The following is a 43,525-nucleotide window of genomic DNA, read 5'->3' as shown; positions in this document are numbered from 1 at the left end:
GACGTCATACTCCTTTCTTCAACAACTACAGACCTCAGTTCTATTTCAGAACAACAGACGTTACCGGCGTTATCGAGCTTCCTGCTGATAAGGAAATGTGCATGCCCGGTGATAACGTTGAGATCAAGGTTGAGCTTATCACTCCTATCGCTATTGAGGAAGGTCTCCGCTTCGCTATCCGTGAGGGCGGCCGTACAGTAGGATCAGGCGTTGTTACTAAGGTTAACGAATAATCTTACGATATAACACAAATAAAGCCTTTCCCTTCGGGGAGAGGCTTTTTTGTGATTTGTGATTTTTGCCAAAAAAAACAGAGCCTTCGGAAAGCCGAAAGCTCTGAAAATCTGCTGTAAGCTATGATCATTCAGCCTGGGGTGCGCCAACGGGGCATACGCCTTCGCAGGAACCGCAGTCAATGCAGGTAGCAGCGTCGATAACGTACTTGCCGTCGCCCTCGGAAATTGCTCCTACAGGGCACTCGCCTGCGCATGCGCCGCAGCTGATGCAGTCATCGGAAATTTTGTAAGCCATAGTATGTACCTCCTTAAAATTGTACGGAAAGCTCCGCACTCTATACTTCTATTTTATCATAAAATCAGAAAAAAGCAAGAGGTAATTTATATTTTTTTATTATGCAGAGATTAACGGAATTTCCATCAATGCTTTATGCCGTATGATACAGCCGTATCATAATATTACATAGATTTTGTAAAATTTTTAAATTCCAAAAATATTTTGCCCTAAAGGCTTGCATTTTACTTTCAAATCAGTTACAATATATATGTATCAGTGTGCCCCATCGGGCGGTATGCCATTTTGGGCACAGGAAACTTGTGGAGGAATTTCCGTTATGCAAAGCTTCTTATATCTGACCTGCAGAAAAATGTCGGGATATATGAGCGGCGGTTCTCAGAGCCTGCTTCTGAGAGCTATGGGATTTCTGCACTCTTTTTTAACTGTATAGCTTTACAAACAACAATAACTGTGGTCAGACTGCCGCAGTTTTATTTGTTTTTGGCTGAAAGGATTGATGTAGTTGAAAAAAGTTGCTGTAATAATGGGTTCTGACAGCGATTTCCCCATTGTAAAGGACTGTATCGCCGAGCTGAAAAAATACGGCGTGCCTGTTGAGGCTAAGGTAATGTCCGCTCACCGCACCCCCGAGCTGGCATCCGAGTTTGCTTCAAAGGCTAAGGCTGAGGGCTTCGGCGTTATCATTTGCGCCGCAGGAATGGCGGCTCATCTGGCAGGCGTTATCGCAGGTCACACCACTCTGCCCGTTATCGGTATCCCCATAAGATCGTCCTTTGACGGACTTGACGCTCTCCTTGCCACAGTTCAGATGCCCTCGGGCATTCCCGTTGCCACCGTTGCGGTAAACGGAGCAAAGAATGCGGCAGTTCTTGCCATTCAGATGCTGGCTCTCTCCGACGACGCCCTTTCCGAAAAGCTTGAAAAGGCTAAGCAGGATATGATAGACGGCGTTGTGGCTAAGAACGAGAAGCTTCAGAAAATGGTGGACGAGCTGTAAGAGTAAAATATAAAACTTGTAAATATACAGGAGGATAAATACTATGGAAAACATCATCAAAGGCGAGCAGCTTTACGAGGGCAAGGCTAAAAAGGTCTTTGCCACAAATAATCCCGACTATGTTATCGTTGACTACAAGGACGACGCTACCGCTTTCAACGGCGAGAAGAAGGGAACTATCCGCGGCAAGGGCGTTATCAACAACAAGATGACAAACTTTATGTTTAAGCTCCTTGAGAAGGAGGGTATCCCTACCCATCTCGTTGAGGAGATAAGCGACAGAGAGACTATCGTTAAGAAGGTCGAGATCGTTCCTCTGGAGGTAATTGTGAGAAACGTTGCAGCAGGCAGCTTCTCAAAGAAGCTGGGCATTGCAGAGGGCACTCCCTTAAAGCAGCCTACACTTGAATTTTCCTACAAGAATGACGATCTGGGCGACCCCTTCATCAACAGCTACTATGCTCTGGGTCTCGGTCTTGCCACTCAGGAGGAGATAGACACCATTTCCAAGTATGCATTTGCTGTTAACGCATTTATGCTCAAGTTCTTCAAGGAGCACAATATCGACCTTATCGACTTCAAGATCGAGTTCGGAAGATTTCACGGTCAGATACTCCTGGCAGACGAGATATCCCCCGACACCTGCCGTTTCTGGGACAGCACCACTCACGAGAAGCTTGACAAGGACCGTTTCCGCAGAGATATGGGCGGCGTAGAGGAAGCTTATCAGGAAATGATGAAGCGTATCCTGGGAGAATAAGTCCATGGGCGGCTTTTTCGGAGCAGCATCAAAGAATGACTGCATAAGCGACGTCTTTTTCGGAGTTGACTACCACTCCCATTTAGGCACCCGCCGCGGCGGTATGACTGCCTATTCCCCCGAGAGAGGCTTTCAGCGCAGTATCCACAGCATTGAAAACTCTCCCTTCAGGACCAAGTTTGAAAACGACATTGCTGCGATGGAGGGCAAGCTCTGCATCGGCTGCATAAGCGATACAGACCCCCAGCCTATCCTGCTGCGCTCCAAAATGGGCTTTTACGCAGTATGCAATATCGGTATCATAAACAACGCCGAGGAACTGAGAAACGAGATACTGAGCGACTGCTCCGCAAGCCTTGAGGCAATGAGCAGCGGCAAGGTAAATTCCAGCTCCATCATCGGCTCACTTATCGCACAGAAGGATAATTTCGCTGACGGTATCAGATATATGCAGGAGAAGATAGACGGCACCGTTTCCCTGCTTATCCTTACCGAGGACGGCATTATCGCCGCAAGAGACAACAAGGGCAGGCTGCCTATCATAATCGGCAGACGCGATGACGGCTACTGCTGCTCCTTTGAGTCCTTTGCGTTCCAGAAGCTGGGATATGAGACCTACCGCGAGCTGCTGCCCGGTGAGATAGTTAAGATCACCGCCGACAGCGTTGAAGTCCTTGCCGAGGGTCACACGGATATGAAGATATGCACCTTCCTGTGGACATATTACGGCTATCCCAACTCCGTTTATGAGGGCGTTACGGTTGAGACCATGCGTACCAGAAACGGCGAGATAATGGCGGAGACGGACATCAAGAACGGCGCTCTCCCCGATGTTGACTATGTATGCGGCGTTCCCGACTCGGGAATTCCCCACGCTATCGGTTATTCAAACCGCAGCGGAATACCCTTTGCAAGACCCTTTATCAAATACACCCCCACCTGGCCCAGAAGCTTTATGCCCCAAAATCAGGCAATAAGGAACCAGGTGGCAAAAATGAAGCTTATCCCCGTTCACGAACTGATCGAGGGCAAAAAGCTGCTCTTTGTTGACGACAGTATTGTACGCGGTACACAGATGAGAGAGACCGTTGAGTTCCTTTACGCAAACGGCGCCAAGGAGGTCCATATGAGATCCGCCTGTCCTCCCATTATGTACGGCTGCAAGTATCTTAACTTCTCGAGAAGCACATCAGAGCTTGACCTCATTGCACGCAAAATAATCGACGAGCTTGAGGGCGCCGAGGGCGTCAAATATATCGAGGAGTACAGCGATAGCTCAACAGAGCGGGGAAAGAAGCTCAGAGACGAGATCTGCCGCAGACTGAAGCTCACATCACTTGAGTTCCAGTCTCTGGAGGGAACCGTCCGTGCAGTAGGGCTGCCTGCCGACAAGCTGTGCAGCTATTGCTGGAACGGAAAGGATTGATAATCAGTGTTTAACGGTATCCACGAAGAATGCGGAGTATTCGGCATATACAGCCCCGACGACACAAGCGTTGCCATGCAGACATATATGGGTCTCTACGCTCTCCAGCACAGAGGTCAGGAGTCCTGCGGCATTGTAGTGAACGATTCGGGCGTGTTCACATACCGCAAGGACTTAGGACTTGTTCACGAGGTTTTCGATAAGGACAGGCTTGAGGCTCTCGGAGAGGGTAATATCGCCATCGGTCATGTGCGTTATTCCACCACGGGAAATTCCAACCGCTCCAATGCCCAGCCCCTTGTTGTCCGCCACGTAAAGGGTCCCCTTGCGATCGCTCATAACGGAAATCTCACCAATGCTTACGAGCTGAGAACGGAATATGAGCTTAAAGGCGCAATATTTCACAGCACAAACGATACCGAAGTAATTTCCTATGCAATAACCGAGCAGCGCCTTGTATGCTCCTCCATTGAGGAAGCGGTGGAAAAGGCTATGGAGAAGATAAAGGGAGCATATTCCCTTGTGGTAATGTCCCCTCAGAAGCTCATCGCCGCAAGAGACCCCATAGGCTTCAAGCCTCTCTCCATCGGCAGGCTTGGCAGCTCCTACGTTGTTGCTTCGGAGACCTGCGCATTTGACAGCATCGGCGCAGAGTTCTACAGAGATGTCCGCCCCGGCGAGATAGTAATTATCGACGAGAACGGACTTCGCTCCATTGATACACATATCAGCCCCAAGCCCCATATGTGCGTTTTCGAGTATGTATACTTTGCCCGTCCCGATTCGGTGATAGAGGGCTCAAGCGTTCATATGGCAAGGCTCAAGGCGGGTGAATACCTCTGGAAGGAGCACCCGGTTGACGCAGACGTTGTAATAGGCGTTCCCGACAGCGGACTTGACGCGGCGCTGGGCTTCTCCAACGCTTCGGGCATTCCCTACGGAGTGGGATTTATCAAAAACCGCTATGTGGGAAGGACATTTATCCAGCCCAGCCAGACCGAGCGCACCAATTCGGTGAAGATAAAGCTCAATGTGGTAAGGGAGACCGTTAAGGGCAAGAGGGTCGTTCTTATAGATGACAGCATCGTTAGAGGAACCACCTCAAGGCGCATTGTAAACCTTATCCGCGAGGCAGGCGCAAAGGAGATACACGTTCGTATTTCCTGCCCTCCCTTTACAAACCCCTGCTATTTCGGCACGGATATCGACAGCAAGGAGAACCTTATCGCCTGCCGTATGTCCATTCCCGAGATATGCAAGGAAATTGGCGCGGATACACTGGGATATCTGAGCGTTGAAGCCGTAAACAGCCTTACGGGAAATGATAACTGCAAGTTCTGCGACGGCTGCTTTACGGGAAATTATCCTGCTCCCGTTCCAAAGGAGATACCCAAGGATAAGTTTGAATTCAAGATCAAGAAATCATCAAAGTAATATAACCCCGAGAGAAATTTCTCTGCCGTCTTAATGCAGAGCAATACTCTCAGAAAGGCGGCAAAATAATGAAAAGTTTTTCCGAAAGCTACAAGGAAGCAGGCGTTGACGTAACCGCCGGCTACAAGGCAGTTGAGCTTATGAAGGCTCATGTTGCCAGAACAATGACAAAGGGCGTTATGTCGGGCATCGGCGGCTTCGGCGGACTCTTCGAGCTTGACGTTACAGGCATAAGCAAGCCCGTTCTCGTTTCGGGAACAGACGGCGTAGGCACCAAGATCAAGATAGCATTCCTCCTCGACAGGCACGACACAGTTGGAATCGACTGCGTTGCAATGTGCGTGAACGATGTTATCTGCTGCGGCGCAAAGCCTCAGTTTTTCTTAGATTACATCGCCTGCGGAAAGAATTTCCCCGAGAAGATAGCTCAGATAGTTTCGGGCGTAGCAGAAGGCTGCGTTCAGGCTGAGTGCGCCCTCATCGGCGGCGAGACCGCAGAGCACCCCGGTCTTATGCCCGAGGACGAGTATGACCTTGCAGGCTTTACTGTAGGCGTTGTTGACAAGGACAAGATACTCGACCCCACAACTCAGAAGGCGGGAGACGTAATGATCGCCATCAAGTCCAGCGGCGTTCACTCCAACGGCTTCTCCCTGGTAAGAAAGGTGTTCTCCGTTACCGAGCAGAACCTGGCAAGACATCAGTCCGACCTGGGAACAACTCTCGGTGACTGTCTCCTTACCCCCACAAAGATCTACGTAAAGGCAGTTATGAGCCTTCTTGACGCCGTTAATGTAAAATCCATCAGCCATATCACAGGCGGCGGCTTCTATGAGAACATTCCCCGTTCTCTCCCCGCAGGTCTCTCCGCAAAGATCGAGAGAAACGCAGTACAGGTGCTGCCCATCTTCGACCTTATCGCAAAAACGGGCAAGATACCCGAGAGAGATATGTTCAATACATTCAATATGGGCGTCGGAATGGCTGTTGTTGTTGACAAGAATGACGCTGACAAGGCAATAAGCGCTATCAGGGCGGCAGGCGAGGAAGCCTATGTAATGGGCGAGCTTGTCGAAAGCGACGAGGGCGTTATCATCTGCTGATAAATATGCCGATATGCGGCTGTGGCAATAGCTTACAGCCGCATTTGATTAAATCAAAGGTGAGCAAAATGAGTAATTCAAACCTTAAAAAAGCTGTAGCGGCAGGCTCAATAGCCCTTGTGTGGTCAATATGCTCGCTTAATCTCCCGGGGATAATCGCCGCCATAATAAGCTGGATAATATACGGCAAGCCGAAAAAGAACGGCGCAAAGGCGGCAGGTGTATTTTATGTGATATCCTTCATAGGCAGCATAATATTTGTGCTGCTTCTGATGATTGCGCTAGTCGGAAACAGAATGGCAGGGCTTATAAACGGCATGGCAATTTTTTCCCTGTTCGGAGACGCTCTCTATATCGCAGCCGCAGTATTCAGCTTCAAAGCAGCGGGAGAGATAAACGACTCCTCAAATGATAACGGATTTTTTGATTAAGGACGGTCAAGGATATGAAAAATATAGTCGTACTTGTATCGGGCGGCGGAACCAATCTCCAGGCGCTTATCGACGCCGAGAAAAGAGGAGAGATAAAGGGCGGAAGGATAACCTGCGTCATCTCCTCCAAGGAGGGCGCTTATGCACTTGAGAGAGCTGCTCAGAACGGCATCAAGGGCATAGTTCTCCCACGAAAGGACTACGCCGACAGTCACGAATACAGCAAGGCAATGCTTGAAACGCTCAAGGCGGAGAATGCGGATATCATAGTCTATGCAGGCTTTATGACCATTCTCGATGAGCAGGTGTGCAGAGCGTACCCATACAAAATGGTGAACGTCCACCCCGCACTTATCCCATCATTCTGCGGAAAGGGCTACTATGGGCTTAAAGTCCATGAGGAGGCTCTTGCAAGGGGCGTAAAGGTAACGGGTGCCACCGTTCATTTCGTTACCGAGGTCTGCGACGGAGGTCCCATAATCCTACAGAAGGCGGTGGAAGTGCAAAACGGCGATACCCCCGAAATGCTCCAGCGCAGGGTAATGGAGCAGGCAGAGTGGAAGATACTTCCCAAGGCAGTTTCCCTGCTCTGCGAAGATAAGATACGCATAGAAAACGGCGTTGCATATGCCGAAGAATGAAAGGAATGTTTGAAAATCAAGGATTTTCAAAATGCTCACGAAAGGACGATCATAAAAATGAAAACATTATCTCTCGAAAACGAGCTTAAAACAAACGCATACCCCGGAAGAGGAATTGTTATCGGCAGATCAGCCGACGGAAAGACCGCAGTTACCGCTTATTTCATTATGGGCAGAAGCGTTAATTCCCGAAACCGCGTGTTCACCGAAACAGAGGACGGCATCAAGACCGAAGCCGCAGACCCCTCCAAGCTTTCCGACCCCCATCTTATCATCTACTCTCCCGTAAGAGTGCTGGGAAATAAGACTATCGTGACAAACGGCGACCAGACCGATACCATTTACGAGCTTATGGACAAGCAGCAGACCTTTGAGCAGTCCCTCAGGACCCGTGAATACGAGGACGACGCCCCCAACTACACCCCCAGAATTTCCGGCATTATGCATATCGGAAACGGGGAGTATAATTATGCGATGTCTATCCTCAAGTCCGCAGACGGCAACCCCGACTGCCGCGAGAGATTTACATTCAGCTACTCCTCTCCTTTAAACGGCGTGGGTCATTTTATCCACACCTATATGGGCGACGGAAACCCTCTCCCCAGCTTTGAGGGCGAGCCTAAGAAGGTGGAGATCGGCAATGACAGCATTGACGAGTTTGCTTCCAAGGTATGGAACGCTCTCAACGAGGATAACAAGGTATCCCTTTTCGTAAGATACATCGACATTGCTACAGGAAAATACGAGTCAAGAATAATCAACAAGTACGCCAAGAGCGAATAATTTTTCAGTATGGAGGATAAAAAAATGTCAAACGAAATGCAGTTAAAATACGGTTGCAACCCCAATCAGAAGCCCTCAAGAATATTTATCGAGGGCAAGGATCTGCCTATCGAGGTATTAAACGGCAAGCCCGGCTATATAAACCTGCTGGACGCATTCAACGGCTGGCAGCTGGTACGTGAGCTTAAAAAGGCAACGGGACTTTGCGCAGCGGCCTCCTTCAAGCACGTTTCCCCCGCAGGCGCAGCAGTAGGCGAGCCTCTTTCCGATACACTCAAGAAAATTTACTGGGTAGACGACCTGGGCGAGCTTTCACCCCTTGCCTGCGCATATGCAAGAGCAAGAGGCGCTGACAGAATGTCCTCCTACGGCGACTTTATCGCCCTTTCCGATGTATGCGACGTATGCACCGCAAAGATGATACAGAGAGAGGTTTCCGACGGCGTTATCGCTCCCGGCTATACCGACGAGGCTCTTGAAATTCTCAAGTCCAAGAGAAAGGGTACCTACAATATCATCAAAATTGACGAAAGCTACGTTCCCGAGCCTATTGAGCGCAAGCAGGTGTTCGGCATTACCTTCGAGCAGGGCAGAAACGAGCTTGATATCAACAATGCTCTTCTTGAGAATATCGTTACCGACAACAAGACTATCCCCGAGGATAAGAAGAGAGACCTGCTCATCTCCCTCATTACCCTTAAATACACCCAGTCCAACTCCGTCTGCTACGTAAAGGACGGTCAGGCTATCGGCATCGGCGCAGGACAGCAGTCCCGTATCCACTGCACACGTCTTGCAGGACAGAAGGCTGACAACTGGTGGCTCAGACAGAACCCCAAGGTAATGGCTCTGCCCTTCAAGGACGATGTAAGACGTGCCGACCGCGACAATGCGATCGACGTGTATATCGGCGACGAGTACGAGGACGTGCTGAGAGAGGGCGAGTGGCAGAAGGTGTTCACCGAGAAGCCCGAAGTCCTCACCCGCGAGGAGAAGAAGGAATGGCTTGCTAAGAACACAGGCGTGGCTCTGGGCTCCGACGCATTCTTCCCCTTCGGCGACAATATCGAAAGAGCGCATAAATCGGGCGTAGAGTATATCGCTCAGCCCGGCGGCTCTATCCGTGACGACAACGTTATCGAGACCTGCAACAAGTACAATATTGCTATGGCATTCACAGGCATCAGACTTTTCCATCACTGATATTTTCGGGAATGAGGATATGTACTATCCCCGTTCCCGTTTTAAAAAAGGACTGATACCATGGACAATTTCAAGGCAGAGGACTCTGTAAAAACAGCGGCAATGATCTCTCAGATAATACTTATCCTCTGGGCATTGCTTCTCCTGCTTTCAAGCCTGTTTCAGAAAAGCATTCTCACAGAGCTGACGGGAGGATATCTGCCCTTTCCGCTCAAATGTGGTAAGTCTCCTCTCATACCTGCTGTACGCAGCAGCGGTAATAACAATAGCCGCATCAGCGGTATATGCATACGCAAAGGATCCCAGGAATAAATCATCCGAAAGGACTTGAGAATATGAAAATATTAGTAGTAGGCGGCGGCGGACGCGAGCACGCCATCATTATGAAGCTTGCAGAGTCACCCAAGGTGGAAAAGCTCTACTGCACCCCCGGAAACGGCGGAATTTCCCGCTATGCGGAGTGCTTTGACGTAAAGGCAACGGATATAGAGGGAGTTGTGGCGCTTGCAAAGAAGCTGGGCGTTGATATGGTAGCCGTAGCCCCCGACGATCCCCTTGTAATGGGCATGGTTGACGCACTGAATGCCGAGGGCATAATGACCTTCGGACCAAATAAGGCTGCCGCAATAATCGAGGGCAGCAAGGTGTTCTCCAAGGAGCTTATGAAGAAATACAATATCCCCACCGCCTTTTACGAGGTGTTCTCTGACAGCGAGTCGGCAATTGCATATCTTAAAAAGCAGAACAGCTATCCCGCTGTTATCAAGGCTGACGGTCTGGCTCTGGGAAAGGGCGTTATAATCGCACAGAACGAGGAGGAAGCCGTTGAAGCGGTCAAGTCTATGATAGACGGCAGACAGTTCGGCGACAGCAGCGCAACTGTTGTTATCGAGGAATTTTTAACGGGTCCCGAGGTGTCGGTGCTGTCCTTTACCGACGGAAAGACCATCATTCCCATGATATCCTCAATGGACCATAAGCGCGCTTATGATAACGACGAGGGACTTAACACAGGCGGCATGGGCACTGTTGCTCCCAATCCCTACTACACCGAGGAAGTGGCAAAGGAGTGCATGGAGAAGATATTCCTGCCCACAATGAACGCTATGAACGCCGAGGGCAGGACCTTCAAGGGCTGCCTCTATTTCGGACTTATGATAACCCCCAAGGGCCCCAAGGTAATAGAATATAACTGCCGCTTCGGCGACCCCGAAACACAGGTAGTGCTCCCCCTCCTTGACGGCGACCTCTGCGAGATCTTCGAGGCAATTTACAACGGCACACTTGCCGATGTTGATATCAAGTGGAAGAAGGAGTATTGTACCTGCGTTGTAATGGCATCGGGCGGCTATCCTCAGTCATATCCCAAGGGACTTGAGATGAGCGGCATGGACGATAAGGGACAGGTGGACGGCGCATTTGTCTACCATGCGGGAACAAAGTTCGAAAACGGTAAGTTCTACACTAACGGCGGACGTGTTATCGGCGTGACCGCAACGGGAGATACACTTCCCGAGGCGCTTGAGAGGTCTTATAAGGCTGTGGAGAAGATTTCTTTTGAGAATGCCCATTATCGCCATGATATCGGTAAGAGAGCTTTGGCAGCATTAAAATAATAGCATCGCAAAACTAACGGCTACCAAAAGGTAAAAGTTTCGCTCAAGCCTTTTCAAAGGTGGCGGGGGTCGAGGGGGCAGAGCCCCTCGTCGCCCTCCGCAATGATAAACAGAGTTTATCTGCGAAATCCCTTTTACGAAGGAGCTCCGCAAGGGGTGAACCCCAAAACAGTCCGGTGGACTGTTTTTCAAGAGGGGATTGGTCTTGTAAACAAGCCCCGCCCTGCGATAGAGGGCGGTCTTGGAACAAGACACATTCCCCATCCCCGGGATTGTTAAGGGTCGCAACCCTTAACACAATGCGCCCCAAGGCGCATTGCTGCGGGTTCGAGAGCAGTAACAATTCCCCATATATTATTATAGCACAAATAATTTTCAAAGAAAGGAAAACCTCCTATGAAAGCCGACTTTGACTATATCTGGACAGACAAGAAGCGGACTATCTTCGGACTGCCCATTTCCTTTACAAGATATTTCCTGACAGAGAAGAAATTCATCACCCGAAAGGGCTTTCTGAATATCGAGGAGGACGAGTTTGATCTGTACCGCGTAAACGATAAAAAGCTTGTCCTGCCCTTTGGTCAGAGACTTTTCGGCTGCGGCACCGTAATAATAAACGTGAAGGACGTTGATACGCCCATGAAAGAGGTAAAGTCAGTAAAAGAGCCGAGAAAATTTCTGCAGCTCCTTGACGAGCAGGTGGAAAAACAGCGTGACGCCTACAGTATCAGGGGCAGAGATATGATATCGGGCGGACGTCCTCACCACGACTTTGACCGATTCCCCGATGAGGACGATAACGATGCTTGATTTCATCACCGAAAAGGAAAATTCCTGGGACTTTCTCAAAAATACCGACCTGCCCGTTTTCATCTACGGAATGGGTGACGGGGCGGAGAAAATTCTCAGAGTTTTCGATGTATACGGCATAACCGCCGCAGGCTTTTTCGCCAGTGACGAGTTCGTCAGGGGTCATTATTTCAAGGGACACCTTGTCCATACCCTTTCCCAGATAGAAGATCTCATAGACGATTTTATAATCGTCCTTGCCTTCGGAGCGGGATATGAAAGCCTCTATCGCCGCATTTCGGAAATGGCAAAGCGGCATACACTCCTTGCCCCCGACGTTCCCGTTGTGGGCGAGGGGCTTTTTACCTATGAATACTGCATGGAAAATGCCGAAAAAATTCAGAAGGTTTACGATATCCTTGCGGACGACTTCTCAAAGCAGACCTTTGCAGATATCATTAATTTCAGAATAAGCGGAAAGATAGAATATCTTCACCGCTGCACCGCCGAAAAATCGGAGATATGGCAGAGCATTATCCTTCTCACCCACTCCGAGCGTTATATTGATATGGGCGCATACAACGGCGATACGGTCATTGAGATGAATGAGCTTACAAAGGGACAATATGAGCATATCTATGCCGTTGAACCCGATACACGGAATTTCCGCAAGCTTACGAAAAATACCGAGGGAATGGAAAACATCACCCTTGTGAATGCAGCTGCATGGAATGAAAATACCGAGCTGACCTTTTCCGACCGTTCGGGGCGAAATTCCAAGCTCACAGACGGAAGCGGCGTGAAGCTGAAAACCGTCCGCGGAGCAACGGGTGACAGCCTTTGCCCCAATGCCACCCTTATAAAAATGGACGTGGAGGGAGCGGAAGCTGAGGCGCTCGAGGGCTGCGAATGCTCACTTAAATCGGGAAGCAGGCTTATCTGCGCCCTTTATCACCGAAACGGGGACATTTTCGAGCTGCCCCTCAAGGTACACGAGATAAATCCCGAATTAAAGCTGTATATGAGACATCTTATGTACATTCCCGCATGGGAGACTAATCTGTATTGTGCGCTATGATGTATAATACGTGTGTTATGGTTTGATGTAAATTGTAAATTGACCGATTACAGCTCTATTATGTCTGTCCGTCATACAAGGACAATTGTGTATAAAGTGAAAACAATTTGACGGACTTTTTTAAAACGCTTGCAAAAGTCCGTCGAATGATATATTATATAATAAGGAAAAAATGCAGGAACAACCGAACCTGCAGCGAAAGATTTGAAAGGGAGAATGTTTGAAAATCAGAGATTTTCAAACCGAGTTTTGTTTTTCGGACTTCGTCCGAAATTTCCTTACGGAAACCACAAAACTCTCACGAAAGGAGTTTTATTATGTCATTAAAGGATATGAACAAGGCTCAGCTTGAAGCCTTCAGAGACGAGTGCAAAAAGGAATACGAGGCTTTCAAGGCTCAGGGCTTAAAGCTCGATATGTCCAGAGGAAAGCCCTGCGCAGAGCAGCTTGAGCTCAGTATGCCCATGCTCGACGTTTTAAACAGCAAGTCATGCCTTACCGACGCTGACGGCGTTGATGTTCGCAACTACGGCTTCCTTACAGGCATTTCCGAAGCTAAGAAGCTCTTTGCCGATCTTCTGGGCGTGACTCCCGCAAACATTATCGTTGGCGGCAACTCCAGCCTTACCCTTATGTACGATTCCGTTGCAAGAGCAATGCAGTTCGGCGTTTACGGCAGCAAGAAGCCCTGGGGCAAGTGCGATAAGGTCAAATTTTTATGCCCCGTTCCCGGCTATGACCGCCACTTCTCCATCACCGAGACCTTCGGCGTTGAGATGATAAACGTTCCCATGACCCCCGCAGGCCCCGATATGGATATGGTTGAGAAGCTGGTTTCTTCCGACCCCGAGATCAAGGGCATCTGGTGCGTTCCCATGTACTCAAACCCCGACGGCTACACCTATTCCGATGAGACCGTTAAGCGCTTTGCCGCATTAAAGCCCGCCGCAGAGGATTTCCGTATCTTCTGGGACAACGCATACTGCATACACCACCTCAAGGACGACCACGACAGCATTCTCAACATCTTTGACGAGGCTAAGAAGTGCGGCAATGAGGATATGATATTCGAGTTTGCCTCCACCTCAAAGATAACCTTCCCCGGCGCAGGCGTTGCGGTAATGGCTGCCTCCGAGAACAACATCGCTCAGATAACAAAGCTTCTGGGTATGCAGAACATCAGCTACGACAAGGTAAATCAGCTCCGTCACGTCCGTTATTTCAAGGACGCAGAGGGTCTGAAGGCATATATGGAAAAGCACAAGGCTATCCTTGCGCCCAAGTTCGATATGGTGATCAAGATGCTTTCCGAGAAGCTGGGTGACCTTGATATCCTCAGCTGGAACGTTCCCAAGGGCGGCTACTTCATTTCCGTAAACACACTGAGCGGCTGCGCAAAGGAAGTCGCAAGGCTCTGCAAGGAGGGCGGCGTTGTCCTCACAGGCGCAGGAGCTACCTTCCCCTACAAGAAGGACCCCGAGGACAGAAATATCCGTCTCTCGCCTTCCTATCCTCCCGTTGAGGACCTCCGCAAGGCAATGGAGCTTTTCTGCATCTGCGTAAAGCTTGCCTCCGCCGAGAAGCTGCTTGCAGAATAATTTCATACACATAGATCAACAGGTATGCTGCAAAGGGGAGCCCCCTTGCGGCATACCTGTTTTATACTATACTATTACATTCCGTAAACGACCTCGTTTGTAAACTTCTCTGTCCCCGAGAAAAACTCCTCCGCATTGGACAGCGTCACCTGCGCAATGGCGTTCAGAGCCTCTTCGGTGAGAAAAGCCTGATGGGAGGTTATTATCACATTTGGCATCGAGATAAGCAGGGAAAGGGTCTCGTCGTCGATAATGTCCCCCGAGCGGTCCTCGTAGAAAACATCGGTCTCCTCCTCGTAAACGTCAAGTCCCGCGGCGGCAATGCGCTTTTCACGCAGTGCCCTGAGAAGCGCCTCGCTGTCGATAAGCTTGCCTCTGGAGGTGTTCACGATATAAGCAGTGCTTTTCATTTTCCGCAGGCTGTCCTCGTCAATTATATAACGGGTGTTCTTTGTAAGGGGACAATGGAGGGAAATGATATCGCTCTCGGAGAAAAGCCTGTCCTTGTCCGTGTATTCAAAGCCCTTTTCCGCAGCGGCTTTTTCATTGGGGAACGGGTCATATGCCAGCACACTCATACCGAAGCCCTTGCAGATGTCGATAAAAACCTGACCTATCTTTCCCGTACCGATGACCCCCGCGGTCTTGCCGTGAAGGTCGAAGCCTGTGAGACCGTTTATGCTGAAATTGTAGTCTCTTGTACGCAGATAGGACTTGTGAATTTTGCGGTTAAGGAGGAGTATCAGCGCCATAGCGTGCTCTGCCACCGCATAGGGGGAATAGGCGGGGACTCGCAGGATAGTGAGCTTTCCCGAAGCGTATTTCAGGTCGATGTTGTTATAGCCCGCACAGCGCATGAGCAGCAGCTTCACGCCTCTTTTTACCAGCTCTTCGATGACCCTGCTGTCAAGGCAGTCATTCACAAATGCGCATACAGCCCTGCACCCGTCGGCAAGTGCGGCGGTCTCGGGTGAAAGCTTGTCCTCGAAATAGTGGATATCAAAGCTTCTGTTTAATTTGTCAAAATGCTCCCTGTCATAGGGCTTTGTGTCAAAAAAAGCGATACGTTCCATATAAGCACAGCCTTTCGGATTTTTTATATAAATTTATATAAATATATTGTTGACCTGCAATTAACCGTTATTCAAGGCATAAATATCCATAATAACAATAAATTGTAACCAAATTGTAATAAATTTTGTCTAAAAAACTATTGGCAACAAAGAAAATATGTGATATAATGTATTTGGATTAGAATAAGTGCAGTATATCTGTACCTGTTTTTCTTAGCAAATCAACATATTATAAATGCAAAGGAGATTTTACAATGAGCAAGAAACTGACCAGGTCAATTGCCGCCGCTGCCGCAGCTCTCCTGATGGCAACACAGGCGATGGCATTCAGCGCTTCCGCAGTTCAGGATTATTATTACTATTACAACGGAATTTACTATTCCAGCCCTATGGACGCAGCAGCTGCAGCAGGAAATAACCCGTTTGCTTATGAGGCTGTTCCCTATGGAAAGATCCCCTCAAGCGCAGTGCTCAAGTATTATGACCCCGTTACCAAGAAATATTACGATACCAAGGATCAGGCTATAGCAGCAGGCGTTGCAAATCCCGTTGAGATCTATGTAGGCTCATATTATATCAACAACAACTATTACAACAACGGCACAGGCTACTACTGCTCTCTTACAGGCAAGTATTATGCTACCTATGCCGAGGCTCTCGCTGCAGCAGGCGGTCAGGCTAAGTATGTTACATATGTAGGACCCAATGCAACAGCAAACCTTTACTACAGCTCCTACACAGGTCTTTACTACAGCACCTATGCTGAAGCTCTTGCCGCTTCCAAGGGCGACGCTACAAAGGTTACATTCATGGGCGGCGACTACTGGTATGGCTATAACGGCTATGCTTACGGCTACTACTACAGCACCTACACAGGCAAGTATTACACCACCTATTCCGCAGCTCTTGCTGCTTCCAAGGGCATTACTTCCTATGTTATCCCCGTAGGATATCTTTATACACCCAATGCAGCTGCAGCAGGCTCCATCTACAAGTACTACTACAACGGAGTAGCATATCCTTCACTTGAGGCTGCTGTAAAGGCAGGCGGAACAGTAGGCGTTGATATCTACTATTCTCCCTACGGCAGCACAAGCACACAGGGCTACTATTACTATTACAACGGAACCTACTACGGCACCCTCGAGGCTGCACAGGCAGCAGGCGGAACAGCTCTGGGCGATGATATCACCTATGTTCCCTACAACTACTACGGCAATGCATATGCCAACTACTACGGCTACTACGGATACATCGATCCCTACTATGCTCTCCGCACCGATCTTCTGAACAAGAATAAGGTAACTACCTCCAACAAGGTAGCAGAGGACGGCGAGCCTTACATCTACGGCAACAAGAAGAAAGCAGGCTGGAGCACAGTTATCAAGTACATCAACGCAGCTTCCAAGGGCGATAACATCAAGGTAGATATGAACGGTGCCACCACTGTTTCCAAGGACGTTCTCAAGGCTCTCGACGGCAAGAATGTAAGCATCACCTGCGTTCTTGACAACGGAGTTAAGTGGACTATCAACGGCAAGGATGTTGATAAGGCACAGGATATGATCATCTACACCAAGTACAACATCGATTATATCCCCGAGAAGCTTGTTAACAAGGCTACAAAGAATGCTGTTGCCAAGGCTCAGATCGGTATTTCCAATGACTACACAAGCTTTGGTGCCGAGGCAAGCGTTACCGTAAGATTTTCCGAGAAGCGCGCAGGCTGCGTTGCAGTCGTATACCGCTACGATCCCAACTCCAACTCCCTCAAGGGCGTTGACAAGGCAAAGGTACTTTCTGACGGTTCCTGCACATTCACTGTAACAGCAGGCGGTCCTTACCTCATCGTTCTCAAGTAATTTCATAAGATTTTTCCAAACCGCCGCACAGCTTTCTGTGCGGCGGTTTTTTGCTTGACGAATATCTCCCGCTGTGGTATAATAATATAAAACTATTTGTTTAGGAATGAAGAAATGAAACGACTTGTGATCGGAATGACCGCCCATGTGGATGCGGGAAAGACCACCCTTTCCGAAGCGATGCTCTATGTAAGCGGTGAGCTTCGGAAGCTTGGACGGGTAGACAAACGGGACTCCTTTCTTGACACCCACGCCATAGAGCGGAGCCGCGGCATAACCGTCTTTGCAAAGCAGGCGGTAATGCGCCTTGAGGACGCAGAATACACCCTCCTTGACACCCCCGGGCATACGGATTTTTCCGCCGAAACGGAAAGAGCCTTGTCCGTCCTTGACTGCGCAATACTTGTGATAAGCGGCATAGACGGGGTGCAGAGCCATACGGAGACCATCTGGCGGCTGCTGGGAAGATACAATACCCCCGTATTTGTTTTCGTGAACAAAATGGACATAACTGCTCTCGGCAGGGATTTTCTGCTCAGGGAGCTTAAAGCAAAGCTTTCGGACAGGATAACCGATTTTACGCCGAGAGAGGACAGGTCGCCCTTTTACGAAAGCCTTGCGGACCTTGACGAGGATATGATGAACAGCTTTCTTGAAACGGGGGAAATTTCCGATGAAATTATCGGGGAGGCGGTTTCCCGCAGGAATGTTTTCCCCTGCTATTTTGGCTCTGCGCTGAAGCTGACGGGAATAAAGGAGCTGCTCTCGGGCATATCCGCCTATGCAAAAGCACCCGGATACGGCGAGGAATTCGGGGCAAGGGTATATAAGATAACCACCGAAAACAATCTCCGCCTTACCCATATGAAGATAACGGGAGGCAGTCTTAAAGTCCGCTCCGAGATAGACGGCGAAAAAGTCACAGCACTTCGGATATATTCGGGAGCGAAATTCACATCTCCCGATACCGCTCCTGCAGGCACTCTCGCTGCCGCCGCAGGGCTTACAAAGACCTATGCGGGGCAGGGGATAGGCACAGAAAAGGACGGCGCTTCACCGATGCTCACACCCGTGCTCAGCTACAGGCTGGTACTGCCGCAGGGTACTGATGTCCACACCATGTATAAAAATATGCTCCTTCTTGAGGAAGAGGACCCCACTCTCCGCGTAAGCTTCGACTCCCGCTCGGGTGAGATACAGGTTAGCCTTATGGGCAAAATTCAGCTGGAAATTCTTACGGCGGTGATAAAAGAGAGGTTCGGCACGGAGGTCAGCTTCGACCGCGGCAGCATAGCCTACAGGGAGACTATTGCAGCGCCCGTTGTGGGAATAGGTCATTATGAGCCGCTGAGGCATTATGCGGAGGTCCATCTGCTTATGGAGCCGCTTCCCCCGGGCAGCGGACTGGTCATCTGCTCCGACTGCTCCGAGGATATACTTGACAGAAACTGGCAAAGGCTAATTCTCTCAAATCTTCACGATAAGACCCACATAGGTGTGCTCACAGGCTCCCCCGTAACGGATATGAAAATAACCCTTGTAACGGGAAAAGCCCACCTGAAGCATACCGAGGGGGGCGATTTCAGGCAGGCGGCATACAGAGCTGTGCGAATGGGACTGCGGTGTGCCGAAAGCGTGCTCCTTGAGCCGTTTTACAGCTTTACTCTGCGGATACCCCGCGAATTTACGGGCAGGGCGATAAACGACCTGCAGCAGATGGGAGCGGAATTTTCCTCTCCCGAGACCGAGGAGGAAAATACGGTCATCAAGGGCAGCGCACCCGTTTCCGAAATGGCGGATTACCACACATCCGTCTCGGGCTATACCAAGGGCAAGGGGCAGCTTACCTGCGTATTCAAGGGCTATTACCCCTGTCATAATGCCGATGAAGTTATAGAAAATATAGCCTATGACCCCGACAGCGACCTTGAAAACACCGCCGACAGCGTTTTCTGCGCTCACGGAGCAGGCTTCGGGGTGAAGTGGGACGAGGTGAAAAGCTATGCCCACCTTGAAAGCGGCATTTCCTTCAAGGGTGAGGAGTCTGCGGCGGAAAAAGCGTTTTCCCGTACGGTATCGTCAGTTCCTGCGGACGATGATGAGCTTATGGCGATTTTCGAGCGCACCTACGGGAAAATTGACCGAAGTCCCCGTGCGGCGATGAGGCGTGAATACGAGCCGCCTCCAAGATCAAAGCCCAAGCCACTGCCCAAAGGACCCACCTATCTCCTTGTGGACGGCTACAACATCATTTTCTCCTGGGAGGAGCTGAAAAAGGCGGCGGCGGATAACCTTGACCTTGCCCGAAGCAAGCTGATACAGCTTCTCTGCAATTACAGAGGATATAAAAAGTGCGAGGTCATTTTAGTATTTGACGCATACAAGGTCAAGGGCGAGCACCGCGAGGTGGAAAAAACAGGCGGCATTTCCGTAGTCTACACCAAGGAGGCGGAAACTGCGGATATGTACATCGAAAAGGTGTCCCACGAGCTGGCGAAGGATTTCAGAGTGCGCGTTGCCACCTCGGACGGAGCGGAGCAGGTGATAATTCTCGGAAACGGGGCATACCGCGTGTCCGCTGCGGAATTTTACGAGGAAGTGAAGGCTGCTGAAGCCGAGATACAAAAGCTTATAGAGGATAATGCCAACAAAGGCAGGAACACTCAAGGAATAAAAGTTAAAAATAAGAAAGGTGAATGACTATGCTTACAGAAAATGTAAAGGCTCCCGATTTCAGACTGACTGACAAGGACGGAAAGGAATACGCCCTTGAGGATTTCAAGGGAAAGAAGCTTGTGCTGTATTTTTACCCCAAGGACAACACCCCCGGCTGTTCAAGGCAGGCGGCGGCATTCGGCGCGGCTTACGAGGAAATAAAAGCTCTGGGTGCAGAGGTTGTGGGCATAAGCAAGGACAGCGCCGCTTCCCATGGAAAATTTGCGGAAAAATACTCCCTGCCCTTTATACTTCTCTCCGACCCCGAGCTTGAAGCCATAAAGGCATACGATGTATGGCAGGAAAAGAAGAATTACGGCAAGGTGAGCATGGGCGTTGTCCGCACCTGCTACATCATTGACGAAAAGGGCGATATCATCAAGGCTATGCCCAAGGTAAAGCCGGATACAAATGCGGCGGAGGTAATAAAGTTTCTTAAAGGGGAGTAAAAAATCCTCTTTCTGAAATAACATAAGATAATATACGCATATCATAAACCATAATTGAATTTGGAGAGCTATAGCTATGCACGATGAAAATCGAAGCGAAGTATTGGAAAATTTTATCAGAGAGTTACACCTGCGTTTGCAGCAGATGGAGAACGAAAAGCTTATTGAAGCATTGGAAAATGCATTCAAAAACGCTGTAACTTCTTTGCGTGAAGAGCATAAAGAAAATTTCTATTATTTTGCTTTTATATTTGATGAGGGACTTCATCCATACATTTCGGCTTGGTCATATGAAGCATATGAAAAATCTGTCATTGAAAACAAAATAACAGAAGAAGATAAAAGCTGGTGGAAATGGGATTATGCCGATTCACCATATGCGGTTTATGGATATGATGAATTTTTTTCGGAGGCAAGCAGTTTACTTGACGAACGGGCAGGCAAATTGTCAGATGATGAATTGTATGACAGAGAATGGTTCACACGAATGTGGGCTATGGAAGAAGCCTTAAAGCGCCTTGACATATCCGGTTTTTTCGGCATTGGCGAAAGCCGGAAAAATGTTGTTATCAATGTAGAACAAGCACCTCCCGACTGTCAGGAATATGAAAGGGCTTTACGTCTCAATCCTCAGTCGGAACTGCTTTGCGAATATCTGGAAGTATGTGAGCGTGACGAACAGACCTGACCCGAATGAAAAACTTCAAGGAGAGAAGCATATGCAAAACGGATTATATTACATAAGCGAGGAAGAAGTCAGCGGCGTAAAAACCTCAGTGCCCGACGGAGTTTTTATAGCCGAGATAGACTATGAAAGGATAAACAGCGAAAGTGATTATCTTAACCTTATGGGAGAGCTTTTTCGTTTTCCCGTTTTTGAAGGTCAGAAGGGGCACAGCTGGGACGGCTATTACGACTGGATAACAGATCTTAACTGGGAAAATGACAGCGAATGGCTTGACATTTCCCGTAACGGCTTCTGCCTTATCATTCACGGCTGCAATAAAAACGGCTATGAAAAGCGTTTTGACCCGCTTCTCAAAAAAATCGTTGATGGCTTCGTTTATGATATCATACCTTTCTGGAAAAAGGATATCACAGATGTGGTGGTGTGCGGTGAGCCTAAGTCGTTTTGCATTTATCTTGTGCTATAAAAATGCCCGATGTATCAACAGGCGATACATCGGGCATTTATTTTATAAGGTCAAGCGGAAGATCAGCCTATCTTATTTACCTCGTCAAGCAGGACCTTCTTGGACTCAAGACCGGTAAGAGCGCTGTTCACAAGGAGATCCATTCTGTAGCGGATATATTCCTCGTACAGGTCGGTGCCGAAGACATTCTCGGTAATGAGAGCCTTGTACTTAGCCTCGCTGCAGTTTCCGGAAACAAGGCAGAGGGTCTGCTCAAGCATAAGCATTTTTCTGTCTCTCGGAGATGTGGAGCTGTCGCTGCTGAGACGCTTGAGCTGCTCGAGAACAGCAAGTCTGTCCTTTCTGACGGAAAGGGAGGTATCTGTAATGCCTGCAGCGGTGCGGATAGCATTGGTCTTGAATGCCTCGTCCGCAAAGGGGAAGATGCCGTAGGGTATCTCTCCCTCGGGAACGACCTTGTAAATATCCTTGTCAAGAACGGGATATACAAGCTCTTCGTAAACGGGCGCAAAGAAGTAGTCGGAAGCGTCCTTGAAGATGATGGGATATTTCCAGCAAAGCTCTGTTCCGCCCAGAGAGGTGTCGTTGCAGGGAGCCTTTTCGGTGGTGTAGAAGCTGTTGTAATCGGTGTTGCACTTATTGCTTGTAAGCTCGGTGAGCTTTGCTGCGCTGTAATCGCCCGTATCGTCGCGGTCGCAGTCAAGGAAGGTCCTCACGCCGCTTGCGCACTTGCGGTAAAGGTTCTCGCAGAACTCGGGAACGTTTATGTACTTAGCGAAATAATCCGAAGCAAAGGAAGCGGTAACATCATCGCTCAGAAGCTCGATATCGTCCTCCTTGTCGGTCCTGTACTTGTTGGTGATAAAGGTAACTATCCTCTCCTTGACAAGAGCAGTTTCCTTTTCGGAAAGGGTGGCAAACTCTATCCTGTCGAAGATGATATCAAGCATAAGGCTCTTGGGAACAAAGCCGTTTAAATACTTGAAGCGGTCATTTGTAAGAAGGATAGCCATCTTGGGGAGAATTTTCTGCTGCTCGGAAACGCTTGTGGGTATCTTGTTGGACATTACGCCCAGATATGCCAGCATTTCTGCGTATTTCTTCATTATCTTAGCCTCGGAAAGGAAGTTGAAGAAATAGCCGTAAACGTATTTCTTAAAGAAATCCTTTATGCTTTCAAAGAGAGCGGGGTCGGAGTTTATCTGAGCCTTGAAGCCCTCTATGACATTAACGGCATTCTTGGGAGCAACAGTCTCCTCGCCGCCGTTTACAGCCTTGATAGCCTCGGCGTGGGACTTGAAGAAAAGCTTGCCCATTGTATGGCAGCAGCAGTCAGGGTCTGCGCCGTTCTTCTTCTCCTCGCTGTAGGACCAGATAAGATATGCGCGGTGCATATTTTTAAGAGTGTCCTCGGATCTTGCGGTAAGCTCCTTTTCGTCCACCTTCCAGCTTGAGGAAAGGTGTCCCGTAGCGTTGAAATCCGCAAGGATAGCCTCTATCTCCTCTTTGAATGCGGCATATGCGGGGGAGTTATCCATGTAGATAACTGCGTCCATAAGCTCGGGTGCGATGGTTGTAAGGTCTAAACGTACGCTCATTGGTAAGACAGTCCTTTCTGAAAATATTTATTTTAAGCTTTGATCATACTCCGTAGGTGCTGCGGTATTCCTTCATCTTTTCAAGGTATTCCTGTCCGCCGATAACGCCCTCTTCAATGGCGGAGATGATGTCGTTTATATTAACGATGGAATAAACCTTTATGCCGTAGTCCTTATATGCCTGCTGTACGGCGGAAAGGTCGGTGTCGAGAGCCTTTTCCATTCTGTCAACGGTAATTACCATAGCGGTGATGTCAACATCAGCGGCGTCCTTGAGCTTGGGATAAACTTCTTTGAGCGCCTTGCCCGAGGTCATAACGTCCTCGATGATGACCACCTTTTCGCCCTTCTTGGGCTGTCTGCCAACGAAAAGACCGCCTTCGCCGTGATCCTTGACCTCCTTTCGGTCAAAGCAGAAGCCCACGTCCATATCGTATTTCTGAGCCAGCGCCATAGCCGCGCAGGAAGCAAGGGGGATACCCTTGTATGCGGGACCGAAAAGGCACTCAGCTTCAATGCCGTTTTCCTTTATGCAGTCAGCGTAGAAGCCGCCCAGACGGGCAAGCTGTGCGCCAGTGTTGTAGTTTCCCGTATTGATGAAATAGGGAGCCTTTCTGCCGCTCTTGAGAGTGAAATCACCGAAGGTGAGCACTCCGCAGTCCGCCATGAATTTAATAAATTCGTTTTTATAGCTCATATTTTCAAAGATCCTTTCAGACATAAGCACAGCCCGTAAAAAGCAATGCAAACATCAATAGTCATATATATGAAATAATTATAACATATTTATTTGTGCATTTCAACAGGTTTTGAAAATATTAGCATAAAATATTTTGCAATTTTATTGTTGATATGGTATAATAGCAAAGGATAATTAGCATAGAAAATGTCTCAGAAGGAGATTTTGATAAATGCCGAACATCATACACGTGACCGACCTGTCCGAGGAGGGCGTAAGCGTTTTCTCAAAGCTCACCGAAGCGCAGCTGAGAAACCGCCTTGAGCCCGAGAAGGGCATATTCATAGCCGAAAGCCCCAAGGTGATAGACCTTGCCCTGAACGAGGGCTATGAGCCTGTTTCCCTGCTTATGGAGCCCAAGCACATCGAGGGGCAGGGCAGGGCGATAATAGAGCGCTGCGGCGATATCCCCGTATATACCGCCGAAAGAAGCGTTCTGGCGAGCCTTGCGGGCTTTGAGCTTACAAGGGGCGTTCTCTGCGCAATGAAAAGACCCGTTCTTCTCCCGCCCGAGGAAATCTGCAAAGGCGCAAGGCGCATTGCCGTGCTTGAAAATATAATGGACTCCACCAACATAGGTGCAATATTCCGTTCTGCGGCAGCGCTTGATATGGACGCCGTTCTTGTGACGCCCTCCTGCTGCGACCCCCTTTGCAGAAGGGCGGTAAGAGTGAGTATGGGAACTATCCTGCAGGTGCCCTGGACGAGGATAGGAAATGTTCCCGCCGACTGGAGCGAGGGCGGAACGGACAGGCTCAGGGAACTGGGCTTCAGGACTGCCGCCATGGCTCTTAGCGATAATTCCGTAAGCATAGACGACCCCGCATTAAAGGCTGAACAGCGCCTTGCCATAGTGCTGGGCGCAGAGGGAGACGGGCTTGCAAAGGAAACTATCGCAAGCTGCGATTATACCGTCAAAATACCCATGTCCCACGGGGTGGACTCGCTTAATGTCGCCGCCGCCGGAGCTGTGGCATTCTGGGAACTGAGGATAAGGCAATGAGAAGAAAAGACCGTGAAATAACCGATACGGATAAAATTATGGAAATACTGGGCGAATGTAAGGTAATGCGGCTGGGAATGTGCCTTGACAATATCCCCTATGTGACCCCACTGAATTTCGGCTATGAGCTTACGGAAAAGGGCTTTGTGTTCTTTTTCCACTGTGCGCCCGAGGGAAAGCGGCTTGATATCATCGCTCAAAATCCCAATGTGTTCATAGAGATCGACAACGGCGGGACTCTCACCGCCGCCGAAAAAGCCTGCGGCTGGAGCAGTGATTACAAAAGCGTTATGGCAATGGGAAAGGCACGTGTAATAAACGATAATACCGAAAAGAAGCAGGCTCTTTCCCTGCTGATGAAGCACCAGACGGGGCTTGAATTCGCCTTTGAGGACAATGACCTTGAGGGTGTCTGCGTCTGCGCCATAGATGTATCGGAAATGACCGCAAAGGCAAGAATAACCATAAATTGAAAGGAAAAAATAAATGAGGATAAGAAGAAAAAAGTGGGCGCGCCCCGAGCTGGATGCCTGCCCCTATTACATAGACAACGCCGAGGAAATGAAGGGGAGATGGCACGAGGCATTCGCGGATAATTCCCGTCCGCTGTATCTTGAGCTTGGCTGCGGCAAGGGCGTTTTTGCGGCTCAGCACGCCCTCAGATATCCGGATATAAACATCATTGCCGCCGATATCAAGGCGGATATGCTCGCTGTGGGCAGGAGAACGGTTGAGAATATGTTCGGAGCGGTGGAGCGCACCCACGACAACATAATGCTCCTGAGAATGAACATCGTGAACATCTCACAGCTCTTTGCGGAAAACGACACCGTTGACCGCATTTACATAAACTTCTGCAACCCCTGGAACAGGGGCAAGCACAACAAGCGCCGCCTGACTCACCCGAGACAGCTTGAGCAGTACAGGAACATTCTGAAGCAGGGCGGCGAGCTTCGGTTCAAGACCGATGACGACGAGCTTTTTGAGGATTCGGTGGAATACTTTAAAGAGTGCGGCTGGGAGATAACCTACATTACAAGAGACCTTCACGCCGAAAATCTCCCCGATAATCTCATCACCGAGCATGAGAGAATGTTTGCAAGCGAGGGAAAGAAGATAAAGTTTCTTATTGCGCTTCCGCCGAGGAAGGAATAAGCTGCACGGGAAAGGGGCGGATATATGGAAAGCTTTGTTAAACAGCTTAAAAAACAGCTTACAGACGAGTTTCAAAAGGGCGACAGAAAGGGCGTTTATGCTTTCACTCAGAAAAGTATGGCGTATAATTCCAACAAGATAGAGGGCAGCACCCTGACAAGCGAGCAGACCGCTTCCCTTTTCGATACGGGAACGATAATATCCGAGGAGAGCTTTGTTTTCAGAGCAAAGGACATTGAGGAAATGACGGGTCATTTCAAAATGTTCAATGAGGTCATCAAAAGCCTTGACAAGCCCTTGTCCCCCGAGCTGATAAAGACCTTTCATTATCAGCTTAAAGCGGGAGTGTTTGAGGATCACGCAAACGGCTATCCTGTAGGCGAGTTTAAAAACAGGGCAAACCACGTTTCGGACATTGAAACGGAGCTGCCCGAAAATATTCCCGAAAGAATAAGCGGACTTGTTGACAAATATAACAGCGGAAGCCGCAGACTTTCGGATATTGCAGAGTTTCACGCCGAATACGAGCGCATACACCCTTTTCAGGACGGAAACGGCAGGACGGGACGTGCCATAATTTTAAAGCAGTGCCTTGACAGCAATATCATTCCCGTAATTATTTCCGATGATGATAAGCTCAGATACTATCACGCCCTGCACAGGGCACAGGTAAACGGCGATACCGAAGGTCTGCTTCGGTTCTTTGAAGAGCAGCAGAGCAGATATTACGAGCAGATAAAACGATATATAGTTTTGGAATAAAATCCCTTGACATATTTCCGAAATTAAGGTATAATATTTTTAAACAATATTTGCCTTTTTTATGAAAGAGCAAAAGTTGCTTTTTAAAAAGCAAAAACCGACTCAGGCAGCACTTCAATGGGGATAGGATAAAATTTCTTATCCCCGTTAGGTTTATAAGGACTGAAAATCTATTTTATAAGCAAACAGAAAGGAATGATCTGTCAATGTCAAAAACAATTCTCGTAACGGGAGGCGCAGCAAGCGGCAAATCCCGATGGGCTGTCAGCTATCTTGCAGCCTGTGATTACGTCCTCTATCTCTCGGTAGCCGACAAGGTGGACCACGATACTATGGGACGTATCGAGTACGGCAACAAGCACAACTACGTTGAGTGGGATATCAAAACGGGAGTAAAGTCAGCTCCTGCCGATGTCATAACCGACCACAAATTCGTTATCTTCGACAACCTTGCCGCATATGCATCTCAGGTAATGAAGGAGATGTGCTCGGATATCGCCTCTATGGACGAGGAGACAAAGAAGGCTGTGGAGAAAAAGATCATTACCGATGTTTCGGATATGTATGACAAGATAATGGTGATCGACGGAACCATGATAACTGTTACCCTTGAAACAGGCTTCTCCGTTACCCCCGAAAACAAGGAGCAGGCTGTTTTCAGAGAGGTGCTCGGAAACGTTAACCAGCGTATCGCAAATATGTCCAATGAGGTCTATCTCTCCGCCAGCGGTATCCAGTTCAAGATAAAGTAAGAAAGGAACGATAAAAATGACCTTTGAAGAATTTATTCTGGAAGCCAGAGAAATGGGTGCTTCCGATATCCATCTCACAGTAGGCGCGCCTACCGTTGTCCGCATCAACGGCGAGCTGAGAAAATTCAAGGAGCTTTCCGATGTAGTGGTTAACCGCACCATTCTTTCCATTCTGAACGCCGAGCAGGAGCAGCTCCTCACTCAGGGCAACGATATCGATTTCAGCTTCGAGCTTGAAAACGGCGCAAGACAGAGAGTTAACGTGTTCAGACAGAGCGGAAGGCTTGCCTGCGCTATCAGACTTTTAAACGATAATATCCCCACACTCGAGGATCTTAAAATGCCCGCCGTCCTCACAGAGCTTGCGGAGAAAAAGCGCGGACTTATCCTCGTTACAGGCCCTACAGGCTCGGGTAAATCCACCACTCTTTCCGCAATGGTAGACTACATAAACAGACACCGTGCCTGCCATATCATAACCATCGAGGACCCCGTGGAGTACAGATATGTCCAGGATAAGGCTACCATTCATCAGCGTGAGGTAGGACGTGACGTAGGCTCCTTCAGCGACGCCCTCAGAAGCGCCCTCAGAGAGGACCCCGACGTTATCCTCGTGGGCGAGATGAGAGACTATGAGACCATCTCCCTGGCAATGACCGCAGCGGAAACGGGACATCTCGTTCTTGCCACCCTCCACACCTCGGGTGCCGCTCAGACCATTGACCGTATCATCGACGCCTGCCCTCCCCACTCCCACGATCAGGTAAGATCACAGCTTGCAAATATGTTCCAGGGCGTAGTATCCCAGACCCTTATCCCCACCGCCGACGGCAAGGGACGTGTAGCCGCTCTTGAGATACTTATCGGAACAGACGCAGTCAAGAGCCAGATCAGGGCAAACAAGATACCTCAGATGGAGTCTGTAATGCAGGCAGGCGCACGTCAGGGAATGTGCACCTTCCATGACCACCTGGTAAGACTCTACAAGAGAAATGTTATCTCCTACGAGACTGCTATGGAATATGCTTCCGACAAGGCAGAGATGGAAAAGGCTCTGAATATGACCGCAGGCTTCTGAGCCTATGCACAAAAAGCGGAAAAAGTCTACAGCTGACAGCTGAATTTGCGATTTTCTCCGTTTTGCCCAAATATAAAATAAGCGGGAGGCGGCGAAAAATGCTGCCTCCTTTCTTTTCGGATAGCTTTCTGAACAGTATGCATAATTTTTTCCAAAAGTCTACAGCTGACAGCTGAATTTTCCATTTTCTGCATTTTGACGAAATATCCGAAATGCGCTTGAAATCCCGTTTTTTATATGCTATCATACTATTATGTTATCATAATTTCAAGGAGTGGTGACAATGAAACGGATAAGCATCGAAAAGCTGCGTGAGGCTTCGGAGAAATGTACCGATCAGCTTGCAAACGAGATAATGCGCACCGAGAATATTGACGATTATCTCGAAAGGAACGGGGAATTTCTGAATGAAGCTTCATTGTCCGCTGAGCTTTGCCGCCTGCTGGAAGAAAAGGGGCTGAAAAAAGCGGACGTTATCGCCGCAAGCGGGATAACGGCTACCTATGCATACGATCTGTTCAGCGGATATAAAAACAAAAGACCTTCCCGAAATATTATCCTTGCCCTTTGCTTTGCCATGGGGCTTGACGTGGACGAGACCCAGAGACTTCTGAAAATTTCCGACCACGGCGCTCTTTACCCCCGGGTCCCCAGAGATTCGGTAATAATGTTTGCGGTAAAAAGCTCCATGACCCGATGCGAAGCGGACGATCTGCTCAGCGAAAAGGGTATGGAGACATTGATATGAAAAAGACCTTCTTTGGCAGTGCGCCAAGGAAGGTCATTTTTTATTATATTTCCGATGAAGCGTAAGCCGTATCCGCCGATGCTCCCAGGGTCGCATCAGGCTCATTGCTGTTTGTAAGAAGAATACCTGCCCCAAGTGCAGCCGCCGCTGCGAAGATCAGTGTCAGGGGCAGCAGAAGAGAGCCTTTGGGGGCTGTGCTGACTTTCTTATCCTCATCGCCGCGGATAAAGCCGCATACGGCGGAATAATTATCCCCCGCATTTTTCGCCCTGAGTATATGCCGTTTGAGCATATATTCAAGCCACTTCTCAGGAGTTTCGGATTTGAGCAGGTCTGCCTCCATTTCCCCCTCCAGAACGTATTCCCAGAAGCCGTCCGAGCATATGAGAAATGCGTCCCCGCTCTGCATAGTTATGGGAGCGGCGCATTTTGCACCCAGCTTTTCCGCACCTCCCAGCACCTTCAGCAGGCGGCTTCGGTCATCGTTTCCCCGTATCTCCTCAAAGCTTATCATTCCCATATCCACAGAAGCGCGGCATACCGAGTGATCCTTTGAAATAAAGATAATTTTGCCGTCTCTGAAATAGTATACCCTGCTGTCCCCCGCATTAACGGGAATGAATATGTCATTATGGACAAATGCGGCAGCGATGGTGGTTTTTCCGCCTGCACCGTTTTTCGCTACATAGCCGTTAGCTCCCTCAAGAAGCTCGGCTATGCTTTTTTCGTCATAATTGCCGCTGAAATTTTCCGTGATATACCGAACAGCGGCAGCAGAGGCAACTTCTCCGCTTGAGTGACCCCCAAGCCCGTCTGCAACAGCAAATACTCCCTTGTCCTCAAGGAGAAGTATACTGTCCTCGTTAACCTCGTGGCCGCCGGGAGCGGTGTATTTTGCGGTATCAATAATCATTTTGTGTGACCACCCTTGTTCTATGAGCTTTGTAATTCCGAAAAAACTGTATCAGCCGAAGCTCAGTATCAGCGCAGTGAAATTATCCTGATTGGCAAATCCGCCTGCCAGCACGGTTTCCTCCAGCTTTTCTGCCGTTTCGCCCGTGGGAACTGACATAGCGCCGCAAAGGACCTCGCCGCTCACAGCGTTATATACGCCGTCGCTGCATATGAGGAGCCTGTCGCCTTTTTCGGGTATCAGAGGACGGATATTACCGTCGGGAGAAATATCCCCCCTGAAACCGATATACTGACGGAGGGAGTCCTTTCTCGGGTCTGCAAGAGCCGTTTCCACGGTCATATCCCCTTTGATGACGCGGCAAAGCAGGCTGTTGAGATGGTCCGTGTCCTCGCTCAGAGCCGTGAGGATACCGTTTCTGAAAAGGTATATCCGACTGTCGCCCAGGCTGCACCAGTATATCCCCGAGGAAAGACACAATACCGCCGCACCGGTAGTGCCGCCCTGTGCTCCCGAAGCGATGTACTGTCCGTTGATCGTCTTAAATGCCTGTTTAAGAAAAATATGGACAGGGAGCGACATATCGCGGGAGCTGTGCATCTCAAGCATAGACGATACGAAGGTGCTGCTTGCATGCGCGCCGTCCGACAAGCCGCCCATACCGTCGCCCAGAACTGCCATAAAGCCGTATTTTTCGACAGCTTTTTTGTCAGCGGGGGAGAAGCCGAAGCTGTCCTCCTGATATGGTCTTGACCCTTGGCAGTTTATGCTTTCCGCCGTAATATTTTCCACAGGGGAATTTTGTATTTTCAGGGGGATATTAAAAACGTTATTTTTCATAAGACCTGTTGAGCCCCACCCTTCCGCTGCACATTTTTTTTCCGTATTATCATACAGAAACTGCGGCTTTATTACATAAATTATAACATCTATACCTCTATGGTTGGTATGCAGTTTGGCATTATTTTCTGACGAAAAAAGTCCCGTCACTTGTCCAGTCCGTATTCGGAAATGGTTTTCTGAACGGCTTTCAGCGCCTCCCGCCGCTCCTTGAAGTCGGGTATATACCTGCCCACCAGCGCCCAGAAATCGGGGGAGTGGTCCATGTGAACGGTGTGACAAAGCTCGTGAACGATGACATAGTCGATAAGCTCGGGGTCGGCGGCTATGAGCATACGGGAGAGGTTTACGGACTTCTGCGCCGAACAGCTTCCCCAGCGGGTCTTTGCGCTGTTTATCCTGACGGCGGTCACTTCAAAGCCCATGCGCTCTGCGGCGGCATATGTACGGGGGACAAGGGTCTCCTTTGCAATAGCCCCGTAAAGCTTTCTCAGGTAGGGGAGAAGGGCTTCAAGGGTCATATTCTCGGGCAGATGTATACAGCCGCCAATATATCCGTAGGGCTTTTCGTGACTTACGGTGGAGAGCTTCCCGAAAAGGGGCAGCTCCGATGGGGGCAGTGCAAGCCGCTCATTTTTCTGCTCTGTGCGCTCCGAGGCGGCGGCGGAGTGCTTTTCTATCCATTCGGACTTCTCCTTGATAAACTCCTCTATCCTGCTTTGGGGGAATTTGTATGGCGCGCGGACGATGAGCTTTCCCGACTTATCTATGGTCAGGGCAAGAGTTTTTCTGCCGCTGCGAATTAACTCATATTCCAAGTCTGCATATCTCCTTAATAAATCTTTTATACAATTATATCATATTTTGTCTGATTTTCAACTTTCTATATGTAAAATTTGACGAAATGCACTAAAACTTCTCCGCCGCTTGTGCGAATTGGAGAAAATGCGGACAGGCGGCGTGTTTCCTTGACTTTTTCTGTTCGGAGGGGTATAATATAAGTATGAAAATGCAACCGATCATCACACTTTTAAGGAGGAGTCGGCTATGGGAAAGAATAACGCTTTGAACATCATTCATTCGGTCTTTACGGCAATCGAATTTACAGCGGTCTTTTTGATGGCCGCGGTGATAATTGTCTGCGGAATGATATGAACGGAAGCTTTACAGCCCCTGTTTTTGTGACGGGGGCTGTTATTTTTTTAAAGAAAAAAGAATAATTTATAATGCCCGATTTATTGAGCGGAAATATCTCAACTAATGGCGCGGAAACAAAGCAGCAGTTTCGTAAAAACCGACAGCGCGAGGTCGCCGCGGGGCGTCCCCCGCAAATTCCGGATATATCGGGTCAATATTATACTAATGGCGCGGAAACAAAGCAGCAGTTTCGTAAAAATCGACAGCGCGACCTCGCCGCGGGGCGTCCCCCGCCACCGCAGGTGAAATGTGTACAAAAAAATTCAAAGGTTACAAAGCGAAAACAAAATGGTGTCAAAAACAATGGAAAAGATTAAATGATGAAAACAAAAGGCTGACAATTCGGGAAAACCCATTGACAGGAGCGTTTTAGGCTGATATTATATTATTGCGGGAGTGCGTACAGCCCCCGCATTTACGAATTTTATCCGAAGGGAGACGCAGGCTTTGGCTGAATATAACTTAAAACTTTGTATGGGCTGTATGGAGCCGAAGGATTCAGACGGCGTATGTCCCCTATGCGGATATTCACCCGACGTTCCGTCGCTGCCCGAATATCTGTCTCCCGGAACATTCCTGAATGACAGATACATCGTAGGAAAGCTCCTGCGCTTCAACGGCGAGGGCGCCGACTACATAGGCTTTGATACCGTGACCTCTTCAAAGGTCACAATACGTGAATATATGCCCGATACTCTTTGCAGCCGTGCAAAGGACAGCAGCGTCATTGCCGTAAAGCAGAACTGCGTTGCTCAGTACAAGGCGTTTATGTCCGAATTTGTGGAGCTTAACAAAATGCTTGCCAAAATGAGGACTCTCGGGCACATCAACCCCGCCATCGATATGTTCGGCGACAACAATACGGGATATGTGGTGTTCAGATACATCGAGGGAATGAATCTGGCAAAATATCTCAAGGAGCACGCAGGTGAGCTTACCTGGGACGAGGTCAAGAAAATGTTCCCGCCCATATTCACCACCCTTTCCCTTATCCATAACGCAGGACTTGTCCACAGGGGAATTTCTCCCGAAAATATAATAGTTGACGAAAAGGGCGAGCTGAAGCTCATAGGCTTCTGCATTGCTGACGCACGTACCGCCAACACCGAGCTTGCCTCCGAGGTATACAGCGGATATGCCGCTCCCGAGCAGTACAGCTCAAGCAACTGGCAGGGCACCTGGACGGACGTTTACGGCATATGCGCCCTGCTGTACCGCATACTCACAGGCACCGCTCCCACAAACGCCATGGAGCGCCTTGCAAATGATACACTGCTCCCCCCCAAGAGCCTTAACAACAACATTCCCGCCAATGTCTCAAAGGTCATTATGAACGGAATGAGCCTTTCGGGTGAGCTTCGCATACAGACGGTCACAGAGCTTGTTACCCAGCTTTTTGAGGAGCCTGAGTTCAATAAGCCCCGTCCCGCGGCGCAGACCCAGACCATCTCTATCCCCAAGCAGCACAGCACCAAGGGTCCTGCTCCCGAGCAGAGACCTGCAAAGAAGCCCGACCGTATGAGCAGGCGCAAGGTTTTTGCAATTGCAGCCGTAGTTACCTGTATTGTGGCATTTACGGGCATGGCTGTGCTTATGATGACCCTTGACGACAACAGCAGCCAGATAACAAATGCTATCACACAGGCGACTACCCTTGAGACCCTTCCCGATACCGAAACTATGCCCATTACCGATGAGAGCGGCGAGACTGTGACCACATCTCTCCCCGCATCGGTGACAGAAGCGGCAGACCCCTCAACTCTCCCCACTCTTGCAGTCATTGAGACAGGCTCCGTTTCCGACGGCACCTCCGAGCAGACCACCATCAAGCCCGGTGCAACGGTATACATTATGAACGACCTGGTGGGCAAGAATTACGATACGGTGAAAAACTCCTCGGCTAATGAAAATCTCACCATTATCCCCGAGTATATCTACACCGACGAATACGAAAAGGGAATTATTTTCGAGCAGTCCATCGAAAAAGGCTCCAACTACGAAAAGGGCACCGAGGTCACTCTGAAAATAAGTATGGGTCCCGCAAAGGTAGTAGTTCCCGAGTTCTTCGGACTGAGCAAGAAGGATTATTTCGATATCCTCAATGCAAGCGGCATCAAGTATGAGGAAAAGGCATACGAGACCGACAACACCCTTAACGATTATGTTGCATGGATAAGCATTGAGCCCGGCGAGTATATCGACCTTGAAGCAGGTGAGGTATTGTCCGTTTTCGTTGCGGTAAATCCCGACAACACCGCTCCCTCCGAGACGACCACCACCGCAACCGAGACCACCGAGGAGACCTCTTCGGCGTGGGTGACTACCGCCATTCCCGAGATAACTACCATTACCGAATCTCAGCCCGTTACTTCCGCGCTCACCGACGAGCCGGATATCACCATTTCGCTGGATTATTAAGCTTGTGCTGAACAAAAGAAAGATACAAAACGGAAAAAGCCGCCGCCCGAGGGAGAGATACAGCCTCGGGCGGCGGTGATTTTTCGGAATTTTACTTGTAAAATCCTTTGAAACGATGTATAATATATACACGGAGGTGAACGCATATGCCAATTCCTATCACGAAAAAATATACAGCCGAGGAATATCTGAAAATGGAGCTGCCCGAAAGGTGTGAGCTGATAGGCGGCGAGATATTTCCCGGAGAAGCAGCCGAAAAATATGACCCACGGACCGATAAGCCGGTCTGCCTTTCTGCACCGAGTCAGACACATCAGCGGATATCAAGGGAGCTTTTGTATGCCATAACGGACTATATACGAAAAAACAAGGGCAGCTGCGAGGTGTTTGCTGCACCGTCGGACGTTAAGCTTGACGACAGCAACATAGTCCAGCCGGATATATTTGTGACCTGCAGCCCCGAAAAGCTTGACGGGCAGTTTCATAACGGTGCCCCCGACTGGATAATCGAGATACTTTCTCCCTCCACCCTGCGGAGAGATTTTTTAAAAAAGCTTTCCTTATATAAAAGCTTCGGAGTTCGTGAATATTGGATTGTTGACCCCACAGACAGCCGAGTTATTGTGTATTGGTTTGAAAACGGCGCCGTTACCGAGCTGTACACCTTTTACGATGATATTCCCGTTCATATTTACGAAAACGCCCCTTTGCCCCTGACTATTCGTCTTGCGGATAATTTATAAATTTGGCTTCAACACGTACGTTACCGAGCCACAAAACAAGAAAATTATTTCTATCTTTCCAACGAGGTGGCTTCAGTGACACGCTGACCGCCGCCCGAGAAAAATTATTCTCGGGCGGCGGTGATTTATTTTCGTCTTGCTAAAAGCTTCTTTGCATATGCCCTTGTATCGGGATTTGCATCATAGCAGGCTTCTTCAAGTATACTGTCCGAAAGACAGCGGCACTTGGACATTGCTTTTATAACATAATACCTGCAAAAGGTGCAGCTCATTCGGGAATATATGTACGCAAGTATTTCCTTTGCCCTTCGTGTGGGATAGCGTCTGAAAGCCTTTTCTATATCTCTGTAAAGCATATGAAGCTGATATTCGTCAAAATTCACGTTTTCCAGAATTGACAGCAGATATTTTACATCTTCTCCCTTTGCCTTTGAAACGTATGCGTCCAGAGCCGCAGCCATAAGCTCCGAGTCTGCATTATCGGGGAGCTTTGAAAGCTCCTTCGCCGCATATTTTTTAACAAGCTCCTCATTATCGGAAATTTTGCACATTACATAGAAAAGCTTCTCACGAAGCTCCTCGCTGCCGCTGTCATACATACTGAAAAGCTTGCCGCTGTCAAGGGGAAAGGGTCTGAAAATAAAGGCTCCAAACATAATAAGCTGCTTTTCTCCGTCCTTCTCGGACAGCATAAGCTCTGCAAGCCTTTTCAGATCAGCTTCATCGGCGGATTTGGCAAAGAGCCTTGTTGTCAGCTGCTTTTTTCCTATATCCTCATCGCCGTTAAGACATTCCATAAGGTGGTCAAAGCTGGGACGGGGGCGCTTTTCGGGCTTGTTTTTGGGGTATCGTCTGAAAAGAAAATGCTCGGGGTCATAAAATGCATTATCAAAGGCTTTCACATATTCCCTCGGGACATCTTTCAGAAGCTTTCGTGAATACTCTTTACCCTTGTCACGCAGAAAACGCATATAAAAATATTCAAGGCTGAACATATCCGAATTTGGATACTCGGTCAGATATTTTCCTACGTTTTTCACCGTTCTCACGAAATAGCTTTCGTCCTCATCGGACAGGACGGTACAGAGATTTTCAAAGCCGTCTCTGCGGCAGCGGTCAGGGTGCATCTTTCCGGTTGAAAGCTCTTTCAGCTTTCTTTCAAAAAGGCGGTCAAGAAACTCTGCCGCCCCGGAATACCCCTTTCTCCGGTACAGCACAAGAATGGATATCATCTGCTGACATTCCCAGTCGTCTAAATTCCGCTCATTTTCAAGGCGGCGCATTATGCTTTCCAAAAAACAGGACTCCTGCCCCGTAAGACAAATTGCCTCGAAAAGATAATCTGCCCTGTCGCCCTCGCACTGCATATCAAAGCAGGTGTTGTGGGTGCAGCAGTATTCTATCTGACGGGCATAATCCATTGGAGATGGACAGTTTTTCAGAAAAATCAGCGCGCTGCCGCAGCCATTAGCTAAAAGCTGTCTGAACTCACTTTTTTTCATTCTCTTCTCTCTTCACCCTCTCCTTTATCCTCTCGGGGTCGTTCAGATAATCATCAAGATCGAGATATTCGTCGCAGACAAGCTCCTTGTAGGCTCTCTGCCTGTCAATATAGGTGGGGACGGTCTCACGGCTGAGATATTCCTCCTCAAGCCATTTAAGCATTTCGGCGTGCCCTTCTTCGGAAAGTGGAAATTCCCGCATTTCCACATTCTCGGACTTGTCAATGCAGTTCCTGCCCGACCAGATATACGCTCTCAGGGTCTTGTCCCCCTCCTTGGGGCAGTTCGGCACTACCTTGTAGTTCATATCCTTTTCGGCGGCACTGCCTGTGAATATGCCCTTTTCTCCGAACACGAAAAATTTCGGTATCTCAAAATATTTTGAGGCTGATGAACCCATTATTTACCCTCACTTTCACATACAAAGCCGCAGTATGGCTTCGCAGTATATTTCAATGTCCTTTGTAAGCTCGTCTATTCCGATAAATTCGTCGGCGCCGTGCATATTGTTCTCATCGCTCCACTCCGCGCCGAATGCAACGCCGTTTTCCGTGTCGTGGACATAGGTGCCGCCGCCGATGGCTATGCATTTCCCCTCTTTGCCCGTGGAGTCACGGTAAACGGAAAGAAGCGTTTTTATCATTTCGCTGTTTTCATCGGCATGGTGGGGCTCGCTGACAAGTGAAGCATTGCCCGAAAGTCCTGCCTGCATAAGCTTCTCGGTCATTACGGGGATAATGTCCGAGCTGCGCCTGCAAACGGGGAAGCGGCAGTCGGTCATAAAGGAGATTTTTCCGTCATGACAGTCCGCAAGGCTCAGAACAAGAGTCAGCGCACCCGAAAGCTCGTCCGAGCAGTCAACACCTATGCCCATTCCTGCGCTGTCGCCGTAGGGATAAAGCTCCGACATTGCCATGAGCTTTTCGGAAATGTCCCCGTCAAAGGGGAGCTTTGACAGCAGGGTGATAAGGGCGGTGAGGGCGTTTTTTCCCTGTTCGGGAGTTGAAGCATGGGCACCCTTGCCCTTTGCCTTTATACGAACAGTATTATTTTCTTGATTTTCTACCGAAAGTATAATACTGCTCAGCTCATAGTCTTTGAAAATCTCAACGATCTCCTCTGCCTCAAAGCCCGAAACAACCGCTTCCGCTCTTTCGGGAACGGCATTTGCAACGCTGCCGCCTTTAAGGGACAGGAGAGCCTTATTTCCCGAGGAGTATTCCCCCGTTATGCCCAGACGTATCATTCCCTTTTCGATGTTTATTACGGGAAAGCTGCCGTCGGGGGTGAAAAGCATGGGCGGGAATTTTTCCTTTTGGGTGTAATATTCCATATCCGCAGAGCCGTTTTCCTCGTTGCTGCCGAGAATAAGGCGGAAATTTCTGCGCAGCTTTACTCCGCTGTCACGTATCATTCGCATTGCGGTGATAACGGCGGCGGCAGGGCCTTTGTCGTCAATTGCTCCTCTGCCGTAAACTCTGCCCTCACGAATTTCCGCTTTAAAGGGGTCGGAGTGCCATTCCTGACCCTCGGTGGGTACAACATCAAGGTGACACAAAATTCCAAGCTCCGCTTCGCCTTCTCCGAAATCGGCGGTTATGGCGTGGTTGTCGAAATTGCGAACCTTAAAGCCATCTTCCGAAAGTGTCTTTGCCGCAAATGCAAGACAGTCAGCACATTCCTTGCCGTAGGGCATATTTGCCTGCGGCTCACCCATTACGCTTTTAAAACTTATAAGTTCGGAAAGAAGCTTTACGGCGCTGTCTGTGTATTCGGAGGCTTTTTTTGAAATGCTGTTCATAATTTTATTGAAATTCCTTTCGTATATTTTTATGGGTGTGACAGTCCTATTGCGATTTTGATATCGTGTACCATTCCAATTGCAAAAATCCAAATAAATGAGATCACAACTGTCAGCATAAGCGAACCGATAAGTGATATCAAAAGCTCTGCTATCATGTATCCTGTGTCATTCGGGTACTTACAAACAAAGATAATATATCTTATCCAAAGTATTATTGATGCCAATAGGAAAACCAGCCAAATTATCTCATCAAAAGGCGCTCTGTAGGGGTAATCAGATCTTGAAAGAAAAATACCATCCAAAAATGAACCCAAGGACATTCCGCTTGAAAGGGATATGGCTGTTACCCAAAGCACGCACTTCTTGATATGTGCGCTGTAGGAGCTGTCGGCGGCAAAATTCTTTATCTTATCGGCTATTTTTTTCATCGGCAGTCCCCCGTAAATTCTCTTACGTGTCTGCCCGTATACTGAACCGCTATGCGGCTCTCGGGGTCTTTATCAAAAAGGTACAAGGTGAGGAGGAAAAGCCACTCAAGGGGCTTCATTGCGATATATACAAGGTCGGCGCGAAGCTTTGTGGTGATGTGCTTTGAAACGGGGTAGCCGTATTTGTCGTAAACATGCCGCACCCATTTGTGGAAACGGGGGGCTTTGTCCTCGATAAGCTGCTCGAATGCGTTTGCCACGCAGAGCTGTCGGTTAACGCCGATTTTTACTCCATGGCGTATTCCCAGACGGGTGGGCTTTACCACTTTTTCGTGACCGTTTACCGCTACGGTGCAGAGGTAGTGTCCCTCGTACTCAACGGGGGGCGGCGATATCATGGTTGAATATGCCCAGTCGGAGGTCTCGGTAAAGGCTTTGATAATGCCCGTGGGACCTTGTCCGAAAAGTATGCAGATAATTATGAGCAGTCCCGTCAAGGGTATTATGCCAAGAATGGGGAACCATATCCAGCCTGCGGACTTTTCGAGGACCTTTCTGAGATGTTTGTCAATGGCATTTTTCGGCTCGATGTCATTTTCACGGAAATGGGCGGTGTAGAGAAGTATTGTTTCCCGTATGACCCTTGCGGAAATGATGATATAATTTATGGGGAACAGAAGCAGGTAGGGTATGGCAATGAGAATAATATCATCGTTCAGCAGATTTACCGAAAGTTGAGAAACATAGAACAGGCTGAGAATTATTCCGCCGTACACTCCGCTTACGCATAAAACTGCGGAAAGGGGCGGCAGGATCTTTCCACGGCTCAGTATCACAATACATACCGCCGCCGCAAGGGCAAACAGGAACAGGGTCAGGGCATAGTCGGAGGAAAAGGGTTCGTGAAGCTGGGTGAATTCACTGACATCATTTTTTACAACAGGCTCGTCCCATTTGTAGCTGCTTATTAAGGCGATATCTAATGCGCATAGCAGGAATCCCGTTATCATTGTGATGACAGTCCATTTCTGCTTTTTCTTTTCGGGAACATTTCTCTTTACAAGGTGAATGATATTTTTCACCGTAATGATGAGCGGGAAAATGAAGCAGATAAACAATATCGCTAAAGAGATGATTATCCCAAACAGCTGATTTACAGCTTCAAGCAAACTTTCAACAATATTCATAGGTCATTCCTCCTTTTCTCTATAATATCATACCTGTTATCAAATGTCAAGAGATTTTTATTGATTTTCGATATAATATTATTGAGATAGAGGAAATGATTATTTTATGGGATTACTGTCGAGCCAGTTCTGCGCCGCTTCGGCAACGGTTTTAAGAGCCTTGTCTCCGAAGGGGGTGTCAAGTCCTGCGGCGGCAACAAGTCCGTCAAAGGTCTCTTCTCCGCCCAGACGGACAAGCTTCATATAACGCTCAAAGGCTTCGCTTCTGTCCCTCTGCATTACTGCCCAGAACTGCAGGGCAACGGTCTGGGCAAGGCAGTAATCAATGTAGTAGAAGGGGCGCTCATAAATGTGGGTCTGTCTCTGCCATGCTCTGCCCTCGCCGTAGAAGGGGCTGCCGTCCAGGTCTATCCAGGGCATATAGATCGCCGTAAGCTTTTTCCATTCGCCTATGCGCTCCTCGGGTGTCATTTTTGGGTTTTCGTAAACGATGTGCTGGAAATGGTCAACCATCGTGCCGTAGGGAATGAATTTGATTGCGTCCTCAAGGTGCTTGCGGCAGAATTTCATTGCTCCCTCACCGAAAAAGTCCTCGGCGCTTGCCCAGCCGAAAAATTCCATTGTCATTGAGTGTATCTCGCAGGATTCAAGTGTGGGGAGCTGGTTGTCGGTGGGGCGCTTGTGGCGGTTCACATATGCGGCAAAGGCATGACCCGCTTCGTGGGTGATGACCTCCACATCTCCCTGTGTGCCGTTGAAATTGGCGAATATAAAGGGGGACTCGAAATCGGTAAGCTCTGTGCAGTAGCCCCCTGCCGCCTTGCCCTTGCGGCTGAGCACGTCCATAAGCTCGTTATCCATCATAAAGTCGAAAAACTCGGCGGTGAGAGGGGAGAGGTTTCTGTAAAAGCGTCTGCCCGCTTCAAGGATATCCTGGGGACTGCCCTTGGGAACGGCATTTCCGTCACGATAGGCAACGGGTGTGTCCGCATATTTAAGGGGATAGCTTACTCCCAGCCGCTCTGCCTGCTCCCTGTAGAGCCTGTCTGCGGCAGGTACCATATATTTTACCACAGCTTCCCTGAACCTTGCCACATCTTCCGGGGTGTAGCTGTTGCGGCACATATTCAGATATCCCAGAGGGACATAATTCTCAAAGCCCATTTTTACGGCTTCTGCGTTTCTCACCCGTACAAGGTCGTCATAAATGCGGTCAAGCTCGGCTTCGTGCTCCTTGTAGAAGCCGCTTTCCGCAGCCCATGCCTTGTGGCGGATATCATCGTCGGGAGACTGCTTGTAGGGAGTGAGCTGGGAAAGTGTCAGCTTCTTGCCGTCAAAATCTATCTGAGCGGAGGCAATGAGCTTTTCGTACTCGGTGGTGAGCTTGTTGTCTTCCTGCATTTCGGGGATAATTTCGGGGGAGAAGCTTTTGAGGAAAATATCGGTGTTTATAAACATCACCCTGCCGAACTTTTTCTCAAGCTCGGGACGAAAGCTGCTTTCGGCAAGAGCCTTTGCCACCGACTGACCGTACTCGGTGAAGGTGGGGTTTGCATTGTCGAAAAACTCGTTTTCATCGCTGTAGAATTTGTCCTCGGTGTTGATGGTGTGTCGGATATAGCAAAGGCTGTACATGGTGTTGTAGCTGCCGCCCGTTTTATCCCATGCAAGGTAGGCTTCGGCTGCTTCCTCGGCTGAGCGGGCGTTTGTGATGCCTGCTGCTGCCTTTTCGGCTGCGGCTTTCAGCTCGTTCATATCGGGGCGGGTGTAGTTCATTTCGGAAAATTTCATAGTCGCTTGCTCCTTTTCCTGCTGATTTTTGTTTCATATATTATATATTTTACCTCTATTCGGCAAATTAGTCAATAGCGATCGTACCGGGCAAATTTATCAAAGCAGCTTAAATCTGTTCTTTTCAAATTCCAGCAGTCCCTCGTCCCTCATTCTGCAAAGCTCATTGGACATGGCGCTCCTGTCCACCGAGAGAAAATCCGCCAGCTGCTGACGGTTGAAGGGAATGGAAAATGAGCTGCTGCCCCGGCGATTTGCTTCCTCGGACAGATATGCCATAAGCTTTTCGCGGGTGGTGCGTTTTGACATATACCCAAGCTTGCGGACAAGCTTTCTGTTTTTTTCGGATATGGCAAAAAACAGGTTCCGCACCGCTGCGGAGTGGAATTTGCAGGCATTGGGGCAGACGGTGATGATCTTTTTAATATCCATAAATATGACAGCGCTGTCCTCAGCCGCGATCACATCGTTCATCACAGGGCCGCTTTCGGGAGCGGCATAGCTTTCCCCGAACATCTCCCCGGGGTCAACAATGCTGATGATGCTGCAGTTGCCCCAGTGATCGTCCCGCTGTATATGAAGCCTGCCCTCTGCAAGCACCATGATATTATCTATGCGCTCACCCTGTCTCAGAACGTATTCATTTTTCTTATATGCGGAAAGCCTTGCCTGCATACAGCCCAGCATTGCTCTGATGTCCTCTTCGCCAACTCCCGAAAAGAGCTGAGTGTTTTTTAAAACAGGAATATATTTCTCCATAGCTTCCTCATTTCTGTTGTAAAAACAACCGACTTGTTTTAAAAATTATATTATGATAATATCAGAAAGTCAAGAGCTTTCGATAAAAAACGGAGGGTTTAGAATGATAAGAAGAATTATTAAAATAGACGAAGAAAAATGCACAGGCTGCGGACTCTGCGCAAAGGCGTGCCACGAGGGTGCCATCGAAATGGCAGAGGGCAAGGCAAGGCTCACCCGGGAGGACTACTGCGACGGTCTGGGAGACTGTCTCCCTGCCTGCCCCGCAAATGCCATATCCTTTGAGGAGCGGGAGGCTCCCGCATATAACGAGGCGGCTGTCCTTGAGGCAAAGAAGAAAAAAGCGGGTGCAGTCCTGCCCTGCGGCTGCCCGGGAACACATTCAAGGGCAATAAAGCATGAAGGGGAGAGCGCTCCCTGCGGAAAGGTCCCGAGCAGGCTTTCCCAGTGGCCTGTGCAGAT

43 protein-coding genes and 1 pseudogene (1 of these 44 only partly in view) are annotated in these 43,525 nt (G+C 48.9%); 30 read left to right on the top strand and 14 right to left on the bottom strand.

From position 1 onward, the window contains the following. Positions 1–233, top strand: a pseudogene (gene tuf, locus ACI4J0_RS05340) (elongation factor Tu); the annotation flags it as partial. A 127-nt stretch (positions 234–360) separates the two neighbouring features. On the opposite strand, the gene ACI4J0_RS05335 reads toward tuf, so the two are convergent. After that, complete coding sequence (locus ACI4J0_RS05335) at positions 361–531, bottom strand: DUF362 domain-containing protein (protein WP_439764778.1); 171 nt, start codon at positions 529–531, stop codon at positions 361–363. A gap of 505 nt (positions 532–1,036) precedes the next feature. Here ACI4J0_RS05335 and purE point away from each other — a divergent pair. From purE to ACI4J0_RS05265, 14 genes are all read left to right on the top strand, one after another. Then, positions 1,037–1,531 carry a 5-(carboxyamino)imidazole ribonucleotide mutase gene (purE, locus tag ACI4J0_RS05330; protein WP_439764777.1) on the top strand — a complete coding sequence of 165 codons (495 nt, stop codon included), beginning with the start codon at positions 1,037–1,039 and terminating at the stop codon, positions 1,529–1,531. A 43-nt stretch (positions 1,532–1,574) separates the two neighbouring features. Next, entirely contained in the window at positions 1,575–2,291 is a 717-nt protein-coding gene (gene purC, locus ACI4J0_RS05325; protein WP_439764776.1) for a phosphoribosylaminoimidazolesuccinocarboxamide synthase, read from the top strand. Positions 2,292–2,295: 4 nt separating this feature from the next. After that, positions 2,296–3,717: an amidophosphoribosyltransferase gene (locus ACI4J0_RS05320; protein ID WP_439764775.1), complete on the top strand. Its 1,422-nt coding sequence runs from the start codon at positions 2,296–2,298 to the stop codon at positions 3,715–3,717. Between the two features lie 6 nt (positions 3,718–3,723). Next, complete coding sequence (gene purF, locus ACI4J0_RS05315; RefSeq protein ID WP_439764774.1) at positions 3,724–5,151, top strand: amidophosphoribosyltransferase; 1,428 nt, start codon at positions 3,724–3,726, stop codon at positions 5,149–5,151. A 68-nt stretch (positions 5,152–5,219) separates the two neighbouring features. Next, on the top strand, positions 5,220–6,254 hold the full coding sequence (purM, locus tag ACI4J0_RS05310) for a phosphoribosylformylglycinamidine cyclo-ligase (protein ID WP_439764773.1): 1,035 nt from the start codon (positions 5,220–5,222) through the stop codon (positions 6,252–6,254). A 68-nt stretch (positions 6,255–6,322) separates the two neighbouring features. Next, positions 6,323–6,685: a hypothetical protein gene (locus ACI4J0_RS05305; RefSeq protein ID WP_439764772.1), complete on the top strand. Its 363-nt coding sequence runs from the start codon at positions 6,323–6,325 to the stop codon at positions 6,683–6,685. 14 nt (positions 6,686–6,699) lie between these two features. Further along, positions 6,700–7,326 (top strand): phosphoribosylglycinamide formyltransferase, encoded by a 627-nt coding sequence (gene purN, locus ACI4J0_RS05300; protein ID WP_439764771.1) that lies wholly within the window; start codon positions 6,700–6,702, stop codon positions 7,324–7,326. 57 nt (positions 7,327–7,383) lie between these two features. After that, positions 7,384–8,109 carry an IMP cyclohydrolase gene (locus ACI4J0_RS05295; RefSeq protein WP_439764770.1) on the top strand — a complete coding sequence of 242 codons (726 nt, stop codon included), beginning with the start codon at positions 7,384–7,386 and terminating at the stop codon, positions 8,107–8,109. A gap of 24 nt (positions 8,110–8,133) precedes the next feature. Further along, entirely contained in the window at positions 8,134–9,312 is a 1,179-nt protein-coding gene (locus tag ACI4J0_RS05290; RefSeq protein ID WP_439764769.1) for a phosphoribosylaminoimidazolecarboxamide formyltransferase, read from the top strand. Between the two features lie 60 nt (positions 9,313–9,372). Then, positions 9,373–9,624 (top strand): hypothetical protein, encoded by a 252-nt coding sequence (locus ACI4J0_RS05285; RefSeq protein WP_439764768.1) that lies wholly within the window; start codon positions 9,373–9,375, stop codon positions 9,622–9,624. A 23-nt stretch (positions 9,625–9,647) separates the two neighbouring features. Further along, positions 9,648–10,928 carry a phosphoribosylamine--glycine ligase gene (gene purD / locus ACI4J0_RS05280; protein WP_439764767.1) on the top strand — a complete coding sequence of 427 codons (1,281 nt, stop codon included), beginning with the start codon at positions 9,648–9,650 and terminating at the stop codon, positions 10,926–10,928. 396 nt (positions 10,929–11,324) lie between these two features. Beyond that, positions 11,325–11,738: a PH domain-containing protein gene (locus ACI4J0_RS05275; RefSeq protein WP_439764766.1), complete on the top strand. Its 414-nt coding sequence runs from the start codon at positions 11,325–11,327 to the stop codon at positions 11,736–11,738. Further along, positions 11,731–12,795, top strand: coding sequence for an FkbM family methyltransferase (locus ACI4J0_RS05270; RefSeq protein ID WP_439764765.1), 1,065 nt, complete (start codon positions 11,731–11,733; stop codon positions 12,793–12,795). Before ACI4J0_RS05275 ends, ACI4J0_RS05270 begins: the two co-directional genes overlap by 8 nt. 314 nt (positions 12,796–13,109) lie before the next feature. Then, positions 13,110–14,393: an aminotransferase gene (locus ACI4J0_RS05265; RefSeq protein WP_439764779.1), complete on the top strand. Its 1,284-nt coding sequence runs from the start codon at positions 13,110–13,112 to the stop codon at positions 14,391–14,393. 74 nt (positions 14,394–14,467) lie between these two features. Here the strand turns inward: ACI4J0_RS05265 and ACI4J0_RS05260 are convergent, their stop codons facing one another. Then, positions 14,468–15,466, bottom strand: a complete 999-nt coding sequence (locus ACI4J0_RS05260; RefSeq protein WP_439764764.1) for a 2-hydroxyacid dehydrogenase — start codon at positions 15,464–15,466, stop codon at positions 14,468–14,470. Between the two features lie 254 nt (positions 15,467–15,720). Between ACI4J0_RS05260 and ACI4J0_RS05255 the strand changes: the two genes are divergently transcribed. The 5 genes from ACI4J0_RS05255 to ACI4J0_RS05235 all read left to right on the top strand — a co-directional run bounded on the left by ACI4J0_RS05255 (position 15,721) and on the right by ACI4J0_RS05235 (position 21,646). After that, positions 15,721–17,328 (top strand): hypothetical protein, encoded by a 1,608-nt coding sequence (locus ACI4J0_RS05255; RefSeq protein WP_439764763.1) that lies wholly within the window; start codon positions 15,721–15,723, stop codon positions 17,326–17,328. A gap of 114 nt (positions 17,329–17,442) precedes the next feature. Further along, positions 17,443–20,028 carry an NYN domain-containing protein gene (locus ACI4J0_RS05250; protein WP_439764762.1) on the top strand — a complete coding sequence of 862 codons (2,586 nt, stop codon included), beginning with the start codon at positions 17,443–17,445 and terminating at the stop codon, positions 20,026–20,028. Positions 20,029–20,030: 2 nt separating this feature from the next. After that, entirely contained in the window at positions 20,031–20,492 is a 462-nt protein-coding gene (locus ACI4J0_RS05245; RefSeq protein WP_439764761.1) for a peroxiredoxin, read from the top strand. A gap of 76 nt (positions 20,493–20,568) precedes the next feature. Then, positions 20,569–21,180 carry a DUF4303 domain-containing protein gene (locus tag ACI4J0_RS05240; RefSeq protein ID WP_439764760.1) on the top strand — a complete coding sequence of 204 codons (612 nt, stop codon included), beginning with the start codon at positions 20,569–20,571 and terminating at the stop codon, positions 21,178–21,180. Between the two features lie 31 nt (positions 21,181–21,211). Then, positions 21,212–21,646, top strand: a complete 435-nt coding sequence (locus ACI4J0_RS05235) for a hypothetical protein (protein WP_439764759.1) — start codon at positions 21,212–21,214, stop codon at positions 21,644–21,646. A 62-nt stretch (positions 21,647–21,708) separates the two neighbouring features. Here ACI4J0_RS05235 and ACI4J0_RS05230 read toward each other — a convergent pair whose 3' ends face one another. Then, complete coding sequence (locus ACI4J0_RS05230) at positions 21,709–23,244, bottom strand: hypothetical protein (protein WP_439764758.1); 1,536 nt, start codon at positions 23,242–23,244, stop codon at positions 21,709–21,711. A 43-nt stretch (positions 23,245–23,287) separates the two neighbouring features. Next, a complete protein-coding gene (gene pyrE / locus ACI4J0_RS05225; RefSeq protein ID WP_439764757.1) occupies positions 23,288–23,941 on the bottom strand; it encodes an orotate phosphoribosyltransferase in 654 nt (217 codons plus the stop codon). Between the two features lie 214 nt (positions 23,942–24,155). Here pyrE and ACI4J0_RS05220 point away from each other — a divergent pair, with 214 nt between their 5' ends. From ACI4J0_RS05220 to ACI4J0_RS05190, 7 genes are all read left to right on the top strand, one after another. After that, the gene (locus tag ACI4J0_RS05220) at positions 24,156–24,986 is read left to right on the top strand and encodes a TrmH family RNA methyltransferase (RefSeq protein ID WP_439764756.1); all 831 of its coding nucleotides are present in this window, start codon (positions 24,156–24,158) and stop codon (positions 24,984–24,986) included. After that, entirely contained in the window at positions 24,983–25,459 is a 477-nt protein-coding gene (locus ACI4J0_RS05215; RefSeq protein ID WP_439764755.1) for a pyridoxamine 5'-phosphate oxidase family protein, read from the top strand. Before ACI4J0_RS05220 ends, ACI4J0_RS05215 begins: the two co-directional genes overlap by 4 nt. A gap of 13 nt (positions 25,460–25,472) precedes the next feature. Further along, positions 25,473–26,141: a tRNA (guanosine(46)-N7)-methyltransferase TrmB gene (gene trmB / locus ACI4J0_RS05210; RefSeq protein WP_439764754.1), complete on the top strand. Its 669-nt coding sequence runs from the start codon at positions 25,473–25,475 to the stop codon at positions 26,139–26,141. A gap of 24 nt (positions 26,142–26,165) precedes the next feature. After that, a complete protein-coding gene (locus ACI4J0_RS05205; RefSeq protein WP_439764753.1) occupies positions 26,166–26,903 on the top strand; it encodes a Fic family protein in 738 nt (245 codons plus the stop codon). Positions 26,904–27,109: 206 nt separating this feature from the next. Beyond that, positions 27,110–27,655, top strand: coding sequence for a bifunctional adenosylcobinamide kinase/adenosylcobinamide-phosphate guanylyltransferase (locus tag ACI4J0_RS05200; protein ID WP_439764752.1), 546 nt, complete (start codon positions 27,110–27,112; stop codon positions 27,653–27,655). Positions 27,656–27,671: 16 nt separating this feature from the next. Beyond that, positions 27,672–28,733 (top strand): type IV pilus twitching motility protein PilT, encoded by a 1,062-nt coding sequence (locus ACI4J0_RS05195; protein ID WP_439764751.1) that lies wholly within the window; start codon positions 27,672–27,674, stop codon positions 28,731–28,733. Positions 28,734–29,016: 283 nt separating this feature from the next. After that, positions 29,017–29,481: a helix-turn-helix domain-containing protein gene (locus ACI4J0_RS05190; protein ID WP_439764750.1), complete on the top strand. Its 465-nt coding sequence runs from the start codon at positions 29,017–29,019 to the stop codon at positions 29,479–29,481. A gap of 43 nt (positions 29,482–29,524) precedes the next feature. On the opposite strand, the gene ACI4J0_RS05185 is transcribed toward ACI4J0_RS05190, so the two are convergent. From ACI4J0_RS05185 to ACI4J0_RS05175, 3 genes are all read right to left on the bottom strand, one after another. Further along, positions 29,525–30,394, bottom strand: a complete 870-nt coding sequence (locus ACI4J0_RS05185; RefSeq protein WP_439764749.1) for a PP2C family protein-serine/threonine phosphatase — start codon at positions 30,392–30,394, stop codon at positions 29,525–29,527. Positions 30,395–30,445: 51 nt separating this feature from the next. Beyond that, positions 30,446–31,234 carry a PP2C family protein-serine/threonine phosphatase gene (locus ACI4J0_RS05180; RefSeq protein WP_439764748.1) on the bottom strand — a complete coding sequence of 263 codons (789 nt, stop codon included), beginning with the start codon at positions 31,232–31,234 and terminating at the stop codon, positions 30,446–30,448. A gap of 146 nt (positions 31,235–31,380) precedes the next feature. Continuing rightward, a complete protein-coding gene (locus ACI4J0_RS05175; RefSeq protein WP_439764747.1) occupies positions 31,381–32,052 on the bottom strand; it encodes a M48 family metallopeptidase in 672 nt (223 codons plus the stop codon). An 826-nt stretch (positions 32,053–32,878) separates the two neighbouring features. On the opposite strand from ACI4J0_RS05175, the gene ACI4J0_RS05170 reads away from it, so the two are divergent. Then, on the top strand, positions 32,879–34,849 hold the full coding sequence (locus tag ACI4J0_RS05170; protein WP_439764746.1) for a protein kinase domain-containing protein: 1,971 nt from the start codon (positions 32,879–32,881) through the stop codon (positions 34,847–34,849). 146 nt (positions 34,850–34,995) lie between these two features. Continuing rightward, positions 34,996–35,592, top strand: a complete 597-nt coding sequence (locus ACI4J0_RS05165; RefSeq protein WP_439764745.1) for a Uma2 family endonuclease — start codon at positions 34,996–34,998, stop codon at positions 35,590–35,592. A 125-nt stretch (positions 35,593–35,717) separates the two neighbouring features. On the opposite strand, the gene ACI4J0_RS05160 is transcribed toward ACI4J0_RS05165, so the two are convergent. The 7 genes from ACI4J0_RS05160 to ACI4J0_RS05130 form a co-directional block, all read right to left on the bottom strand. Beyond that, a complete protein-coding gene (locus ACI4J0_RS05160; RefSeq protein WP_439764744.1) occupies positions 35,718–37,094 on the bottom strand; it encodes a hypothetical protein in 1,377 nt (458 codons plus the stop codon). Continuing rightward, positions 37,081–37,494: a hypothetical protein gene (locus ACI4J0_RS05155; protein ID WP_439764743.1), complete on the bottom strand. Its 414-nt coding sequence runs from the start codon at positions 37,492–37,494 to the stop codon at positions 37,081–37,083. The genes ACI4J0_RS05160 and ACI4J0_RS05155 overlap by 14 nt, the downstream gene beginning before the upstream one ends. 15 nt (positions 37,495–37,509) lie before the next feature. Further along, the gene (locus tag ACI4J0_RS05150; protein ID WP_439764742.1) at positions 37,510–38,895 is read right to left on the bottom strand and encodes a Sapep family Mn(2+)-dependent dipeptidase; all 1,386 of its coding nucleotides are present in this window, start codon (positions 38,893–38,895) and stop codon (positions 37,510–37,512) included. Positions 38,896–38,924: 29 nt separating this feature from the next. Then, positions 38,925–39,326 carry a hypothetical protein gene (locus ACI4J0_RS05145; RefSeq protein ID WP_439764741.1) on the bottom strand — a complete coding sequence of 134 codons (402 nt, stop codon included), beginning with the start codon at positions 39,324–39,326 and terminating at the stop codon, positions 38,925–38,927. Continuing rightward, a complete protein-coding gene (locus ACI4J0_RS05140; RefSeq protein WP_439764740.1) occupies positions 39,323–40,513 on the bottom strand; it encodes a DUF6688 domain-containing protein in 1,191 nt (396 codons plus the stop codon). Before ACI4J0_RS05140 ends, ACI4J0_RS05145 begins: the two co-directional genes overlap by 4 nt. Before the next feature lie 99 nt (positions 40,514–40,612). Further along, positions 40,613–42,304 carry a M3 family oligoendopeptidase gene (locus tag ACI4J0_RS05135; RefSeq protein ID WP_439764739.1) on the bottom strand — a complete coding sequence of 564 codons (1,692 nt, stop codon included), beginning with the start codon at positions 42,302–42,304 and terminating at the stop codon, positions 40,613–40,615. 99 nt (positions 42,305–42,403) lie between these two features. Further along, on the bottom strand, positions 42,404–43,063 hold the full coding sequence (locus ACI4J0_RS05130; protein WP_439764738.1) for a Crp/Fnr family transcriptional regulator: 660 nt from the start codon (positions 43,061–43,063) through the stop codon (positions 42,404–42,406). A gap of 103 nt (positions 43,064–43,166) precedes the next feature. Between ACI4J0_RS05130 and ACI4J0_RS05125 the strand changes: the two genes are divergently transcribed. Next, positions 43,167–43,525 carry the 5' portion of an ATP-binding protein gene (locus ACI4J0_RS05125; protein ID WP_439764737.1) on the top strand. Its footprint extends 346 nt past the window's final position, so only the first 359 of its 705 coding nucleotides appear in the window; it begins with the start codon at positions 43,167–43,169; its stop codon lies beyond the right edge, outside the window.

This window comes from Huintestinicola sp., assembly GCF_051882455.1.
In the GTDB taxonomy this organism is placed as follows: Bacteria; Bacillota; Clostridia; order Oscillospirales; family Ruminococcaceae; genus Huintestinicola.
This window is presented reverse-complemented; position numbering and strand designations above follow the sequence as displayed.

Coding starts and splice junctions, on each gene's coding strand:
- ACI4J0_RS05335 (WP_439764778.1), bottom strand. CDS start 531: ATGGCTTACAAAATTTCCGATGACTGCATCAGCTGCGGCGCATGCGCA.
- purC (WP_439764776.1), top strand. CDS start 1,575: ATGGAAAACATCATCAAAGGCGAGCAGCTTTACGAGGGCAAGGCTAAA.
- ACI4J0_RS05320 (WP_439764775.1), top strand. CDS start 2,296: ATGGGCGGCTTTTTCGGAGCAGCATCAAAGAATGACTGCATAAGCGAC.
- purM (WP_439764773.1), top strand. CDS start 5,220: ATGAAAAGTTTTTCCGAAAGCTACAAGGAAGCAGGCGTTGACGTAACC.
- ACI4J0_RS05305 (WP_439764772.1), top strand. CDS start 6,323: ATGAGTAATTCAAACCTTAAAAAAGCTGTAGCGGCAGGCTCAATAGCC.
- purN (WP_439764771.1), top strand. CDS start 6,700: ATGAAAAATATAGTCGTACTTGTATCGGGCGGCGGAACCAATCTCCAG.
- ACI4J0_RS05295 (WP_439764770.1), top strand. CDS start 7,384: ATGAAAACATTATCTCTCGAAAACGAGCTTAAAACAAACGCATACCCC.
- ACI4J0_RS05290 (WP_439764769.1), top strand. CDS start 8,134: ATGTCAAACGAAATGCAGTTAAAATACGGTTGCAACCCCAATCAGAAG.
- ACI4J0_RS05285 (WP_439764768.1), top strand. CDS start 9,373: ATGGACAATTTCAAGGCAGAGGACTCTGTAAAAACAGCGGCAATGATC.
- purD (WP_439764767.1), top strand. CDS start 9,648: ATGAAAATATTAGTAGTAGGCGGCGGCGGACGCGAGCACGCCATCATT.
- ACI4J0_RS05275 (WP_439764766.1), top strand. CDS start 11,325: ATGAAAGCCGACTTTGACTATATCTGGACAGACAAGAAGCGGACTATC.
- ACI4J0_RS05270 (WP_439764765.1), top strand. CDS start 11,731: ATGCTTGATTTCATCACCGAAAAGGAAAATTCCTGGGACTTTCTCAAA.
- ACI4J0_RS05260 (WP_439764764.1), bottom strand. CDS start 15,466: ATGGAACGTATCGCTTTTTTTGACACAAAGCCCTATGACAGGGAGCAT.
- ACI4J0_RS05255 (WP_439764763.1), top strand. CDS start 15,721: ATGAGCAAGAAACTGACCAGGTCAATTGCCGCCGCTGCCGCAGCTCTC.
- ACI4J0_RS05250 (WP_439764762.1), top strand. CDS start 17,443: ATGAAACGACTTGTGATCGGAATGACCGCCCATGTGGATGCGGGAAAG.
- ACI4J0_RS05245 (WP_439764761.1), top strand. CDS start 20,031: ATGCTTACAGAAAATGTAAAGGCTCCCGATTTCAGACTGACTGACAAG.
- ACI4J0_RS05240 (WP_439764760.1), top strand. CDS start 20,569: ATGCACGATGAAAATCGAAGCGAAGTATTGGAAAATTTTATCAGAGAG.
- ACI4J0_RS05235 (WP_439764759.1), top strand. CDS start 21,212: ATGCAAAACGGATTATATTACATAAGCGAGGAAGAAGTCAGCGGCGTA.
- ACI4J0_RS05230 (WP_439764758.1), bottom strand. CDS start 23,244: ATGAGCGTACGTTTAGACCTTACAACCATCGCACCCGAGCTTATGGAC.
- pyrE (WP_439764757.1), bottom strand. CDS start 23,941: ATGAGCTATAAAAACGAATTTATTAAATTCATGGCGGACTGCGGAGTG.
- ACI4J0_RS05220 (WP_439764756.1), top strand. CDS start 24,156: ATGCCGAACATCATACACGTGACCGACCTGTCCGAGGAGGGCGTAAGC.
- ACI4J0_RS05215 (WP_439764755.1), top strand. CDS start 24,983: ATGAGAAGAAAAGACCGTGAAATAACCGATACGGATAAAATTATGGAA.
- trmB (WP_439764754.1), top strand. CDS start 25,473: ATGAGGATAAGAAGAAAAAAGTGGGCGCGCCCCGAGCTGGATGCCTGC.
- ACI4J0_RS05205 (WP_439764753.1), top strand. CDS start 26,166: ATGGAAAGCTTTGTTAAACAGCTTAAAAAACAGCTTACAGACGAGTTT.
- ACI4J0_RS05200 (WP_439764752.1), top strand. CDS start 27,110: ATGTCAAAAACAATTCTCGTAACGGGAGGCGCAGCAAGCGGCAAATCC.
- ACI4J0_RS05195 (WP_439764751.1), top strand. CDS start 27,672: ATGACCTTTGAAGAATTTATTCTGGAAGCCAGAGAAATGGGTGCTTCC.
- ACI4J0_RS05190 (WP_439764750.1), top strand. CDS start 29,017: ATGAAACGGATAAGCATCGAAAAGCTGCGTGAGGCTTCGGAGAAATGT.
- ACI4J0_RS05185 (WP_439764749.1), bottom strand. CDS start 30,394: ATGATTATTGATACCGCAAAATACACCGCTCCCGGCGGCCACGAGGTT.
- ACI4J0_RS05180 (WP_439764748.1), bottom strand. CDS start 31,234: ATGAAAAATAACGTTTTTAATATCCCCCTGAAAATACAAAATTCCCCT.
- ACI4J0_RS05165 (WP_439764745.1), top strand. CDS start 34,996: ATGCCAATTCCTATCACGAAAAAATATACAGCCGAGGAATATCTGAAA.
- ACI4J0_RS05160 (WP_439764744.1), bottom strand. CDS start 37,094: ATGAAAAAAAGTGAGTTCAGACAGCTTTTAGCTAATGGCTGCGGCAGC.
- ACI4J0_RS05155 (WP_439764743.1), bottom strand. CDS start 37,494: ATGGGTTCATCAGCCTCAAAATATTTTGAGATACCGAAATTTTTCGTG.
- ACI4J0_RS05150 (WP_439764742.1), bottom strand. CDS start 38,895: ATGAACAGCATTTCAAAAAAAGCCTCCGAATACACAGACAGCGCCGTA.
- ACI4J0_RS05145 (WP_439764741.1), bottom strand. CDS start 39,326: ATGAAAAAAATAGCCGATAAGATAAAGAATTTTGCCGCCGACAGCTCC.
- ACI4J0_RS05140 (WP_439764740.1), bottom strand. CDS start 40,513: ATGAATATTGTTGAAAGTTTGCTTGAAGCTGTAAATCAGCTGTTTGGG.
- ACI4J0_RS05135 (WP_439764739.1), bottom strand. CDS start 42,304: ATGAAATTTTCCGAAATGAACTACACCCGCCCCGATATGAACGAGCTG.
- ACI4J0_RS05130 (WP_439764738.1), bottom strand. CDS start 43,063: ATGGAGAAATATATTCCTGTTTTAAAAAACACTCAGCTCTTTTCGGGA.